Genomic DNA, 45,518 nt, shown 5'->3' on the forward strand with positions numbered 1-45,518 from the left:
GCGAGTAAGAGAGAACGGTAGCGAGTAAGAGAGAAAGGTAGCGAGTAAGAGAGAAAGGCAGCGAGTAAGAGAGAAAGGCAGCGAGTAAGAGAGAACGGCAGCGAGTAAGAGAGAACGGCAGCGAGTAAGAGAGAACGGTAGCGAGTAAGAGAGAAAGGTAGCGAGTAAGAGAGAAAGGCTGCGAGCAAGATGCTCGCACTCCTATATTTCCTATATTGCACTACTTTAGTAGCAAACCTCTAACAGGGGATTAGTTTTCAATGGGGGCTGTCCACCAGGCGATCGCATAGGGTTGCTGTGCTTCATTCACTTGTTGACGATAGTAAACTCGAATTTTATACTTGCCTGTGCGGGGAATCCGATAAAACATATGTTCTACACTATCGACATCACTGATCGAAGACCAAAGACTATCGCGAAGATTGGTAGAGTCCGCAGGCATTAGGAATATATCTAAATTATTTAGACCTCGGTCTTCAAAGGTTTCCCCAATGTCATAGGCTTCATTTTGATTGCGGTCTTGCAGTTCTACCAAACGATTCCAAGCTAGGGTAACACTGAGCATACTTCCCTGTTGTAAATCGCCTTCTAAAATATAATCCTGATAACTACCTACTGTCTCAATCTGGTCATAATTCCAACCGATCGCCGGAACTGGATTCTCTGGAGTCCATTGGCCGGCGCTAAACTGTTCATAGGCACGACTGGCATTTAAATGACCGGCTCCCATCTGAATATCGAGGGGAATGCGAGCATTAAAATAGGCTTCGGAAGTGAGCCAAGACTGATGTTTTTGATCGTATAACGTGCGCGACATACCCAGATTTAAGCCATTGCCCAAATCTTGAATTTTATCGGCACTATTGAGCAACACTGCTTTCATCACCTCTTGCTGACGAGCGTCTATAGTCCAGGGGGGACTCAGCTCCGATTTTAAGGGATCGGCTTTGACTTGGGCCAATTGGCGATCGCCATATTCTTGTAATAAAGCAATCATTGCTGTCACATGGGGAGCGGCAAAACTCGTGCCACTGGAATAGCCCACCGTACCGTCTAGATTAACTAAAGGAACCTTATGCCCTGGAGCCACTAAACCAATGGAGCGGCGACCATCAGTATTGGTTTCATAGCCAATAATGCGACTGGGATTCCCCAAACTCGGATCGCCAATATTGGCAAAATCAATCTTAGAATAGCGATCGCCGTAGATCTTGGAGAAGGCCACCGTCACCCCATTGTAGGTATCGGTGGGAATCGAAATCCCACCCCGGCCCTGATTCCCGGCAATCACATAAAACACATTATGCACCCGTGCCGACCAATCAATACATTGAGTCAACAAGGCATTCCCATCCAATACGGCATTGGGCCGAGGGTCTTGATTCAAGGATTCCCCAAAACTAAAATTAATCGCCCGCAAATCCCCACTATTTTGCATGGCCAGATGTTGGGAAGCGAGGCACTCTTCCGCTTGGCCGCTGCGTCGCAGAGATCCCACTGCCGTGGAATACAGCCGCGCATCGGGAGCTACCCCAGGAAACTGTTTATTGGAGCTAATCATCACACTGGCCACATTTTGGGCATGGGGGTCAACATGCTTGTTATGTTCAGCCAAGGCATCTCGAAAAAACACGCGCATGGGGCTGATGACCTGATTGGGGTCAGTTTTCTTATCGATGCCAAACATCCCAGGGCGACCAATTTCTACCTGGCCAATGGCGATCTTTTTCCCTGTTAAGTTATAAGGGAAATCATGCAAGCGTTGGGCTTCAATTCCTGCATCTCCCACCGATGACCGGAGTAGGGTAAAGGCAAATGCCGGAATGCCTAACCCAGAAATCGCTAGGGTGAATAGGATTAATTTCAGCTTGTCGATCATCGGTTATGACTCCTAGGAAAGTGTGGTTAATCCTAATTTACCCAAAATTTGGGTTTAAAGCCCCGTCCTTTTAGGACGGCTTTTTTAGGGTTTTAATGTAATCCCTAAGAACTTCAGACATGGGGACTTGTTTGGATTGTGCATAGGTCTTAAGAGTCTCATATTCAAGTTCAGAAAGTAAAAGTTGTAGTCGTTTAGTCCTTGCCATAGTCTCTGATTGTATGTATAATCAGAGTATAGCAGGAAAGGTAATTAACCTGCTCTAACAAAACCTAGTGCTGAAAAGCAACGCTATTTAAACAAAACAAACTTTGTAGAAATACAACTATCGTGGGGCGCACGAAAAGTAACGCTTGGGGAAAGAACCACCTCGCTTGCTAGGAATCGCAAGGTACTTAGTTTAAGTGGACTTGATGAACCAAGAATCCACTCGCCTTTAGGCAGTGGAGCGTCAACAATTGATTTTGGCGATCGCCCTTAAATCACCCTAAAGCGTATCTGGATCGATGCCCAACTCCTGAAGTTTGGCTAAAGCTTGGTTGAGCTTCTCTTGGGCCCGATCCCGCTCTGCTTGTGCCTGCTGTTGAGCCAGTTTCGCCTCATTGCGCTCTGCTTGTGCCTGCTGTCGTTCTAGCTGGGCTTGCTGTTGCGCTAGTCTCGCCTGATCTCGCTCCAGTAAAAGGGCCTCCGGTTCCTGAAACTCTTCCCCATCCGGATAAAACACCGATAACCCATCCTCAAACAACTCAAATCGAATTTGTAACAGGGGTGATGTCCAAGGTAAATATAACGCTGTTATTAATGTGCAAACTTCATCTGGAGCTTCACGCACAAATCCCCAGAAATCCTTGCGCTCTGGATCGTAATAATAGGCTTCTAAAACCCCATGCTCCTCATAAAACTTTTGCTTTTCTGCCATTTCTCGGCGGGTATTTGTCGGTGAGAGGATCTCAAACACCACTTGGGGGGCAATGTTGTCTTCTTCCCATTGTTTATAGCTACCCCGGTAACCGGGAGGACGACCAAAAGCTACCATGGCATCGGGTGCTTGGCAGGGTGCGGGAGGTTCCTCTACTTGCAGGGGATACCATAACAAATCTCCCGCTACAAATGCTTCTTGATCTTTGAGTAAATGTTTGAGATTGGTGACTAAACGGACAATCCACTCATATTGCTCGGTATTTTCGGCCATGGGTAACCCGTCCGAATCTGGATAGAGGATATCTGGAGAAAGGGGAGTTTGAACCATGAATCTTATACACATACAGATATACTTTATGATACCTTATTGCTGTAAAAACTGCTATAACTACGGACTGCGTTTGGGCCAATTGACAAAGTGTCACTGAAAATTCACAGAAATTTCACAAAGGATTGTAGATTCAAATCACAAGCGATGTTCGGGTTTGGCCCGATACTAAACAAGAACGAGTAAAGGTATAGGTCTCATGAGTGTCATTTCCCAAGTGGTTCAGGAAGCATTAGCCACCGGTTATCTATCCATTGAATCGGAAAACCAACTGCGATCGCTGCTGCAAAACCCGTATGGGCAAGAAGATTTTTACGCCTTCCGCCAATTACAACAGGCGACGATGATGGGTAATGTGAAGCAAGAATCTCGCGAGTTGCTCTGTGGCAGTCAACTGGCGCGTCGATAGCGATCGATCTTCATCAAGAGCGCCCCAGAGATCGTTACACTTCAGGGGATGACTCGTCGTCTTCATCTGGCTCTTCTGCGTCCTGATGCTGCTCTTGCAGCGCTTGTTTTTCCTCTTCTAGTTGTACTTTTTCCTTGTTGAGCTTTTCTTCGACAATTTGTAATTGGGCGTGGCGAGCCTCTACTTCCAATCTTCCACGGGCAACTTCCTGACTTTGTAGGGTCAGATCTTGCCGCCATTGTTCCGCCCGTTCCATTTCTGATTGTAAAAATTCTGGGGTAATCCCTACCGATAAATACTGCTCGATTAACTTTAATACCCAATCTTTGGCATCAGAAATACTCAGAATTTGCCGATTTTCCGTCAGTTCTACTAACACCAGTTGATTCTGAGTCCAGGTTTCATGGTCAGTACAAGGAATGGTTTCTTCCTGAGTGGCCAGTTTCCAGGTGGTTTCGGACTCTTGAGCTGCCAAAACCCGTAAACCTGCTTTACCTAAAAATTGCTCTGTCTGTACCTGGGCTAGATATAACATGGCCGTTGATTTTTCACTGTAAGTCATGGAAGCGATCGGGTGGAGAAAGGCGATCGCCTTTAATCTGAGAGATTACTCAGGCGATCGCGCAGGATTTGAGCCTGGATCTGTAATTGTTCTAATGTATCTCTGGCCCCTTGAACGACATCTTGAGGCGCTTTGTTCACAAATCCGGGATTCCCCAAACGGGCTTGGAGAACTTGGCTTTCTTTTTCAATCTTACCCAAATCTTTCTCGACTTTAGCGCGTAGAGCTGCAATATCCACAACCCCAGCGAGGGGAATCAAGACTTGTACAGTTCCGGTGACTCCGACAACGGTTTGCTTCATTGGCTCGTTTAAGGCAGCACAAACGGTTGGGGCTTCAGTTTTGGCTAGATTCTCGATCAGGGATGAGCCTTGGGTTAAGATCTCTTGCTCGGTTGGATTTTCGGTTTGCAGGACGACGGGGACTTTGAGACCGGGTTTAATTTCGGCGATCGCCCGCAAGTTCCGAATAGTACGAATGGTGTCAATCAGTTGAGCAAATTGGGTTTCTAATTCGGGATTGATAAACGTCTCATCGGGTTCGGGATAGAGTTGTCGTCCTAGGGATGTGAGGTCACTGAGCGGAGTCGAAGTGACCTCACTTTGGGTGAGGGTGTGCCAAATTTCTTCGGTGATATGGGGCATAAAGGGATGCAGCAGTTTTAAGATCCCATCTAGGACTAGGGCTAAGACTTGTTGAGCGACTAACCGCGAGGCTGTTTCTTCTGGGGTTCCTTCTTTGTCGTTTTGCCAGAGTCTGGGTTTGACCAGTTCAATGTACCAGTCGCAGAAGTCGTTCCAAATCAGTTCGTAGATTCCTTTGGCCGCTTCTCCTAGGCCGTACTGGTTGAGGTCGTTGCGAAGTTGCTGGGTTACTTGATGGTAACGGGAGAGTATCCAGCGATCGCCATCTTCTAGGTTTTCTGTAGGGATTCCTAACTGTGCAGGGGTTTTGCCATCCAAGTTCATCATCACAAACCGGGCTGCATTCCAGAGCTTGTTGGCAAAGTTGCGAGAGGCTTGGACGGAGACTGATTCATCGGTTTTGCGATCGTATTCGAGGCGAATATCTTGCCCGGCACCGGCGACTTCCCGAATCAGGGTATAGCGCACGGCATCAGCCCCATATTTTTCGATTAATATCAGGGGATCGATGCCATTGTTAGCGGATTTTGACATTTTCTTGCCGTTTACATCCCTGACCAAGCCATGGATGTAAACGGTTTGGAAGGGCATTTTACCGGTAAAGTGACCCGCCATCATGGTCATCCGGGCCACCCAGAAGAAGATGATGTCAAAGCCGGTGACTAGGGTGGTGGTGGGATAATAACGGTTGAGATCGGCAGTTTCTTCGGGCCATCCCATGGTGGAAAAGGGCCACAGTCCGGAGGAAAACCAGGTATCGAGGACATCGGGATCTTGCTGGAGTTTCGCGGTTTCTCCATATTCGGTTTTTGCTTGGGCGAGAGCTTCGGCTTCATTGGCTGCGACAATGAAGGGAGTTGAATCGGTGATTGTTCCTTCGGTTTCGCTGATCACATACCAAGCGGGAATTTGATGACCCCACCACAATTGCCGGGAAATACACCAATCTTTGAGTTTTACTAACCAATCTCGATAGACTTTTCTCCAGCGATCGGGCACAAACACGGGGTCATTTTGGTTATCCAGGAATTCGAGGGCGCGATCGGCTAAGGGGCGAATTTTGACAAACCATTGGGTAGAAATCAGGGGTTCAACGGGGACTTTGCCGCGATCGCTATAAGGAACCGTCGTCTTATAATCCTCTACCTTCACCAAACATCCCTCTGCCTCCAGGCGCTTCACCACCGCCTTCCGCGCCTCAAACCGGTCTAAACCCTCAAATTCCCCAGCATTCTCATTCATACTGCCATTCTTGTGCATGACATTAATCATGGGCAGATTATGGCGTTTGCCCATCTCAAAATCATTCGGGTCATGGGCAGGCGTTATTTTTACACAACCGGTTCCAAACTCCGCATCCACATATTCATCGCCAATAATGGGAATTTCCCGCCCCATTATCGGCAACCGTAGCGTCTTTCCAATTAAATCTTTATACCGCTTATCTCCAGGATTTACTGCTACTGCCGTATCTCCCAACATGGTTTCCGGTCGAGTGGTTGCTACTTCCACAAATCCCCCACCCTCAGTCAACGGATAGCGGAAATACCATAAATGGCCATTAATCTCTTTATTTTCAACCTCTAGATCGGACACTGCCGACTCAGAAGCGGGACACCAATTGACCATGTAGTTGCCCCGATAAATCAAACCTTCTTGATAAAGGCGCATAAAGGCTGTAATCACCGCCTTCGATAGGCCCTCATCCATCGTAAACCGCTCCCGCGACCAATCCACGGAAACCCCTAGACGGCGCAGTTGATTAACAATTCTGCCACCGGACTCTTCTTTCCACTGCCAAGCTCTTTCTAGAAATGCCTCCCGGCCAACATCGTAGCGATTTTTGCCTTCACTTCTCAGTTGCCTTTCTAAAATGGTCTGTACGGCAATACTGGCATGATCGGTTCCTGGCAACCACAACGTATTTTCTCCCAACATCCGATGATAGCGAACCAAGGTATCAATCAGGGCACTTTCAAAGGCATGGCCCATGTGCAAGCTACCGGTCACATTCGGGGGTGGAATCACCACACAGAAAGGATCTCCACTCTCACTCGGATCGGCCTTAAAGATTTCGTTCTCTTCCCAATACCGTTGCCATTTGGCTTCAGCACTCAAGGGATCGTATTGAGTCGGGTTACTAGAAGAAGGTACAGTCATGGATAACAGAATCGATTGGCGATCGGTGATAGGTGGTGGTCGAGCGAAGTCGAAGTTTAGAGCTGTTCACCCCTTTAGGATCGCAGTTGCGAGAGCCAGACCAAAAGACTCTCGCAGACATTTTCAGGATCGAGTTTAAAGGAGAACCAACAGCCCAGATTTTGTCCCTAGAGATCTAAACACTAGCAGGAACTTTTACGGACTCTTGGGTTAACTGTTCGTAAATGGCTCGCATTTTTAATCCAGTTAGCACTTGGAACAGTCCTGTACCATTGGTCGAACCCGGATAATCCGGATGTTGCCGCAGCAAGTGAGTTAATTCCCCATATTCTTTTGTTGAGGTGTTACTCAAGTGACCTTCGATATAGATGAGTTCCTCTAGATTCTCAAACTGACCATCGACTTCCAGGATCGACACTTCATGGCCATAGTAAGCATCTGGCCCATAATGCATTTTAATTCCGGGATAGGAGCAGGTTAACTTCCGTCCACAAGGAATCCAATCAATGGTCGATCCTTCGTCAAACAGATAAACAGGGTTACGGCCGGCAACTCCATAGCGTTGGATCATCCGTACCCGCAAGATTTTACGGTCTTTGTCGTCTGGAATCAGTTGGGTCGGCAATACCTGGATTACCACATCAGCATGAGCTTTCTGGGGGTCAATATAGGCCATGAAGTCTGGACGGCGAGCATTAATGGCAAATAACACATCTTCATAGCGATGGCCTCTCTCTGCCATATCTCGCTGGATTTTCCAGGCAATTTTGACTTCATCACTGATGTCAAGATAAACACTAAAATCCAATAGCTCCCTTACCCGCTCGTCGTACATCGGGTGTAGCCCTTCTAGAACAACAATGGATCGGGGATGGATGGTTTCGGGGGGATCGATTTCCCCAGTGGTATGGTTGTAAATGGGTTTTTCTATGGATTCACCGTTTTTCAGCGCTTTGGCTTGCTCATACATTAAGTCAAAGTTATTGGCTTTGGGGTTGAGCGCGGTAATCCCGGTTTCTTTACGTTGCTTACGATCTAAAGAATGGTAGTCATCCAGACAAATTACGGTTATGAGATCTTCTCCAAATAAGTCGGTTAAGCGACGTAAGAAGGTTGATTTCCCACAACCGGAGTCTCCGGCAACACCAACTAAAACCACGCGATCCGGTTTACTGGTCATAGATTTCCTCTGTCAATCAATGGGTTCACTAAAGTTAGTTTTGGTTTATCACTAATGGAGTTAAACTAGCGTTGAGGGCAACCCATTAAAACGGCCCTTCGAGATTTTTCAACACCGGAGGGCGCTTGCTCCCTAAATAGCAGCCTCGCTCTCTTTGGTTGGGGACAACTCAAGCTAGAGTTTCAGCTCAGTTTTCCATGTTCAATATTCTGGAGGAAATTTTACCAGAATGGGATCATCCCCACAAGGCGAGTTTAGAGATTTAGGATTGTCCTCAATACCTATGCTACGGTGAATGGGGTCTTTAAGAAAACCGAATCTTAATTATTCCTCTGAAAGGGGGCGCTTTTCGATAAAATGGTGGCATTGTCCCTGGCTGGCCAGATGGGAGAGAGGGGTGGGGATATTCCTGTGGCCCCAAGTCTCAGTGGCAAGAGGACAATGTTTTAGCAATAGTTCAATATTAAAAGAGAAAAGGAGAAAGCTATGCCTACATCCAGTTTAGCCGGTAGCACCAGTAGCATCTCGTCTAACCGTTTATTTCAGTTTGAGGTGGTTGGTCTTAACCCAACCAGCATGGCGAGTATGAATTGCTCGATTCGTCGCAGTGGCAGTGTTTTGATCACTGTGCCTTACAACCGTATGAATCAGGAAATGAAGCGGATTGCTCGTCTGGGTGGCACAATTACTAACATTGTGCCCCTTAATTTTGCTGCGCCCTCTTCCTCTGAGGACGAAGCCTAAATTGGGTCTAGCTCTTCCTGAATCTTGAAGAGCTAGATTGACCGATGAGAGTGGGTCACTTACAGTAACCCTAGTCGCTTAAATCATCACTTTCGCCAGTGGGCAACAGTGGTGATTGAGCCATTTTGCGGTAATATGCCGATGTAAATGGGGAAAGGAGAAAATCAAGGTAATGTATACATCAAGTTTAATCGGTAGAGCCAGTAGCGTGTCGTCAAACCGTCTGTTTCAGTTTGAAGTGGTCGGTCTTAACCCAGGTAGCATGGCGAATATGAATTGTTCTGTTCGTCGCAGTGGTAGTGTCTTCATTACTGTGCCTTACAGCCGTATGAATCAGGAAATGAAGCGGATTGCTCGTCTGGGTGGCAAAATTCTTAACATTGTGCCCCTTAATGCTGATACGTCCTCTCGTAAAGAATCAGTTTGGGAGCCTGCCCCTGTCCCTTCACCTGTCCCTTCTACCCCAGGGACTGAAGGTAAAGTCCATAAAAAATCTGAAGATCAAAAGATTCCCATCAATATTTACCGACCGAAAGATCCTTACATTGGGAAGTGCCTCAGTAATGAAAAGTTGGTTGCTGAAGGGGGATCGGGGATTGTTCAACATTTGACGTTCGATCTGTCCCAAGGTGACCTCAAGTATGTGGAAGGCCAAAGTATTGGGATTATTCCCCCTGGCAATGATGATAAGGGTAAACCCCATAAGTTACGGTTGTATTCGATCGCCTCTACTCGTCATGGGGATGATGAGGAGGATAAGACGGTTTCTTTGTGTGTGAGACAGCTTGAATATAAACACCCAGAAAGCGGAGAGACGGTTTATGGGGTTTGTTCGACTTATCTGTGCAATCTGGAGCCGGGTGCGGATGTGGCGATTACGGGCCCAGTTGGTAAGGAGATGCTGTTACCGGATGATGAGGAAGCTACGGTTATTATGATGGGAACGGGAACGGGAATTGCGCCGTTCCGTGCTTATCTCTGGCGCATGTTTAAGGAGAAGCACGAAGATTATAAGTTCCGAGGATTTGCTTGGTTGTTCTTTGGTATTCCTTATAGTCAAAATATTCTCTATCGGGAAGAGTTGGAAAAAATGCAGCAGGAACACCCAGAGAATTTCCGCCTTACTTATGCGATTAGCCGCGAACAGAAGAATCCTGAAGGCGGTAAGATGTATATCCAAGACCGGATTAAGGAAAATGCGGATGAGCTGTGGCAGTTGATCCAAAAACCGAATACCCATACCTATATTTGTGGTCTCAAAGGTATGGAAGGCGGTATTGATGAAGGGATGTCTGCGGCGGCTAGTAAGTTTAATGTTGACTGGAAGGATTACCAGAAACAACTGAAAAAAGAACATCGTTGGCATGTGGAAACTTACTAAAATCGATTAAGTTCCACTAGGGCTAAGAGGTAGGGGGGCCTTTGGAGGCTTCCCCTATTTTGGATCGCCGATGGGTTTGGAGGTGAGAATTAAGCGAAGTTTGGCATGGATGAGGTTGAGTTGGGCTAAACCGAGGTCTACGTCGCCTTGAACGACAATGCCGGTATGCAATAGGCGGTCTAGGAGTTCTAAAATGGAGGGGCGATCGCTCTTTTCCCCTGGATAATAGCCTTGTTTGGGCAATAGGGAACCGATTTCTCCTAAATCGATGTTTAAGTCGGCTGGATCGATGTCGAATATTTCGCACAGGTTGATAATCTGTTCTTCTAGACGCTGTAAGCTTTCGGCTGCTCGGTCTAATTCTTCTTCGCTTAGGCTCTCAGAATCCATGCGCCGAATGACTTGAGCTTCCATGAGTTGACGAATGAGTTCGACAACGGTGAGCAGTAGGGGGGCAAGTCCTGCGTCAGGGGAGTGATCGGAAGAGGGAATAATAGAAGAAGTCATGGGGTATTTAGGGATTTAGGGGGCGATCGCCAAACCAGTCAGAGATTAGACTTCTTTCACCTTACGACCTTTGAGAACTTGATTCAAATAGTCCTTCTGATAGTTCAGATATTGAGTATGCCACTCTTGAAAGCGGCGATCGCCATCCTGAACCAGCATTTTGCGATAGTCTTCGGATGAGATATACTTCTTAGTCATAAATGGCTCCCATTAATACATCTGTCAACGACCCAGAGTCTAATTCATCCATTGATTTGGTATCGGCAATATCTAACCGAGCGCCTGCTGTCGCGAGATCGTCATCGAGAGATTTCAAAAATCCCCGCGTCAGTACATCATCACCGACTTGAATAAAGGTAATCCCCAATTCTTCTTGGGTGTCCATTTTCTGAGTCGCTTCTACTAAGAGTTTAATCAGTTTCATTCGATTTTGGGGTTCTCGATCCAAAATCACCAGGATAATTTCTCCATTGGGTTTAGTCTGCTCGTTGGCTTTACGGGTAAAATAATCGTCTAGAGCGAGTTTAACGGTTTCTTCTAGGGCGATCGCTTGGTGGCGATCGTAGGAGTCAAGCAGAGCAATAATTTCTTCTTCACTCGAACAACTGACAGGATTAACCACACTGCCATTAAAGACAGCCGCATTATACAGGGTGAGGCAATCTGGATCGAGTTCTGCACATTGACGATACAAGGCTAATAACCCAGATCTCGCTTGTTCCCAAGCTCGCTTAAATTCAGGAGATGTGGGGTGATTATCCCCAGGGCTTCTGGCAATAATCACGGTATAATCGCGATTTTGTAAAATGGCTGCTTCTGTCATCGGATTACCTAGATGAGGATTGAGATCAGTTAAAGAACTTACTACCGTTTTAACACTTTCAAGAGTCAAGTTACCTAACTTCTCTTGACCATCCCTTGATCCTTATCGAAGAAATCGGCATATACCCAGTCACCCGTAGTCAGAAGGTCGTATGCTGACTCGGTGCGGTAAAGAATATTTCCTGATAATTCAGCAAATATTTCTTTCCCTCCCTTGGTGACAGTGTAGCTGTCTTTATGCACAGAAACTACCCGTGCAATGCCGTGAGCAGCAATCATTTGATCATCGACTCGACTCTTAAACCAGTCATCATACTAATGTACCTCATAGCAGTGCTTCGCGCTGTAAACCCGGTTTAATCTTAATTCGACTTTTAGAAACTAAATCCTAAAAGGATTAATGATAGTTAATTGATGCTCTACAATTAAACCATCTTGCATATCTTCTGAATAAAGGTTGTTATATCTATCACTTGACATTGCTGCTCAAATTCTTCAATCAGTTGAGTAATTTGTGTTTCAGGAAAATTAACTTTTCTTTTTAACACCGAGCAGGTTTCATTGATAACCTGTGTACTGATTACGATATTTTTTAGATTGGTTTCGGTTTTCAACCGACATGAAAATGAAACGGCTATTTGGCGTTTTCTAGCATCTTCTTCGGGGTCTGGATCTTGATCGGCTAAGAAACGATATAACCAGATATTAGAATCTATAAATATTGGTTGATCGCTCATTATTTTCTTTCGTGAATTTCATCTCTTGTGGGTTGGCTCCACCCTTTAACACTAATGGGGTTTTCTGCCAATCTATCCATTAATCTTGGCTGGGCTGTTTCTTCTGAAACAATGATAACTTTCACGTTACTTTCTGCTTGAATATTTTGTTTATATTCTGGCGAGATTTCTATCATCCCTTGTTTAATTTTCGCTTTAAATTCAAAGGAATTAACCATTTTTCACCTTCTTTTGTCTATTAACTTATGGATATTTTAACCTAAAATTCGCAGAAGGTGATGAGTTCCGGGGTGGGTTGATTAAAGGTGACTCGGATCGATCGCCTCAATTTGAGAACACCAAGAAAAGTCCTTGATGTTAAAAGTGTAGATTGTGGTAATATCAAATCCGAATAATCAGTTAGAGTATGTCATTGCGAATGGAACGCAGTGGAATGAAGCAATCGCAAAACCCCCGAATCTTGGCGTTAGCGAAGCTTGCGTGAAACGCGAAGCGCGAATGCTTCCCTGCGGTCGCAATGACAACTCAAATCTATGATCAACAATGTACCTCATAGCAGCGCGAAGCGCTGTAAAGCATCGTCCGATTAAAGGGCTGGAGAATTTCGCTTTCAAAAAGTAACGGACTTGGATCGAACTGCGATCGCTTTTCTTTGGTTGATGGTTGCTGCTGTTGATTGAGAGTTTTAAATGTCTCTATCATCACAGCACTTTGCTGAATTTGCTCCGGTGTGAGTCCAGTCGTATCAAGAGTTTGAGTCATATTAAGGTGAGTAGGATTTGCCTATATTTTAGCTGTTTCAGAAACCGGGTTTCTATCAAAATCTCTGGTTTGTAGCTGAAATTGTCGCAGAAACCCGGTTTCTTAAATCCTTAAATCTCCTCTAACCAGGTTTCAATGGCAGATAACAGATTGGGTTGATTCGGCGGAAAGCCTTTTAACGGCGCGTCTAGGGGGTTATCGTTAAGGAAGTCGCCTCTGTATTCATTATGAGTTCAGATTTTAAAATTCATTCCAACTCAAATTAAGGACTTAGGGTTAACCTCGAATTCCATCTTGGAACGGTAAAAACATACATCAAATTCCATAAAAAAGTTGGTCTGTCCTAGAATGAGAGGTGTATCGAGTTGTTTTATCCAAGCAAACGCTAACTGAATCGGTGGAATATCGCCAATTTGAGCCATTACAAATAAAGGTATTGCTGGCTGCTTTCCTAAGTTACCTGTTACTTGAACGATCGCCTTTTTATCTTCCCAGATAGCCCCTAGTTGTTGTCCGATGTCATAGGGCATGACGCTGACAGTTGCGCCACTGTCAACTAATCCAACGGTTTCAATGGTATGACCTTCTCGCCGAAGAATAATGGGAATCCTCGGCAGGTTATCAAATTCGTTTTGGGATGAATCAGTGGTTGAGTAACGAAATCGCATTGCTGTTAAACCTCATCAGTGGATTCCATTGCCTGCATGAGAATCGCCCCCGCCCCAAAAGTATTGTATGGGGTTGGCAAGTCATAGCTTTTACCCGGTTCTAACGGTGTAATTTCTTCTCGTGATTCAATGTCTTCAGCCAGCAAGCGAATCAGTTTAATTTTATCAAGGTGTGAAAGTTGCTTGATGGTGGGAAGTAGTTCTGTAAGCGTCATCATAAATTGGGGTCTGGTGATTCGGCCACTAAATTAAGTGGGATAGTTTTCATTTTATCCCAAGTTTTAGGGAGAAGCCCGGTTTCTCAAATCTCCTCTAACCAGGTTTGAATGGCAGATATCAGATTAGGTTGATTCGGGGGAAAGCTTTTTAATGGCGCGTCTAGGGGGTCGTCGGTGAGTCAGGCAAGGGCAATCACCCCGGTGAGTTTTTCGCAGAAGCGGATGAGTTCCGGGGTGGGATGTTGGCAGTCGGTGAGGAGGAGGGCGCGGGATTGTGCCATGCTTGATAAAATGGGGGATAGAGGAGATTTTCGGCACAGTTCCAGATGAGGTTGTAGTTAGTAAAATTCTCGGCTATAATTAATTAGACAAACCAATCACTCATTTAGCCTAAAAATTTTAAAAATTTTATGAGTTCAACGCCTGAATTACTGAACCGAATTACGCAAAATCCCGGTCAATGTGGCGGTCGTCCCTGTATTCGAGGGATGCGAATTCGCGTCACGGATATTTTAGAAATGTTGGCAGAAAATGTTAGCATTCCTGAAATTTTAGAGGACTTTCCCGATCTAGAACTAGCGGATATTCAGGCTTGTTTAGTCTTTGCTGCACGACGTACTGATTTTCCCAGACTAACCGCATGAAGATTTGGATCGATGCTCAACTGCCCCCCACATTAGCCAATTGGCTAACAGAAACGTTTGGTTTGGAAGCGATCGCATTGCGAGATTTAGGACTTCGAGATGCTCAAGATATCGAAATTTTTGCAGCAGCACAGGCTGAAAATGTTGTGATTATGACGAAAGACAGTGATTTCATCGATTTGGTATGTCGTTTAGGATCGCCTCCTCAAATTTTGTGGCTCACTTGTGGCAATGTCACTAACCGCAACTTGCGACAATTGTTGACGGCGACTTTATCTGATGCGTTAGAGCAATTGCGCCAAGGGGAAATGATTGTGGAAATTACGAATACTCCTTAAAAACGCAAATCCTCAAATCTCCTCTAACCAGGTTTCAATGGCAGATAACAGATTCGGTTGATTCGGCGGAAAGCCTTTTAACGGTGCGTCTAGGGGGTCGTCGGTGAGGAAGGCAACGGCAATGACTCCCGTGAGTTTTTCGCAGAAGGTGATGAGTTCCGGGGTGGGATGTTCGCAGTCGGTGAGAAGGAGGGCGCGGTGGGGGAGGAGGGCGCGGCGTTGCAGTTGTTTCAGGTGACGGCGCAGTTGGGCGGGAGTGGCGGGTTTCGGGGGGTCTTGGTCGGGACAGGTGGTGTCCCAGATGAGTTCGCTGAGAGTGAGGGCGATTTCACTTTCGCGGGTTTCGGTGGCGAGGGGTTGGGCGTTGAGAATGAGGATGGGCTGGTTTTGTAGGGTTTGGGCGAGGTTGATGGGGGCGAAGGTTGTTTCGCTGTTATGGGGGGTTATGCTTTTAATCGTCAGTGACTTAATATAAAGAAAAAGATGCATCCTGCTTGGGCTGGTGCAGGTGGAAATTGGCCTGCTATTGATGAAGTTGTAGACGCTAGAGTTGTCCGTCAAGAAAGCGAGTTTTCTTGTGCAGCCGCTTGTGCCCAAATGCTGCTGCGGGAACGGGGAATTGATGTGACTCAGGCTATAATTGAGCAGGTAACTGGAGTACCGATCGCACCAGGAATGCTTGCCTCAGCACTCAACCAATTCGATCCAGATCCTTCTGGGCAGTGGAAAGGTGGTTTTTTGGATTTGCCAGGGGCAACAGAATGGCAAGTTGTGGAAATCTTGAACAATACCGGATTGTGGGCGGCTGTGTTTTGGGAAATTGGTGCCAGAATTGGGCATATGGTTATCGTTGAGGGTCTCGCGAGAAGCGGCTATATTTTAATTCTCGATCCTTGGGAGGGGACGAGATATCGAATGAAAAAAGAAGATTTTTTGCAATACTGGAACCTTACAGGAGTTTACTGGAGTTTAGGATGAACACCAAAGTGCTTTCAATCGAATTCACAGAAGTCACAGGACTCTTCAAAGTTGTGGTGTCAATTGGTGAAAATTGTCACGAGTTTACTATGACAGCAGAAACTGATAAGATGGGCGATCGCCAAATTCATCTGATTAACGGGGATGAAAAATTCTGGGAGTTATTCAAGTTTAACCAACATTTAGCCCAAGGTTTGTATAATTTGACTGCGAAGGCATACAACGGAGAGGCGATCGAATTCCCCCAGGACATCGGAAAATTTTATGCCGATTTGCCCAGAAACCGGGTTTCTTCAAATGTTGGGTAAGTCGGAGAAGTTATAGCAGAAACCCGGTTTCTTAAATCTCCTCTAGCCAGGTTTGAATGGCAGATAACAGATTAGGTTGATTCGGCGGAAAGCCTTTTAATGGCGCGTCTAGGGGGTCGTCGGTGAGGAAGGCAACGGCAATGACTCCGGTGAGTTTTTCGCAGAAGGCGATGAGTTCCGGGGTGGGATGTTCGCAGTCGGTGAGGAGAAGGGCGCGGTGGGGGAGGAGGTCGCGGCGTTGCAGTTGTTTCAGGTGGCGGCGCAGTTGGGCGGGAGTGGCGGGTTCTGGGGGGTCTTGGTCGGCATGACATACTGAAACCTTAAGTTGGGTTTGCATTCGGTGAGATTGACTATTGGGAGATTGATATGCTACACTAAAAAGGCTAAAAGTAAGGGCAACAACAATTATAAAAATGAGTGGTTTTTTGACTCAAGAAGACTTTGAAACAATTTTTACATCGCACTTGAAAATTGAAACTTATTCAAAATCTATAGACTCACTATTTAGTTTACGCAGTTTAAGTAAAATCGATTACAAGCCTTATTACCAGAGAAATTATGTATGGGATAATCATAAAGCGACTTACTTTATTGAAAGTATTTTATTGGGTACTGAGATCCCCCCTCTTATATTTTTTAACAACGGTTCTGGCATTGAAGTAATTGATGGAAGGCAAAGGTTTGAAACAATAAAGCGTTTTAAAGAAAACGAATTTTCATTGACAAGGAATGGTCTGACAGCCCTAAAGAAGATAGCTAAAGCAACTTATCAATCTTTACAAGCTAGTTCTGAAACTAAAAGTATAATTGATTTATTTCTTGATGCCAAAATTAGAATTATAGAATTTGAAATAGTTAACGAACCTAGACTCAATCCAAGCCTGGAAGATAAAGTTAAAAAAGAAATATTTGGTAGATATAATTCTGGTATAACCCCTTTAAAGAAGCCAGAAATAGATAATGCTCTATATGATGAAGATTCAGTTTTTCAACATTTCAAGAATTTTGTAAAACAAAATTCTGAATTCTGCAATATGGTTACCGATCTTTTCTTGCCGAAGTCGAAGGATAGTGAAAGAGTGTCTGATAGTGGCAGAATATTACAGTTCATTCGTAGGTATTTAGTTCTTTACAAGTTTCCTATTAGATATTACTCATGGGGAAACAATAGAACTGAAACCCTCGATAAATTGTATGAGCATATGGCAAATGAGGTAGAAGATGTAAATTATTTATGTGATAGATTTGTAGAAAAAGTTCATCTAGTTCATCAAATGAAGCAGGTATTTACAGAACAAAGTTTAATTGTAAAACGACCAGCTTTTGAATGTTTGTTATGGGTGCTTCAGGTATTAGATGCTGAAGAAATAGATTTATCTAAGGTCAATACACCCAAATTTATTGAACGTTTAGGTCATGCAATTTCAGATAATAATGATAAGTTTGTTGATTCTCATTACTATCGTGTAGTTCAAGAACGTTTCTCATTTACAGCGAAGTTATTTGAGCAGGAATTTGGTGTAAATCTTCGTGCTTATGTAGAGGGTGATAAACAGACAAGAGATGAGTTAAATCTCATTAGGAAGAGTGAAAATGACGATACAATCACAAAACTGGGTGAATTAGAATCTCTAAGAGTAACAAAGCCAGAACCATCGCGAAATTCAATAGATGACATTGCGAGAGTGATGGATCGGAATATGTTTCTTGTTCGTCCTTCTTATCAAAGAGCAGAAGTAATTAATATATCTAAAGCATCTTCAATTATTGAAAGTATTCTTTTAGATATTAGTCTTCCTCCCATCTTTATTTTTAAGCGTAAAGATGGCGTTTCAGAGGTGATAGATGGACAACAGCGCCTGTTAACAATTTTAGGTTTTATCGGTAAAAAGTATATGGATGAGAGTGGTCATCAATGTACAAGTAAAAATACAGGCTTTGCTTTAAAGGGATTAAAAATACTGAAGCATTTAAACAACAAAAAATACAACGATCTTAAAAATCTTGATCCTTCTTTACAAGATAAGATTTTAGACTTTGAACTATTCGTAGTTGAAATTCAAGAAAGTCTAAATCCAGATTTTAACCCTGTTGATCTTTTTGTTAGGCTCAATAATAAGCCATATCCAATTAGAGAGAATTCTTTCGAGATGTGGAATTCTTGGGTGGATAGAGAAATTATCGAAAATATTAGAGAGAATGTTGATAAGCATAGAAAGTGGTTTTATATTAAACTTGTAAAGAGCCGTAATGATAGAGATAGGATGGAAAACGAAGAACTTTATACATCCTTAGCATACCTTGAATGTCAGAGGCTCAAAAATAAGGAGGCTGATAAGTATTTGTACATTTATAATAGGAATGATGGTATAAATGTAAGGATGTGTTCATCGCACGAAATCACTAAGCTACTTCAAAGTGTTTTTGAAGATGAAAAGGAAAAGACTAATTTTACAAAAAGTATCAAGAATGTGGAAAGCTTTGTAAAAAAAGTAAAGGTTATTTTGCTTGATAGGGATGTTGAAGGAGGAAAAGAAGAGTTGGATAAGTTTTTTGGGGATGAACTAAATTTGCTATTTAAAGCGCAAAGACAAGTTCGTTCATTTAGGCGTACAAAACAAGACTTTTATCTTCTTTGGTATCTTGTCAATCCACTTAACTTAGAAATGGTTAAATTTCATAGGTTAAAGATCAAACAAGATTTGCAAAATATTTTTTCTAATTTGAGAAATTCTTCACAAAGTTTTACAAAAGATCTATTTTTAGAGAAAGTCAAGGATTTTCATCAAAGATATGCAATTAACCCAAGAAAAATTAAACTTTCTGAAGCCGAAAAGCTTGAAAAACTTAGAGGACAAGATCATCGCTGTGCTATTTCAGGATCACCTATATTTATAGGAGATGATATTGAGGTAGATCATAGTACACCGTTAAGCATAGGTGGAGAAGATTCTATAGAGAATCTTAAAATTACTCACAGTGATAGTAACAGAAAGAAAGGCTCTAAACTTATATCTGAATAAATAGGAATTAAATCCCTCTCTTCTCTTACTTTCGGAGATTGCTATCGCTGTATTCTTTATAGAGAGAAACATTTGCCGAGCTGACTAGATTTTTTAGTTTTTGTTAGAACAAACCGTCGAAATCGCCAATTCTGCAAGAGTTCCAGAATTGAGTCAAGACAAACGCTAAAATTGCGTTCCGTCTAAGTTGGCATCGCTTAAATCTGCATGGGTTAAATCTGCTCCCTCTAATTGAGCCTCCGATAAGTTGGCTCCCATGAGTTTCGCTTGCCTTAAATTGGCTCCTCGGAGGTTGGTTTGGCTTAAGTTGGCGAAGATAAATTTCGTGCCTTGGAGTTGGGCGTTTTCTAAGTTGGCTTCCTGGAATTCGGTGCGGATGAAGTTGGCTTGGGAGAGGTTGATTCCGGGGAGTTGAGCGCCTTTTAAGTTCATGCCTTGGAAGTTTCTATCTCCGGCTGTGTAGCGATCGATTACTTCACTAATATCGGTGAGAGAAAGGGAGCGCTGAGGCTGTTGGGGGAGGGTAAAAGTTAGACTATTTTCTACTTGTAACAGTTGCTTAAACTCTTGATAAAGGGAATAGTTACCCGTACCACTAATCCTAACCCAAGCTCTGGTTCGTGTCAAGGCAATAAACAGGTGATTTCGCAGGGATAAATTGCTCTCATCTTGGGCAATATGATCGAGGGCGATCGCGTAAACCATGTCCGCTTCATTTCCTTTGGCTTTCTCAATGCTAGAAACCGTCACACAACCGTCACGCCAAAACTCATTTTTAGAGCCAGAATCCTGCTTTTGTCCCGGAAGATAGACATCAATGCCTTGTCTTAGGAGTGCCTCAACCACCATCGGCTCCAGTTGGCGCGTGTGAATTCGAGAACCCAACAGAATCACCAAAATATCTCGACTGGGTTTAAGTCCATCTTGGCGTAAATTTTGCCTTAACTGATAACCTAGATTCGCTAACTCTTCCTGGCGCGAGTCGTAAGATTGAAACTCAATTAGTGCCCCTGATGCTAACTGACTCACCGGATTTAAATCTGCATCCAGGGGACGAGTGAGAGTAATGGAACTGCCGGGTAACAGTTCGCCCTCAACCTGAAATCCTAGAGCTTGCCAATCCGATTTTTGGCATAACTCGGTTAAACATCCTTGGGGGCGAAAAATTCCCATGGCTAAACCGTAGGCAACCCTTAACACTTGGGCCGGAGTGCGATAGGATTTACAGAGGATTTCCGTTTTGGGAATATTGCCCGGATGAACTCCATTTAAGAGATGTGCCAACTCCGAGCCGAATAAGTCGCGCACCGTGGTTACTTGCTGGGGATCGAGATGTTGATATTCATCCATCGTCCAAATCAAGCGCCGTTGCTCTGGATGCAAGGGATTACAAGGGCGTAGGGATTGGTAAGCTAACCAGTAAAAGGGTTGCTTTTGCTCGAATTTTATGTTATCTTGGACTAAGAAATCCTGTCCTTCATCAATAAAAAGAGCATCAAAAACTTGGGGTATCTTTCCCCGACGTAACAGGTCAATACAAACCTCCGCCAGGGCTTCATGGGGGGCATATCTTAAGGTGTCGGCAACGGTGCGCGGAGCCACTCCAGAGAGACGACATAAGAAGCGGTAAAAACCGGGTTGTCCTTTGGCTCCCCAACCGTGAAAAACCCGCAAGTTGCGATTACGGGAAGTGTAACCCACTTGCCCTTCGCTAAAGTGACGGAGCCAGCGATCGAGTTGCTCGGTAATGGTTTGGTAAAGACTGCGGCTAAAGAAGACGATCGCGATTTTCCAATCCGGATGTTTCAGGTGCATGTGGGCGGCTTTTTGGCAGAGAACCACAGTTTTCCCCGATCCGGCAATGCCGCGAATCCGTTGTACTCCGGGTGGAATGGTTTTAGCGAGAGTTTCTTGGGCTAAATCCAGTTGGGAAAACTGTTGTCTGGCTTGGGCTAAAATTTCGGCGCGACTGGGAGAGGGATATAAGCGCCATCGGCTACTGGGATTGGGTTGAAAAAGGGGAGTACCACCGATCAGAGAGCGCAAAAGTTGCCATTGCTGTTCGCTGAGGGGTGCGCCTGAAGTGAGGGGAGCGATAGTTTCAATCTGATGAAAAAGTTGGGCAATCGCAGTGACGCGCAGATGGTTTTCAAACAGAATAGGAGGAGCGGATAAGAGGCGATCGAATTGTTTTTCTTGCCACTGTTCTTGGGTAATATAAGGTAGAGCCACGATCGCCCGACTCATCAAACCCAACTTTAACCCCGGTTCCCCCTCACACCGTCTCAGAATCGCCCAAACCTGCTGCTCTGCCTGCTGATAGGGCGATCCACTTTTCTGGTAAAATCCCTGATAATGCCAACGATGACCGCTAATTTGGGCGATTTGGTGAATCCGTATAGACTTGACTTCAATGACGATAATTCCCAATTGGCGATCCAGAATCAGAATATCCGGTTCCTTACGATGCTTACCCTGGGGAGAAAACAGGGGATAGCGCCAATATGCCAAACAAGATCTATCGCTAAAGGCATCCTGTACCCTTTCCCATACCCGAAACTCCCCCCGCTCCCCCCCATTTCCAGCAACTTCAGTGGTAATAAATTGCCCCTTCCCCATAGCTCATATCAAGTTCGTTGAATCAATTATAGTGGCGGGTAGATATAGCTAGTCTAAATGAGTTGTACAACGGGAAATGCCCTCTCCCTATATCCCTCTCCCGTGGGAGAGGGACTTTTCCCCCTTCTCCTGCGGGAGAAGGGGGTAGGGGGATGAGGGGCAGCCATTACATAACTCATTTAGGTTTGCTATAGATTGGCTGTTGCCGACATAAAAATTGTTCATTGTTAATTGTTAATTGTTCATTGTTCATTGACATCACTCCACAATTGCCCCTTTATCGCGCAAATGTTGCTTCAGGGCTGAAGACAATTTCGGGTTATCCTTAAAATAGGCTTGATTAACATTCGCCTTCTCAATATTCGCCTGTTTTAACAGAGTTCCCGTTAACCGTGCCTCCTGTAAATTCACATCCGTCAAATCTGCATAGGAAAGATCCGCATTTTCTAAATTGGCGCGGGATAAATTCGCTCGTTGCAGATATGCCCCCGATAAATTTGCCCCTTCCAAATTGGCATCACTCAAATCTGCGCGAGGTAAAATGGTGCGTAAATCTGCCCCTTGTAAATTGGCATTCTGCAAATTCGCATCGCGCAAATTCGCATTACTTAAAATTGCCTTTTCTAGGTTGGCATGACTTAACTGGGCATGGGCTAAATCTGCTAAACTTAAATCTGCCCCGCTTAAATTAGTTTCGGTTAAATTTGCGCCGCCTAAATTAGCATAATGAAAATTCATCTGGGCTAAATTTACTCCGGCAAAATCTGAAAGGGGATTTAAGCCTACCTGTTGGGCAATGTCTAAAATATCTTGGGGATGTTTTTCCAGTAATTGCTTGGCGATCGCCCATTGCTCCTCTAAACACTGCTGTTCCTGCTCCTCATCCTGCATCGCTTGATACACTTGACGCAAATTAAATAGAGCCTCTCCTTGCTGCCCCAAATCCCCCCATTCCTGAGCCAACTTTAAGCTTTGTTGATAATAGTTCAGAGCTTCGGGAAAATCCGGCAAACTGCTATAAACATTGCCCAAATTATTCAGGGCATTCCGTTGTCCTGGGCGATCGCCAACATCTTGCGCTAAACTTAGATGCTGCTTGTAATAGGCGATCGCCTCCTCAACCCTACCCAGCGCCTGACTCACCGCCCCCAAATTACCCAAAGCCGCCCCTTGGCGCTGGGCATTTTCCTCGGTACGGTAGACAGATAAAGCCTGTTCCCAGAGAGATTTCGCCCCCTCTAAATTCCCCCCTTGATACTCCTCAATTCCCTGTTTAAATAGCGTGTCGGCATCCTGAGACATAAGATAATTAGAATCAACTCAATCAAAATATAGCGCTTTCATTTGAGATCCGCCCTCTCCCTATATCCCTCTCCCAAAGGAGAGGGACTTCTGCTCCCCATCTCCCGTGGGAGAAGGGGTTGGGGGATGAGGGCAACCACTCTTTTTCCTCCGACATCTGCCCTCTCCCTATATCCCTCTCCCAAAGGAGAGGGACTTTTCTCCCCATCTCCCGTGGGAGAAGGGGCTGGGGGATGAGGGCAACCACTCTTTTTCCTCCGACATCTGCCCTCTCCCTATATCCCTCTCCCAAAGGAGAGGGACTTTTCTCCCCATCTCCCGTGGGAGAAGGGGTTGGGGGATGAGGGCAACCACTCTTCCTACTCCAAACAACTCCCATGAAAAAACTACTCATCACCGGGGCAAGTGGCTTTTTAGGCTGGAACCTCTGCCCAATTGCCCAAACTCACTGGCAAGTATACGGAACCTACCATACCCATGCCCTCAGCTTACCCCAGATTACCCTCTCCGCCCTTAATCTCCTGGACTTCAGCGCCCTAGAGCGCCTCTTCACCCACATTCAACCCGATGCTGTAATTCATACCGCCGCCCAATCCAGCCCCAACTATTGCCAAAATCATCCCCAAGAAACCGACAAAATTAACATTAACGCTGCCGTCAAAATTGCCCAACTCAGCGCCATTGCCGGAATTCCCTGCGTCTTTACCTCCACCGATCTCGTCTTTGATGGCACAAGCGCACCTTACCGAGAAAGCGATCGCCTATCCCCCGTTAACCATTATGGACAGCAAAAAGTAAAAGCAGAACAAGCCATGCGCCAAGCCTATCCCCAAGTCACCCTGTGCCGGATGCCTCTGATGTTCGGCGCAGCTCCTAGCCAGGGTAGCAGTTTTATCCAACCCTTTATTCGCGCCTTGCGAGCCAATCAACCCCTCGCCCTATTCACCGACGAATGGCGCACCCCCGTAAGCGCCACCACCGCCGCCCAAGGACTCCTGCTTGCCCTCAACCATCCAGGGGAACTCTTGCATCTTGGCGGCAAAGAGCGTATTTCCCGCTATCAGTTTGGGCAACTGATGGCAGAATCCCTACACCTGCCCACGGAGTTAATCCAACCCGCCCGCCAACAGGATGTCCCCATGGCAGCCCCCCGCCCCCAAGATGTCTCCTTAGACAGCTCCAAAGCCTTTGCCCTGGGCTATAATCCCCCGCCTCTACAGGCGCAATTAGAGGCACTCCAGGGGCAAGTTTAGGGGTTCAGAAACCCGGTTCCTTAGAGCAATACCTTCGCCAAAACCAAAAATGCCTTGATTCATAGGTTGGGTTGAGGAACGTGCATGTCGGCGACAGCCGAAAACCCAACAAATACGTTGGGTTTCACTTCGTTCAACCCAACCTACGGGAAAATGGCGAAGGTATTGTTAGAGTGTTAGGACAATTTAACATTAGTTTAATTGATTACCTGGACTTGATATCAGTGAGCGTCAATCAAACCATTAACACCGTCATGAATATCATTGCCTTAGAATCATCAAATTTTGCGATCGCCTCCGATTGCCTCTCAGCCGCATTCAGCCAAGATCCGCTCCTAAGTGAGTTCTTACCCGAAAACCCCAGCGCCAAACGAAGGGCGCTCAACCACGGCAACCAAGCCTTTCTCAGCTACGCTAAGTCCTATCAGCACATTTACACCACGGCTGAACAGCTAAAAGGTGTGGCCATTTGGTTGCCCCCAGAAGCCTCCCAGATGAACTTATCTCAACTCTTGCCCTTGATAACATCAGGACTGCTCACTATTCCGTTTTATATGCGTTGGACACGGCTATTTGACTACATGCGTCTGATGGGGCAAACGCTACAGTTACATGAGCAGATGGCTCCAGAACCCCATTGGTATTTAGCAATGCTAGGTGTTTCTCCAGAATACCAGGGGCAAGGCATTGGCGGCATGTTAATTCAACCCGTGCTACAAATAGCCGATCGCACCCAGACACCCTGTTATTTAGAAGCCTCTACACCTGGAGCGGTGCGATTTTACGAGCGCAATGGGTTTGAGGTCGTTTATCAAGGTTCATTTGGCGATCGCCAGTATTGGTCAATGAAACGGCAACCCAAGCATTAAACCGCACAACTCAAGAGAACCGATTACCGCCCGTTCCTGTCCGAGAAGCCCAAAGCGCTACAAGGTCATAACCCGTTTACTCCGTCTCTTCCTCCTCAAAAATAGCCCCTCTTTGCAGCAACCCATCGTGCATCGCTGGTGTTAATCCTGGATTATCCTTAAATCGCGTATGATTAACCTTGGCTCCATCGAGAACAACATCAGTCATATCAGAAAGGACAATACCCGCCCCCGTTAAGTCCGCTCCCGTAAAGTTCGCCCCCTTTAACTGGGTATCGCTGAGGTTAGCATTGCTCAGGTTAGCATCAGTAAAGTCTGCCCCCGTTAAGTTCGCTCCACTGAGGTTAGCAAGGGCTAAACTAGCGCGGTGGAAGTTGGCCCCCTCTAAATTAGCATCACTCAGATAAGCGCCACTTAAGTCTGCTCCCCCAAAGTTAGCCTGTTGCAGATTAGCACTGCTCAAATCCACATCACACAGTTCTGCTCCCCGTAGATAGACGTGGGAAAGATTAGCCTCGCTCAAGTCTAAACCGTTTAAATTGGTTCCTAAGAGTTTAGCTCCGGCTAAATCTTGGGCAAGGTTTAAGCCAGCAATTTGGGCGAGTTCTTGGAAGTTTTCCGTGTTGGCAGTCGTAATTTGAGTAATCAGGTCTAAGGCTCTCGCCCCATCAAAACTAGGTGGCTCGCTCCTCGGTTCCATCTTCACGTCCCCCTGAGCTTGCCAGACGGTGCGACTGATGTAGGGTTGCACTGAGGATTCTAGCAGCATCAGGGCCAATTTTTGCTCGGCGATCGCCACTTGATTCGGCGTGACTTGATGGGGCCATAACCCTTCAGCCCCCATAATTTGGATATCCGTCGCCTTGAGGGAAAACATCACTTCCAGCGCTCCCTGGCTAGAACTCGCTTGAATCCGCCCCCACTTGCATCGGCTCATAGAGCCTGCCAATAGTTGCCCAGATTTCAGGGGAATTAACCTCCAGGTGAGATTTTCCGGGGTTCCAGAGGCGATCGCCCGCACCCCAATCCCGCTCAAATCCGGCTCCTGACCTCCTTCTGAACACCAAAACCCTTCTTTCAACCTCAGCCCTAATTCTCCCCCCTTTAAACCCCATTGCAGCTTGCCATTGCCCAGGGACTGCCACTGAGAACCCAAGGTCAGACTCAAATATAAATCATACTGTTGCCCATCCCCCGTAGACTCAGAAAGGGATACAACAGACCACTCTAGAGATAGCACTTCCGGATATCGATTCTCAGTCAGGGGTTGGGACATAAAGGTTGCTCTCACTCGTTCAACCTGTTATTGTCTCATGCTTTGCGGCTCAATAACGGGTTAACTCACTCACTCTTTTCAGACTAAGAGTCACTGGTTTCTGCTTTCTGTATCCTTTGTGTCTTTAGAGCGAAAAAGAACCCCGAAGTTAAAAAAATCCTCAAGAAAAATAGAACAATTTCTTGTCCGGACAGCAGCCCATAGGACATAGTGATAGAACATCAATTCATATGAGTCATCAACCCAGACTGGCCGCAGTATGCTCTTTTCCCTACTCACTCGGCTTTTGCTCTGGCTGCTGATTGCAGTCATTGCTTACGCGATTCTCCTGCAATGGATTCCTAAAAAGTATTATACCTGGTTGGGCGGAATCCTGATTTTCACCCTGATTATCTTGACCTTTTTCAATCCCAGTACAGTGGTGGTAGCAGACATTTGGAGGTTATTGGTTTTTCCTCTTACCCCCCTGGGCCTGTCTATCATCCTGATTTTATCGGGGATGCTGCACTTCAAAGGCAAGGAAATCGCGAAACCGGGGAAAACATTGTTGTGGGTTGGGTTGGCTATTTTGGTTATCTTTAGTCTACCTGTAGTCGCTGATACGTTGGCCCATCAAGCCGAATCGGAATCCGTGATAGCTACGAAACAACGGTATCTAAACTGTCAAGCCGCTTGTCCTGTGCCCTTAACTGAACAAGCTCGGCTGATTGTTCTTCTCGGTCAAAATACAACGGAAGCAGTAACCACAGAACATCATCGTCATGTGCAGTTAAGCGATCGCGGTAACCTCATTTTTCATACCCTAGAAATATTTTGGGCCTCCGTTTCCCGAAATCAAGACCCCCAAATCATTGTTACCGGACGGTCTAGGGTAGAGAGTTTCACCACCACCGAACCCCCGAACGAAGCCCAAGATATTGTCAATGTACTTCAGCGTTTTGGCATCCATAATTCTAACCTGCAACCCATTTCTCAAGGGGATAATATGTATCGCGCTGCCTTACAAGTCCAAAAAATCATGGAGGTGCAAGGATTACAAAAAACGCCCATTATTCTAGTGACCTCAGCTCTACAAATGCATCGGGCCGAACTCACCTTTTCTCAACTGGGAATGACCGTTATTCCTAGCCCGACTGATTTTATTACCCGTCAAGATTTATCGATTTTGAAAAAAATAACCTTAGAAGATCTTATTCCTAGTTCCCAAGCCCTGACCTTAAGCACCCAAGTCACCAATGAATATTTGGCGACAATTTATTATTTTTTACGCGGCTGGTTGTCACCTTTTAAATAAAGGGAATCAACCCTCTGATATCAATTCCGTTGGCTCAGTTATAGCAGTTTTCGCTGTTATGTGGGACATCTTGATCCCCCTTTCATGTCCGCTTGCGGAAAATCCCCCTTAAAAAGGGGACTTTCCTATTCCCCCTTTTTTAAGGGGGGCAAGGGGGGATCTTTTCCTACTGTCCACCGATACAGTTGATGGGTTGACCCGCTCCTTGTTCAGATCATCACCATTAAGAAGCTTCTGATTTGGTCGAAGGCAACTCTAAGCAATATCCAGCCCCATAAACCGTTTTGATATAGCGAGGATGACGGGGATCGGGTTCTAATTTGGTTCTCAGATGGCGAACGTGAACCCGAATGGTTTCAATATCATCATCAGGATCGTATCCCCAGACCTCTTTGAGAATTTCACTCGGAGAAACAGTTTGGCCATGGCGCTGGAGAAGACAGTGGAGTAACTCAAATTCCAAATGGGTGAGTTTAACCGTAGTGTCAAACCAAATGACCTCAAAGCGCTCTGGAATCAGAGTTAGGGGGCCATAATTGAGAATTTCAGTGTGTTTAGCTGCTTGGGGAATGCGATCGGTGCGTCGCAGGAGGGCCCGCACCCGTGCCAACATCTCCTCAATTTCAAAGGGTTTGGTGAGATAATCATCTGCACCAGCATTAAAACCTTCTACTTTGTCTTGAGTTTGGTTCAGGGCCGTTAACATCAAGATGGGGATATCGGCGGTGCGATCGTCTCGACGCAAACGTTGACATACAGTAAAGCCATCAACTTTAGGCAGCATCAAGTCCAGTACAATCATATCTGGAAGCAATTGAATCGCCAGAGCTTGGCCTTTTATGCCATCGGGCGCTTGACTGACATCATAGCCAGCCATTTCCAGGTTGACGGCAACTAATTCTGAGATTGCGGGATCGTCATCAATGACTAATATCCGGGGCATTGCTAAGGTTAGGTTTCTAAAGTGGGCAGTTGACTCTCTCCCCCATCAAGCGAGGAGAGGCAACAAAGGGGTCTGTAATCATGGAAATCTTAGCTTAAGTTGTTGCCATTTTAAGCTGCACTCAGAAATAGGTGAGTTTTCTAAGATAATTTCCTTACAGATTATACGCAATTGTGGTCATGGGTACAGCCGAATGGCAAAGGAAAGTCCAAACTAGAAGGGGTAGCCCTTAAGGGAGGTAACGGTTGTATGGGTTAAGACTCTAGGAGATAAAGCGCTATAATCACCCATTGGGAAAAGGAGGCGATCGCCTCCCTAAAATTCTAGGGCTAACCGATTCTCATGACGTTGGCAGCCAGATTGAAGTATGATTTACGGCAAGTCAGGAGTGAAGCATTTTCTCCCTTGCCTATTCTTGGTTCCTTGAAAACAAGTCCACGCCAACCACAATGAAAAACAATATCTTTGATGCTCCACCAGGGTTTACACCAAAAGGACAGAGGGTCGATCCGATGGATGATATTTTTCAGCAAGCTCGCCAGGGTAGCGTTGCCGCTATTATTCAGGTGTTGAATGAAAAACTAGCTAACTCAGGGATTCGCACTAGGGCTGTTCTAGACCGAGGAATTCTCCAACTGTTATGTGAAGCCGAACAAGAGCGTCAATTGGAACAAACCCCCTTGGTGGAGAAGGTAACAAGTATTCTAGAGGCGATCGCCCCTCGGAATATTCGGCGCGTGAATATTAATAGTCGCCTGGTGCGCGAGCAACAACTGTTGTGGTTGGAAGAAATTCAGCAAGATCCAGAAGGTCAATTGCTCTGGTCAGAATTAATTGTGCTGAAAAAGCCGGGCTTATTACAACAATGGTCGAATAACCAACAAGCTCAATCCCCTCGCAAGCGCAAGACTCCCCTACCCAACTATACGCCCTCCCAGTTAACACGAGAGCAGCGTCAATTCCGTCGAGGCATTATTGGCGGTGCGATTTTCAGTACCGTCTTGGTTTTAGCTGGGTTAGGGGTCATGTCTTGGTGGCGTACCCCCAATGATTCTAATGCCCAAAACCAACCTGTCGTAGAAACGAACTCTCCTGCATCCCCTGATACGAACGCCCCTGAAACGCCTAATTCTGCGCCTTCTAGCCCTGCGGCCGATTCCTTTGCCCAAGCTGTACGTCTGGCCCAAGCTGCGGCGAATGAAGGACTGACGGCGCAAACGGAGCAGGAATGGTTAGCGTTAGCCCAAAAATGGCAAGAAGCCAGTGATTTAATGGCTCAAGTGAGCGCTTCTGACGATCGCTATCAGATCGCCCAAGACCGAACCGTGCGCTATCAAGAAAATAGCCAAGCGGCTCAAAGAGAGGCAGAAAAATTGCGTTAATGGGTAATGGGGAATGGGTCTCCTCCCTATCCCCCATAACAGCGCTTCGCGCTGTATTAATTCAACCACTCTCCCTGCAAGGTAAACCCCGCCCAATAATAGGGTTGCCACCATTGGGTGGTTTCCCACATTTTTAACTGGGCTTCCCGCAAGGCCTGACTGGGAGATTTTCCTTCTGTTAATAAGGTCTGGTAAAAATCAATCATTAATTTGGCGGTGGCTTGGTCATCGACGCTCCACAAACTGACCACTAAACGGGGCGATCCTGCATACATAAATCCTCGTGTTAAGCCGATTAACCCTTCTCCTTTTATATTTTGTCCCAATCCGGTTTCGCAGGCACTTAAAACGACCAATTCACTGGGTAAATTTAAGTTGAAAATCTCATGAAGCCTTAAGAAGCCATTCAGGGGTTCGCCATCAGAATTGACTAAGGAAAAGACTAACCCAGAGAGGGCAGGGTTGGTGCTATTCATTAAGCCATGGGTGGCAAAGTGAATAATCTGATATTGGGAGAGGTCGTTACTGGTGGCTAACTCGCGACTGGCGCTAAATCCAAAGCCTTCGAGACGCTCTGGAGCAGGAACGAGGGCTAAAATGCTTTCGGCTTCCTGGTGGGTGTAGGGGAGGCGGTCAAATAAAACACCGGATTCTTTGGCCGATCGCTCCAAATCTGGCGGTAGGGGTTGGGCTTTTCGGGTGGTATTGCTGCTGACTCGACCATCATTTTGCCCAAACACCGGATCGGCAAGCACGGCTAAGGTTTTGGGGGCGCGGCTGCGTCCTTGGGTTTCTCGTCGCAGGATGGCGACTGTGGAAGCGGAGGGCAGATGAACGAGTTCATGATTAGCAATTAGGGGTTTATATTCCGGGAGACCGGGCACAGCAAGAGCAGCAAAGGGCACATATTGTAAGGCTCCATGGGCGGCGATCGCCAATCGCTTATCTCCTAACTCTTCCGCTACCGGCCCTAAAATCTGCTCACTGAGGTCAAATGCAGTTGCTTCCATTACCTTACGGCGTATCCGTTGGATGGGAATGGTGAGGGCATCCCGAAAGTCACGGGCACTCTGTTCTAGGGTTTCGCGCCCCGGCAATTCATAGCTCTTGATCTCCGTAGAACTAACGAGCCACAGGTGACTGCGTTCTTTGCCCAAAAAGTATTCTAACAGCAGGGTATCCTCGTCTAGAACCTGGGTCTGGATCTCCTCTAGGGTGAGGGGTTGGGGTTGGGTGAGGGCGGCATAGCGGGGACTAGAGACCCGAATTAGGGCTTGTACGGCTCGGTATTGGTCGAGAAGCACTTTAATAGTTTCCTCGATCTCCTCGGCTTCCCGTTGAGTATGGGAGCGACTGAGGATCTGTATCCGGCGCTCTTCCTGAAGGCTCAGTTGCTGTTGCAGGCTTTTTTTCTGCTCTAGGAGGCTGGGGTTAACTCCGGCACTTACGTCCCCCTGAGCTTCAGCGAGAATATCTAACAATGATCTGGCTCTAGCCTGTTCGCTCACTTGCAAGGCTTGAGCATCATAGCCCTTTTGGGGAGACTCTTGGTGCATTTGCATCAGGAGATCGATGTAAAATTCGTAATAGTCCTGTTTGGAGGCAAAAAAGCTGGTGCGTAGCTCTTGACTGGCAACGGCGATCCGCATATCTTCAATAATGGCGATCGCCGGTTTCAACGTCTCCAGTGCCTCTTCTAACTTCCCTTGTTTCTGCTGCACTTGGGCGATACGATATAGACTGAGGGCTTCTTTGGGGCGATCGCCAATTTCTTGCCGAATGCTTAGAGCTTGTTGATAATACTCTAGGGCTGTTTCTGGTTTTCCCTGGTTCGCATGAACATAGCCCAGGTTATTTAGGGTACTCGCCTTTCCTTTGCGATCGCCCACTTGTTCCCATAGGGGTAGCGCTTGCTCATAATAACTCAGGGATTTTTCCCAATTTCCCCGATCCGCATACACATAACCCATATTATTTAGGGTACTCGCTTCACCAGGGCGATCGCCCACTTCTGCCCACAAGGGTAGCGCCCGTTCATAATAGGTGAGTGCTTGTTGGGATAACTCCACTGCATCATAATACAAACCAATATTATTCAACGTCCGCGCCATCCCTAACCGATCTTTAAGAGTGCGATAGGTCACCAGGGCCTGCTCATAGGCTTGTAAAGACTGGTCATAATTCCCCAAATGATCGTAAATAATCCCCATATTATTCAGGGTTGCCGCTTCCCCATAGCCATCTTCCACTTCGCGCCAGAGGGGAAGGGCGCGGTTATAGTAATCTAGGGCTTGCTGATACTGACCGAGGCGATCGTAAACCACACCCATATTATTAAACGTATAGGCCTCTCCTCCAATATCCTCAACCTGTTGATAGTGCGGTAGTGCCTGACGATAGGCCTCAAGCGCCCGATCCATATCCGCCTGAATTTGATAAATTAAACCCATTTGGTTCAAACTATCCGCCATTCCCACCGGATCGGCACTTTGCTCATAAAAGTCTAAAGCCTCTTGCACATAGTCTAAAGACGGTTCTAATTGTCCTAAATTTTTATAGACAATACCCAAAAGTAAACCACTCAGTGCCGATCGCTGTACCTGGCCCTGTTCCTGATACAATTGGTAAGCCGTTTTCAGTAAGGGAATCGCTTGCTCGAATCCTCCTGCTGTTCCTTGTTGATACCATTCTAGGGCCTGTTGAAAAATAGAGTCCGGAGAATCTGCATCAACAGTTTTGGCCATGGGTTGAGACCCTGATAAAAGGGTAATCCGGTCAGAGGGCTGTAAATTGTGGGTAGACTCGACGGGGAAAGACGGCTTCCCCATCGCTCCTCCAAGGCTGAATAAAACCAGCCCTATCAGGAAGAAGCGACAATCGATTTGCAATAAGGGGACAAAGGGCGATCGCCAATTCATATTTAGTTCTTGCAATCTTACAGGGAAAAATAATCCTGATTGGCATCAGGACGACTGAACAAGCAAACAAAAATTGAAAACACCCTATTAAAAATGAAGCTGTTTGATTCCTATATTCCTCAAATGTTTCCTACCCTGTTCCGAGTAGGACTATTTTTGAGTCTTCTAAGTTCTAGTTTTTGGACTCAACACAGCTCGGCGAGTTCCGCAGAACCGCCCGATCTGGTATCTGTAACGCTGCACCCTGAAGCTACTGTTGAGTATAACCAAGATTTACCGGGAATAGGAGAATCTTTAAGTTTACAGGTGGCGCAAGCGCCCAGAGTGCGATCGGTTACGGTGGAAGAAATTAAGGGCACGGTTTTGTTTAATGGTCGCCCTGCTCGTGTGGGCGATCGATTGCTCAATGCTGAGGATGAGATTATTACCGGGAAGCATTCAACAGCGAGATTAAGAATTGATAATCAAATTGGTTTGGTAGAATTAGCGCCGCAAACCACCTTTCAAGTGGATACTCTGGAAGGGGGAAATCGGCCGATTACCGGCTTTTATATTGGCATTGGCCGAGCCAGATTTTCGATCGCCGCATGGGTGAGTAACCCAGAGCGTCTATTGGGACAAACCGAGGAGCAGATCGCCCGATTAAAGAATCTGGATATTGCCCAATCCAATTCTACGGAGGATGCTCCAGTGCGGGTGCGGACTCCGGCCGGGGTTGCAGGGGTGCGAGGTACGTCTTTTGGGGTGAATGTGGGCCCAGATGGCAAAACGGCGATTTCCACGATTAAGGGTCAGGTGGGAGTGTTCAGTCAAGGCCGAGAAGAGTTGGTGAATCCGGGATATTATTCGGTGATTAATCCGGAGCAACCACCAACCCTCGAAGAAATTACGCCATCTTTATCTGAATTGAGGGTGCGGAGTATTTCACCAATGGGTAATGGGGCTATAATTCTCGCCCAAGCCGATCCGATGGATATTGTGTATGTGAATAACCGGGAAGTACGCACCGATGCTCAAGGTAAGTTTAGGGTTCGGGTGCGTTCTGGCGATCGCGTGCGGATTGTTCTGCGGGGCCCTTCGGTGCGCGAACGACGTTATATTTTGAATGTGGATGTTAGAGATTAACTTAAACCATAAATTTTAACTGTTCGGCGGCGATTTTCAGTTGCTCCGTACCCGATTTCAGTTGACTAATGCCATCGGTGCTAATTTTAGCGGCTGTATTGAGTTCGTTAATCGCTTGCAAGATTTGGGCGATCGCCTGTTGCTGTTGTTGGGTACTTAAGGAGGTTTCTTGATTATTGACAAAGACTTCCTGAATTGATTGAGTAACCCCCAAAAATGACTCCGCCGTGTTTTTCAGGGTTTTAGTGCTATTTTGCACGGTTACCTTACCGCGATCGGCGATCGTCACCGTATCCCCGATCGCCCCTTGAATTTCATTGACCAAATGATTGATTTTCACGGCTGATTCTCGACTTTCATCAGCGAGTTTACGGATTTCTGCCGCCACGACACCAAACCCACTCCCATATTCCCCAGCTCGCACCGCTTCGACTGCCGCATTGAGAGCTAACATATTGGTTTGGTTGCCTAAATTACTCACCAATTCCGAAATACTGGCAATTTCTTGGGCATATTGGCTCAGTTCTCCAATTTTTGTGGCCATCCCATTGACTTGTTGGTTTAAAGTATTGATGTCCTCCAGGGTATGTTCTGCGGCTTGATTACCCGCTTGGCTCAGTTCCAGCGCATTGGTGGCATTACTCACGGTTGATTCGGCCTGTTGTGCAGATTTTTTGGCTGTTTGACTGAGTTCATCAATGGACATCTTCGTTTGATTTACAGAAACAGCCTGTTGACTGATAATTCTTTCCTGTTCTTGGGCAATGGAGTCGATTTCAGTAGAGGATAGAGCAATAACATCGATCACCTCTTGCAACGCAGCCGTAATCCCTCGGCGAATAATGATAAACCCTGCGGGAGATCCCACCAAGATAGCTACGATTAGGAGAGGGATAAAAACTAATAGGGTTTCTCTGTAAATATTCTCAGCAATTTGCCGTTCTTGACCGGCGACTTGAAGTTGTAATTCGGTTAACCGATCGATCCGTTGTGTAATCGGATCGATCGCCAGATACAGGTCTCCATCCAGACGATCTAATGTGGGGCGATCGCCCGATCTTAGAACTTGTTCTAAATTTTTGATCTCTGGGTTTGCTTGAATAAATAGACGTTGAATTTCCTGCACTAAAGTTTCTTCTTCACGGGTTAAATCTGTTTGGATATAAGCTTGCCAATTTCTTTCAATTTCTACTTGCGCTTTTTGCACAGAAACTAAAGCTTGCATTAAGGATATTTGGTTCGCATTGGCTTTATTTACTGCATCAATAATGTGGATGGCATACTCATCTGAGACTCGTTTTAATTGCGATAAGGGAACCACTCGATCGTCATAGATGGTTTGAATCTGATAATTAATCCGATTAAAAGAATAAATAGCATAAAATCCAACTATGCATAAAGTCACTAAGGGAAGACCAAACCCTAAGTATAGCTTTTCGCTCAGTTTCACGACGGAACCTCCTATGGGATAGGGTGACGCTACGCGCTCCGGTCAGTTTTGAGAAGCTTGTTTCTGAGAAGGGGGTATATGAATACGATAAAAAGCATCAATACTGATGCAACCGTTAAAACACGGAATATTCGATCTTGATTCCAACGGAAAAATACGTTAAATAACTGAATTTTGTAGTCCTCTCAATTATAGCCTAGATTGATGGAGAGGAACTAAAAAAAACTTTAATTTTGTTTGTAATTTAAAGGATCACAAAAGGATTCAATACCAGATTTCAAGACATACAAAACCACGGGAGTAACTAGAAGAGGAGGACAGACTTGTGCCGCTTTCAGGGTGCTAACGACAGCCGTGAGTTGTCCTTGCTGAAAATAGCTCTGACAGGGATCTTGGCATAAAATAACCCGACAGCGTTTGGCGACTCCAGATAACCAGTCGGTGCGATCGGGTTGTTGTCCGGCTTGAATGCCAAGGGAGAGGGCTGCATCTTCGAGATCTCCTTCACAGTCTTCAATTTGGTCTAAGGCTTCTAGGGCTTCCGGCTCGGCGGCTAACTCCGTGCGATAATGGGCGATCTCTTGGGAAGAAAGGACAATCGTCATAAGAATCTGGCAGTGGAGAACGGGAATAATGGTAACATCAGGTAAGCCATTATGCTCTTTGAAGACCTGCCAGCGCCGAGAATGGATATGTTGACTGACCTTGAACAACAATTAGCTGACCTCAAACAAGCCGCAGTGGAGGCGATCGCCTCTTGCGAGGATCTCCAGAAGCTTGAGGAACTGCGGGTGACTTATCTGGGCAAAAAAGGTCAGTTACCTAAAGTATTGGGCGGAATGGGGAAATTAGACCCCGGCGATCGCCCCCGCATCGGTGCAGTCGCGAACGAGGTAAAGACGGCCCTGTTTGCGGCGATCGAGGGCAAAAAGAGCGCCTTACAACAGGCGGAAATTGAAGCCAAACTTGAAGCCGAAACTCTGGATGTGACTATGCCTGGGGTCTATCGTCCCCAAGGACGCACTCATCCGTTGAATAGTACGTTTGATCGGGCGATCGATATCTTTGTCGGCCTCGGCTATACCATTGCCGCCGGCCCAGAAATGGAAACCGACTACTATAATTTTGAAGCCCTCAATACTCCCCCCGACCATCCCGCTAGAGATATGCAAGATACTTTCTATCTCCCCGATGGTAATCTCCTCCGCACCCATACCTCCTCAGTGCAAATTCGCTACATGGAGAAGAATGACCCCCCCATCCGCATTGTGGCTCCCGGACGCTGCTATCGTCGCGATACTGTCGATGCTACCCATGCGGCGGTTTTCCACCAAATGGAGTTGCTGGCAGTGGATGAAGGTCTCACGTTTACAGACTTGAAAGGCACAGTTAAAGAATTTCTCACCCAAATGTTTGGGGAGGTGGATATCCGCTTTCGAGCCAGTTATTTCCCCTTTACGGAACCCTCCGCAGAAGTGGATGTGCAATGGAATGGCAAATGGTTGGAGGTCTTAGGCTGCGGCATGGTAGACCCGAATGTATTAAAAGCGGTAGGCTACGATCCAGAAATTTATACCGGGTTTGCGGCGGGGTTTGGGATTGAACGCTTTGCCATGGTATTGCATCAAATTGACGATATTCGCCGATTTTACAGCAGCGATCTGAGGTTTTTACGCCAGTTTTAAGGAGTGGAGGAGCCAAGGAACCGATGACTAGCCTATTGATCAAAATGGCTAGAATTTGGTAATCTGGCTATGGTGGATGACTCCGATCTGTCCACAGGCATCCGTATAATACCACCCTCCACCATCAGACCCATAAATATTGATTTCCCTGCGATCGCTCACCGAACACAAAATATCTCCATTGGGCGAGACTCTAACATTTGAGGGAGGATCGAAAACAAGCGCTTGACGACTCCTAGGAACATTGGTTTCCTCAATGCGATAACTGCAAACAATTTCTAGCATTCTCTGGGTGGCTTCCGACTGAGGACGGTTCACTTGTCGCTCTGGAAATGAGACCCAATGCCCTTGAACGCAGTTTGCTTGACTCACTACTTTGTCATTGCCCAAGAAATAGACAAAATCCACACTTTCAGGACTCGCTGGAGCAATGGAACAGAGATCGACATTGATACTTTGTCCCCCCACTGCCGTCCCTGCGAAATAGTTACAAGTTTGCGCTAAACTTGGCTTACTCTCTAGGGTGAAGAGAGAGGCGAATAGGGTACAGCTAAGACTGAAGAGTAAAGTGATTTTTTTCATGGTTCTAACCCTCTATTAGCCATGATGATATCATTTGTAGGGGCGAGCGGCCGGAAAGCCCCTACTACAGATACGGGTATTCTAGACAGGTTGTGTGTGTATTGTCGTGTCTCAACCTTAATCGAATTGACTATACCCTGGTCGGGGGGGGTTCAGGCGATCGATAAAAAAATTCCTCCAGACTCTAGCCAATTTTGTAAACATTTGTTAAGATAGTTATCATAAACAAACACAGGAGTCCGAAAAAATGCCATATACCACAGAAGAAGGCGGCCGTCTCAACAACTTTGCTAGAGAGCCGAAAGTATATCAAGCAGAACCTCCAACCCAATCTCAAAAAACCCAATACGCAATTATGGGTGGTATCGCCGCAGTATTCGTAGGACTTCTCTTCTTTATTTCCTTTGCTGTTAGCTAGTGTCAAACAACCCTCAAGTTGGGTCGTCGTAACTCTCTCTCCTCTCTCCCCTCTAGATAGTATTCTGGAGGGGTTATTGTTGTTTCTATTCCCTAGTCTATTCTAAATACTCCCTGAAACCCATGACTCCAGCGATTCTGATTCAAAATCTCAAAAAACGGTATGGCAACATTGATGCGGTGAAAGATGTATCCCTAGATGTTCAACCGGGGGAAATCTTCGGTTTACTAGGGCCCAATGGAGCCGGAAAAACAACGACTTTGCGGTGTTTATGTACACTTAGCACTCCCGATGGTGGAACAGTGGAAGTGGCGGGAATTTCGGTGGTCGATTATCCGAAAGCCACGCGACAACTCTTAGGGTATGTAGCCCAGGAAGTGGCTCTAGATAAGGTGTTAACGGGTCGAGAATTATTGAACCTGCAAGCTTCTCTCTATCATATTCCTCGGAAGGAAATTGGCGATCGCGTCCAAGAGATGATTAACCGCTTGGGTATTCAAGAGTACGCCGATCAGAAAACGGGAACCTATTCGGGGGGAATTCGCAAACGTTTAGATTTGGCGGCCGGACTGTTGCACCAACCCAAGGTATTGGTGTTAGATGAACCCACTGTGGGCTTAGATATTGAAAGTCGGGTGGTGGTGTGGGACTTCCTGCGGGAGCTGCGAGCGTCGGGAACGACGGTTTTAATCACCAGCCATTACCTGGAAGAAGTGGATGTTTTAGCCGATCGCGTGGCGATTATTGACCAAGGTAAGGTGATTGCTTGCGGAACTCCTTCAGACCTGAAAACCGAAGTAGGGGGCGATCGCATTACCCTGCGAATTCGGGAATTTTGCCCCCCCGATGAAGCCGAACAAGCCAAAAGCCTCCTGCAAGCATTACCCAGCGTTCAAGAGGTGATTATCAACAGCGCTCAGGGCAATTCCTTGAACTTAGTGGTCAACAGCGATCCGACGGCTACCCAATCCACCGTATTAATTGACGTGCAACACGCCTTAAATCAAGCGGGATTACCTGTCTTTAGTATTGCCCAATCTCGACCCAGTTTAGATGATGTTTACCTCGCGGCGACCGGACGCACCCTCATGGATGCGGAACTGGCCGCAGCAGGTACGCGCGATTTGAAGAAAGAACGCAAACAAAATATGCGTTAATCTCAAATCGTAGAGACCCTTTAAAACTGTGGATTCTGAACCGAAATAAACCTATGACTGTTACATCCCCTCAATCGAATCTTGACTTGGATCTAACGACCCTGAAAGAACGTTCCCAATTCTCCTTGGGCGAACTGATACAAGAAACCCTAGCTCTGACTCAGCGCCTGTTTATCCAACTCCAGCGCCGTCCGGCAACCCTAATTGCTGGGGTGATTCAGCCTCTGATGTGGTTAGTCCTCTTTGGGGCGCTATTTCAAAATGCTCCCGAAGGATTTTTAGGCGATCGCCTCAACTATGGGCAATTCCTAGGCGCAGGAGTGATCGTCTTTACCGCCTTCTCCGGGGCCCTCAATGCCGGACTTCCCGTCATGTTTGACCGCGAGTTTGGCTTTCTCAACCGTCTGCTCGTCGCTCCCCTCAGCTCTCGCTACTCCATTGTCCTCGCCAGTGCCATCTATATCGTCACCCTCGCCCTCATTCAAACGGCTGCGATCATGATTGCCGGGATCTTTCTGGGGGCAGGATTTCCCAGTCTCCCTGGACTCGCTCTCATTACCCTGATTATTCTCCTGTTGGTTTTAGGGGTAACTGGAGTCAGTTTAGGCCTGAGCTTTGCCCTTCCTGGCCATATCGAACTGATCGCCGTCATTTTCGTGGTTAACTTGCCCCTCCTGTTTGCCAGTAGCGCCCTGGCTCCCCTCTCCTTTATGCCCCAGTGGTTACAAATTGTCTCTAGTCTCAATCCCCTCAGTTATGCCATTGAGCCGATTCGCTATCTTTATACTCATTCCGATTGGGGATTGGGTAGTATGGTAATGGCTGCTCCCTGGGGTGATATTTCCCTCGGAGGGTGTTTAGTGGTGCTATTGATCGTGGATGCGATCGCCCTCCTCGGAATTCAACCCCTACTGCGTCGTCGTTTATCCTAGTTCCTGATTTTCCAGAGGTTCCATGTTTAGCAAACCCTTAAACTACACCTTGTTTACCCTACTCACCGGCCTAGGGTTAGGCCTGTGGACTCAAGCCACTTTTGCCCAAACCACCATCGATCCCCTAGAAGAGATTCAAAGTCAAGATGGGAGTTCTGGTGTTTTCTCAAGTCAGGGCGGAAATAGCCAGTTTTTTGACTTAATGCACAACCTACAACGGGGAAATAATCTTAGAAACCCCGAACAATTCAGCATCGACCAACAACAAAACCTCGATGATGCTGCCGCTAAATTCCGCCAACAGCAACTCGAACGACTCAACAACAGCTCTGAGTCTATCCAACCCCCGGAAGAACCAACTCCATAATTTCTATACTTCTGTTTCAGAAGTGCTAGTTTTTCCCCTAGGTGCGCTACTCTAAGCTAACGCACCTTTGTTTTTCTTATTGCCTATTGCCCATTACAATCAAGCCTATTGCCTGTTCCCTATGGTAATTGTGACTGAAGTCTTGCCAATGATCAAACTCTGCTCTAGTCTCAAGTAGGTCTGAACATTAGCGCAATAGGCTAACCTGGTTAGTGACGATCACTTAACCCTCCTCACCCAGACCCTTGAATCTGAATTGAGATTGAGACAATTATGCAAAGTAAAGAACCTGAAAAAACTCCAACTCCAGCTCCGACTCCCACCCCAGCTCCGGTATCGGCCCCTGCTCCGACTCCTAAAGCTGAGTTGATCGAGTCTCCTGCGTCCTCTCCGGTGATGTCTTCTTCCTCTGGACAAGACACCGTTAACCAAGTGCTGACGATTCTCTCTCGGTTAACGGACTATGTAGGTGAATTTTTTGTTACCTATCAAAAACCCTTAATCAACGTAGCCCTAGTCATCACTGCTTTGGTCGCTGTTTACCTCACCTTGGCAGTCTTGGATGCGGTGAATCATATCCCCCTTCTGGGCTTTATCCTTGCCCCTCTGTTTGAATTGGTGGGAATTATCTATGCTGCTTGGTTTGTTTGGCGCTATATGCTCAAAGCCTCGACTCGTCAAGAACTCTACAAAGATATTTCCGGTTTAACCTCTCAGGTAACGGGGGGGCAAAAAGCCGATTCATAAATCCGGGTGGCGATCGGATATTCTGCGATCGGGTGGTTGATGCCACCCGATATTTTTTTTGTTTTTATAGCGTTTGCCTTTGGGAATCGGTAATATAACTCTGGAAATTGTCAGTGAGTGCAGCGATCTATTTGAGTAAACCTGGAGTTAATCAATCATGGAAGTGAACCCGGACAACGAGCGTCAAGTTCAGCGAGGAGCATCGAAAGTATTCGGCATTGGATTGACTCGTACAGGAACCAAAAGTCTCACGTATGCTCTCTATCGGTTGGGGATGCGTACTGTTCATTTTCCTGACGATCCAACCACTTTACAGGAGTTAATGTCTGGAACTTATAATTTTTCTGTGCTTTCTCAATGGGATGGGATTACGGATATTACGGTGTCAGCTTATTATCCCCATCTCGATCGCCTCTATCCCAACAGTAAGTTTATCCTCACGGTTCGCAACAAGCAAGAGTGGCTAGACTCTCTAGAACCCTATTGGCGAGAGCGGGCTGCCTTTAGTGACTCACCGGTTGAATCTCCTGAACGGGAGGTGCAGATGAAACTGAGACGATTTTTAAGAGCCACGGTTTATGGCTGCTATGACTTCAACCGCGATCGCCTCTCCTATGTTTACGATCTACACTATCAAAATGTGGTGAACTATTTTCGCGATCGCCCCCAATCCCTACTCATCTTAGATATCTGCGGTGGAGAAGGATGGGAGAAACTCTGTACCTTTTTCAATCAACCTCTCATTTCTGAACCGTTTCCTAAAGTTCTGCAAGAGAAAATCGTCAAAGATTTGGTCGATTATCCCTCCCCAATTCCTCCACCCAGAGTCATGTCCGCCATAGCAGAACCCACGGCTTGACTTAAAGGATTAATCAAACAGTGCCAGTCCTAGATCTCTCAAGAAAGGGTTAAAAAATTCTTTAAATCGTTTGCGATTGAGTTCAAACAGGGTTTGTTGAATGGAGACCCACCACTTGGGTTGAAAATAATACCGCCACCGAGATAGAGCCACCACTCTGGCCATACCCGGATATTCTCCGAGGAGCGATCGAATCGTTTCTTCTAAAATCGGTTGCTCGTATAACATGGGATAAGGCCAAGTATGATGGAGAAAATAGGGAAGATTGTTGGGGTCGAGGGGTCGAGCTTTCACCCAAAAATTATAGCTCTCATCCAAAAGATCGTACTCTAATCCCATTTTGATAATCGCCACAGCTAAACTAACCTGTTCCCGAAAATAAGGATTATCCCTCATCGCTCCAGAAGAATTGATTCTATGGAAGCACTCAAACCATTCTTGAGCTAAGATCGGCCCTAATTCAGACTTAACCCCAATAAAACCAGAATTGAAATAGGGCGGTTGCATTTCACCACTAAATAAAGTTTCAATTTCAGTAGTGGGTACAGATAAGTTTACAGCCGCATAAATCGCGTTCCAATTTCTTCCCGTCGCTCGAAAAGTTGAAGCCACATTGATCGGAATTGAGAAGCGCTCATCTCCATAAAATTTTCGTAAACAGAGCATATCCGAATCCAAAAAGACAAGCTGATCCATTGCCGTCGGAATCTGAAGGCAGTAAATTTTATTCGTCAGCAGGTCGCCGAGCGTATTGCCTGGAATATAGTTTTCAAAATAAACAATCCGAACCCCCATTTCTTCTAGCAATGCCAAAGTTCTCGGCTGGGGGATGCCCCATTTATCAAAGGGAGTGGGTAAGGCAGCAATCAACTCATATTCACATTGAATAAATCGCTTCAGAGAAGCAGCCAAAAGAAGGGACATCCCTTCAATTTCACCCTGTTGACAAACAAAGACAAAAGCATAACTTTGAACATTTTTTTCCGTTAGATCTGAATGCATCAAGGTAATAATAGCCTTTAAACTTTGGGTTCGGGGTAAACATCCGTTCGTTTGTTGAGATGAGGGAAAGGAACGTCAGGAATCGGAAGTTCTAGAAAAGGACAGAGTTTTTCCCAGCCTTCTCCCTGGGTAATATCGAGTCTGAGTAGATCGTTCGGACGGTTTTGAAAGTAACGATGGACATCTTCATGATATCGATAGTAAGCCGTAATGAATTTTTGCCGATCAAACGTAACAGACTCATACACTAACATCCGTCGTAAAATCGCAATATCAACGGTTGTGGCGGGATATTTGGTGTAGATAAATTCCGCCGATGCTAACCAGGAATCTAAGTCTCGATAGTATAAAACGAACTTAGAGTTAGGATATTTGTAATCCAAATATTTATAATAAATTACACATCCAATATCCGATGCTGCATCAAGTTCGCCTAAGTCCTCAAAGCGAGGATTATGCTTAACCCGCTCATACCCTAAAATTCGTACCGCTTCACAAAATGTGGTTGTACCTGTACGAGGTAAACCAATATTCCAGACTCGGTATTTCCAAGGGGTTTTCTCAGATATTTCTTCTGGCATGATTCCGGAAACTGTCCTGTGTTCTATGACGTTGAATACAGATTATTTAAATTATTTTGGCTATAATACCACAAAAAATCAGGGTGTAAAGCAATAAGATCTTGAAAAAATTAGCACTCAGGTGGGCAGGCTCTGGTTGTAGAATTTGAATAATATTGTGAGTTTTTCATTCCCACCCAAGAGTGACTTATTTAACCGGAGAATGTTTTTAATATCCATACCTACTGCTGCCCTGTAGCCACCAGAAACCCGGTTTCTTGGAGAAACCGGGTTTCTAACCACACCCCAATTCCCTAGATTCAAAGGGATTAACAATATTGAGTTGCTCCGAAACCCTTAACCCATCTTGCATATCTTCAGAATACAAAATATCTGCACCACCGGCTAACGCACTCGCCACAATCAGACTATCCCAAAACGAGAGACTATAACTCATGCGTAAATCAGAAGCAGATTGTAGAATGTCGAGATTAAATTTCACCACTTGACAACGATTATACAGGGATTGAATCACCGCTCTAACTTGAGTTTCATCAAAATTGGCTTTTTTAATTAGATTCACTGAAATCTCATTAATGACCTGGGTACTAATAATCAGATTCGCTTGGTTAGTAATCGCAGTAGCAATCTTGAGCTTTCGTTGTCTTTCCTGAGCTTCTATTCGTTGGTCATCAAAGAACCGATAAAGCCAAACGTTAGTATCAATAAACTTCAAGTCCATTAAACTTCATCCATCGTTAACGGTCATAAATTTCTTCACGGCTCAGGAAACCATCTACTTGAATCGGATGGTCTGTCAAATCATCAATAATATCTCGACTTTTATTGTATTGATAACCAGACAATTTATCCAGTTCATTTTTAGCCTTAAACGCTTCAATAATAGTTTGGATTTGTTGAATTTGTTCTGAATTGAGTCCACTGACATTAATGGTTTTAATCATATTTAGCCTCAAAGATCAGTCGCCAGTAGGGGCGGGTTATACCCAAATCTAGAATACCCACCAATCAATTCCCTAAACCCGCCCCATTCCCTTTATACCCAAATCTAGGATACCCACCAATCAATTCCCTAGGAACCAGAGAAACCCGGTTTCTCCCAGAAACCGGGTTTCTAACCCCCACCGAGCCGTTCCTCATACTCCTCATACACCGCCTCATCCAAGCGCCGCGCCTCTTGCCATAGCTTCTGGGCACGCTCCACCTCTCCATTCTGGGCTAGGGCTAGACCTTGCTGTATCCGCAACTCGGCAATTGACCTATCGCTCCAGACCAACTGCTCGCAGGTGCGAACCGCTTCTAAGGCCATCTCCCGTTCCTCTGAGGGTGGCTCAAGGGGGGCGCGAACCCATGAAGAATGGAGTCGCAATCTATCGCATCCCACCTCTAACCACCCTTGCCACGTTGCCGGCCACACCCGCAGGGTTCTGTCATTGCTGCCAGAAATGATCTTAGAACCATCCGGGGTGATGGCGATGGAGCTGACCTCATCCTGATGACCCTCCAGGACGGCTAAGGACTCTCCTGTGGTGATGTCCCACACC

The 45,518-nt window shown here is 46.0% G+C and carries 47 protein-coding genes and 5 pseudogenes; 20 read left to right on the top strand and 32 right to left on the bottom strand.

Annotated features, from left to right (window positions below; all coding sequences use genetic code 11):
* Positions 1-250: 250 nt before the first annotated feature.
* Positions 251-1,879 (bottom strand): S8 family serine peptidase, encoded by a 1,629-nt coding sequence (locus PMG25_RS22225; RefSeq protein WP_283769089.1) that lies wholly within the window; start codon positions 1,877-1,879, stop codon positions 251-253.
* A gap of 487 nt (positions 1,880-2,366) precedes the next feature.
* On the bottom strand, positions 2,367-3,128 hold the full coding sequence (locus tag PMG25_RS22230) for a Uma2 family endonuclease (RefSeq protein ID WP_283769090.1): 762 nt from the start codon (positions 3,126-3,128) through the stop codon (positions 2,367-2,369).
* A 199-nt stretch (positions 3,129-3,327) separates the two neighbouring features.
* Between PMG25_RS22230 and PMG25_RS22235 the strand changes: the two genes are divergently transcribed.
* Entirely contained in the window at positions 3,328-3,537 is a 210-nt protein-coding gene (locus PMG25_RS22235; protein ID WP_283769091.1) for a hypothetical protein, read from the top strand.
* A 34-nt stretch (positions 3,538-3,571) separates the two neighbouring features.
* On the opposite strand, the gene PMG25_RS22240 is transcribed toward PMG25_RS22235, so the two are convergent.
* The 3 genes from PMG25_RS22240 to PMG25_RS22250 all read right to left on the bottom strand — a co-directional run bounded on the left by PMG25_RS22240 (position 3,572) and on the right by PMG25_RS22250 (position 8,083).
* Positions 3,572-4,099, bottom strand: a complete 528-nt coding sequence (locus tag PMG25_RS22240) for a hypothetical protein (RefSeq protein ID WP_283769092.1) — start codon at positions 4,097-4,099, stop codon at positions 3,572-3,574.
* Between the two features lie 32 nt (positions 4,100-4,131).
* Positions 4,132-6,903: a valine--tRNA ligase gene (locus tag PMG25_RS22245; protein WP_283769093.1), complete on the bottom strand. Its 2,772-nt coding sequence runs from the start codon at positions 6,901-6,903 to the stop codon at positions 4,132-4,134.
* Positions 6,904-7,078: 175 nt separating this feature from the next.
* Positions 7,079-8,083 (bottom strand): phosphoribulokinase, encoded by a 1,005-nt coding sequence (locus PMG25_RS22250; protein WP_283769094.1) that lies wholly within the window; start codon positions 8,081-8,083, stop codon positions 7,079-7,081.
* Between the two features lie 486 nt (positions 8,084-8,569).
* On the opposite strand from PMG25_RS22250, the gene cpcD reads away from it, so the two are divergent.
* Together cpcD and cpcD/petH are read left to right on the top strand one after the other, a co-directional pair.
* The gene (gene cpcD, locus PMG25_RS22255) at positions 8,570-8,827 is read left to right on the top strand and encodes a rod-capping linker protein CpcD (RefSeq protein ID WP_283769095.1); all 258 of its coding nucleotides are present in this window, start codon (positions 8,570-8,572) and stop codon (positions 8,825-8,827) included.
* 172 nt (positions 8,828-8,999) lie between these two features.
* A complete protein-coding gene (cpcD/petH, locus tag PMG25_RS22260) occupies positions 9,000-10,208 on the top strand; it encodes a bifunctional rod-capping linker CpcD/ferredoxin--NADP reductase PetH (RefSeq protein WP_283769096.1) in 1,209 nt (402 codons plus the stop codon).
* 54 nt (positions 10,209-10,262) lie between these two features.
* Here cpcD/petH and PMG25_RS22265 read toward each other — a convergent pair whose 3' ends face one another.
* The 12 genes and pseudogenes from PMG25_RS22265 to PMG25_RS24720 all read right to left on the bottom strand — a co-directional run.
* Positions 10,263-10,715 carry a gas vesicle protein K gene (locus PMG25_RS22265; RefSeq protein WP_283769097.1) on the bottom strand — a complete coding sequence of 151 codons (453 nt, stop codon included), beginning with the start codon at positions 10,713-10,715 and terminating at the stop codon, positions 10,263-10,265.
* A gap of 45 nt (positions 10,716-10,760) precedes the next feature.
* Positions 10,761-10,913, bottom strand: a complete 153-nt coding sequence (locus tag PMG25_RS22270; protein WP_283769098.1) for a hypothetical protein — start codon at positions 10,911-10,913, stop codon at positions 10,761-10,763.
* Positions 10,906-11,538 carry a vWA domain-containing protein gene (locus tag PMG25_RS22275; RefSeq protein WP_283769099.1) on the bottom strand — a complete coding sequence of 211 codons (633 nt, stop codon included), beginning with the start codon at positions 11,536-11,538 and terminating at the stop codon, positions 10,906-10,908. Before PMG25_RS22275 ends, PMG25_RS22270 begins: the two co-directional genes overlap by 8 nt.
* 74 nt (positions 11,539-11,612) lie before the next feature.
* Entirely contained in the window at positions 11,613-11,816 is a 204-nt protein-coding gene (locus tag PMG25_RS22280; protein WP_283769100.1) for a hypothetical protein, read from the bottom strand.
* A gap of 102 nt (positions 11,817-11,918) precedes the next feature.
* Positions 11,919-12,274 (bottom strand): annotated as a pseudogene (locus PMG25_RS22285) (PIN domain-containing protein).
* Entirely contained in the window at positions 12,274-12,492 is a 219-nt protein-coding gene (locus PMG25_RS22290) for a hypothetical protein (RefSeq protein WP_283769102.1), read from the bottom strand. Before PMG25_RS22290 ends, PMG25_RS22285 begins: the two are co-directional and overlap by 1 nt.
* Positions 12,493-12,811: 319 nt before the next feature.
* Positions 12,812-13,036 (bottom strand): hypothetical protein, encoded by a 225-nt coding sequence (locus PMG25_RS22295; RefSeq protein ID WP_283769103.1) that lies wholly within the window; start codon positions 13,034-13,036, stop codon positions 12,812-12,814.
* A 110-nt stretch (positions 13,037-13,146) separates the two neighbouring features.
* Positions 13,147-13,230: pseudogene (locus PMG25_RS24710) on the bottom strand (NACHT C-terminal alpha/beta 1 domain-containing protein); the annotation flags it as partial.
* Between the two features lie 63 nt (positions 13,231-13,293).
* Positions 13,294-13,704, bottom strand: coding sequence for a pepsin/retropepsin-like aspartic protease family protein (locus PMG25_RS22300; protein ID WP_283769104.1), 411 nt, complete (start codon positions 13,702-13,704; stop codon positions 13,294-13,296).
* A 5-nt stretch (positions 13,705-13,709) separates the two neighbouring features.
* The gene (locus tag PMG25_RS22305) at positions 13,710-13,919 is read right to left on the bottom strand and encodes a hypothetical protein (RefSeq protein ID WP_347178916.1); all 210 of its coding nucleotides are present in this window, start codon (positions 13,917-13,919) and stop codon (positions 13,710-13,712) included.
* Between the two features lie 86 nt (positions 13,920-14,005).
* Positions 14,006-14,059 (bottom strand): annotated as a pseudogene (locus PMG25_RS24715) (histidine kinase); the annotation flags it as partial.
* Positions 14,060-14,223: 164 nt separating this feature from the next.
* Positions 14,224-14,283 (bottom strand): annotated as a pseudogene (locus PMG25_RS24720) (hypothetical protein); the annotation flags it as partial.
* Between the two features lie 49 nt (positions 14,284-14,332).
* Between PMG25_RS24720 and PMG25_RS22310 the strand changes: the two are divergent.
* Entirely contained in the window at positions 14,333-14,566 is a 234-nt protein-coding gene (locus PMG25_RS22310) for a DUF433 domain-containing protein (protein WP_283769106.1), read from the top strand.
* A complete protein-coding gene (locus PMG25_RS22315; protein WP_283769107.1) occupies positions 14,563-14,904 on the top strand; it encodes a DUF5615 family PIN-like protein in 342 nt (113 codons plus the stop codon). Before PMG25_RS22310 ends, PMG25_RS22315 begins: the two co-directional genes overlap by 4 nt.
* A gap of 12 nt (positions 14,905-14,916) precedes the next feature.
* Here PMG25_RS22315 and PMG25_RS22320 read toward each other — a convergent pair whose 3' ends face one another.
* Entirely contained in the window at positions 14,917-15,393 is a 477-nt protein-coding gene (locus tag PMG25_RS22320) for an NACHT C-terminal alpha/beta 1 domain-containing protein (RefSeq protein ID WP_283769108.1), read from the bottom strand.
* Here PMG25_RS22320 and PMG25_RS22325 point away from each other — a divergent pair.
* Entirely contained in the window at positions 15,388-15,882 is a 495-nt protein-coding gene (locus tag PMG25_RS22325) for a C39 family peptidase (protein ID WP_283769109.1), read from the top strand. The genes PMG25_RS22320 and PMG25_RS22325 overlap by 6 nt on opposite strands.
* Entirely contained in the window at positions 15,879-16,190 is a 312-nt protein-coding gene (locus PMG25_RS22330) for a hypothetical protein (RefSeq protein WP_283769110.1), read from the top strand. The genes PMG25_RS22325 and PMG25_RS22330 overlap by 4 nt, the downstream gene beginning before the upstream one ends.
* A 31-nt stretch (positions 16,191-16,221) precedes the next feature.
* Here the strand turns inward: PMG25_RS22330 and PMG25_RS22335 are convergent, their stop codons facing one another.
* The gene (locus PMG25_RS22335) at positions 16,222-16,527 is read right to left on the bottom strand and encodes an NACHT C-terminal alpha/beta 1 domain-containing protein (protein WP_283769111.1); all 306 of its coding nucleotides are present in this window, start codon (positions 16,525-16,527) and stop codon (positions 16,222-16,224) included.
* Positions 16,528-16,615: 88 nt separating this feature from the next.
* On the opposite strand from PMG25_RS22335, the gene PMG25_RS22340 reads away from it, so the two are divergent.
* A complete protein-coding gene (locus tag PMG25_RS22340) occupies positions 16,616-19,213 on the top strand; it encodes a GmrSD restriction endonuclease domain-containing protein (RefSeq protein WP_283769112.1) in 2,598 nt (865 codons plus the stop codon).
* A 165-nt stretch (positions 19,214-19,378) separates the two neighbouring features.
* On the opposite strand, the gene PMG25_RS22345 is transcribed toward PMG25_RS22340, so the two are convergent.
* Both PMG25_RS22345 and PMG25_RS22350 read right to left on the bottom strand, forming a co-directional pair.
* On the bottom strand, positions 19,379-21,832 hold the full coding sequence (locus tag PMG25_RS22345; RefSeq protein ID WP_283769113.1) for a pentapeptide repeat-containing protein: 2,454 nt from the start codon (positions 21,830-21,832) through the stop codon (positions 19,379-19,381).
* Positions 21,833-22,090: 258 nt separating this feature from the next.
* Complete coding sequence (locus tag PMG25_RS22350; RefSeq protein ID WP_283769114.1) at positions 22,091-23,134, bottom strand: pentapeptide repeat-containing protein; 1,044 nt, start codon at positions 23,132-23,134, stop codon at positions 22,091-22,093.
* Between the two features lie 377 nt (positions 23,135-23,511).
* Between PMG25_RS22350 and PMG25_RS22355 the strand changes: the two genes are divergently transcribed.
* On the top strand, positions 23,512-24,387 hold the full coding sequence (locus tag PMG25_RS22355) for an SDR family oxidoreductase (RefSeq protein WP_283769115.1): 876 nt from the start codon (positions 23,512-23,514) through the stop codon (positions 24,385-24,387).
* An 80-nt stretch (positions 24,388-24,467) separates the two neighbouring features.
* Positions 24,468-25,256: a GNAT family N-acetyltransferase gene (locus tag PMG25_RS22360; RefSeq protein WP_283769116.1), complete on the top strand. Its 789-nt coding sequence runs from the start codon at positions 24,468-24,470 to the stop codon at positions 25,254-25,256.
* A 76-nt stretch (positions 25,257-25,332) separates the two neighbouring features.
* Here PMG25_RS22360 and PMG25_RS22365 read toward each other — a convergent pair whose 3' ends face one another.
* Positions 25,333-26,532 (bottom strand): pentapeptide repeat-containing protein, encoded by a 1,200-nt coding sequence (locus tag PMG25_RS22365; protein WP_283769117.1) that lies wholly within the window; start codon positions 26,530-26,532, stop codon positions 25,333-25,335.
* Positions 26,533-26,791: 259 nt separating this feature from the next.
* Here PMG25_RS22365 and PMG25_RS22370 point away from each other — a divergent pair, with 259 nt between their 5' ends.
* Positions 26,792-27,826, top strand: a complete 1,035-nt coding sequence (locus PMG25_RS22370) for a YdcF family protein (RefSeq protein ID WP_283769118.1) — start codon at positions 26,792-26,794, stop codon at positions 27,824-27,826.
* Between the two features lie 223 nt (positions 27,827-28,049).
* On the opposite strand, the gene PMG25_RS22375 is transcribed toward PMG25_RS22370, so the two are convergent.
* Positions 28,050-28,769 carry a response regulator transcription factor gene (locus tag PMG25_RS22375; RefSeq protein WP_283769119.1) on the bottom strand — a complete coding sequence of 240 codons (720 nt, stop codon included), beginning with the start codon at positions 28,767-28,769 and terminating at the stop codon, positions 28,050-28,052.
* A 449-nt stretch (positions 28,770-29,218) separates the two neighbouring features.
* Between PMG25_RS22375 and PMG25_RS22380 the strand changes: the two genes are divergently transcribed.
* Positions 29,219-30,151, top strand: a complete 933-nt coding sequence (locus PMG25_RS22380; RefSeq protein WP_283769120.1) for a hypothetical protein — start codon at positions 29,219-29,221, stop codon at positions 30,149-30,151.
* Positions 30,152-30,207: 56 nt separating this feature from the next.
* Here the strand turns inward: PMG25_RS22380 and PMG25_RS22385 are convergent, their stop codons facing one another.
* The gene (locus PMG25_RS22385) at positions 30,208-32,979 is read right to left on the bottom strand and encodes a CHAT domain-containing protein (RefSeq protein WP_283769121.1); all 2,772 of its coding nucleotides are present in this window, start codon (positions 32,977-32,979) and stop codon (positions 30,208-30,210) included.
* Positions 32,980-33,162: 183 nt separating this feature from the next.
* Here PMG25_RS22385 and PMG25_RS22390 point away from each other — a divergent pair, with 183 nt between their 5' ends.
* Positions 33,163-34,194 carry a FecR family protein gene (locus tag PMG25_RS22390; protein WP_283769122.1) on the top strand — a complete coding sequence of 344 codons (1,032 nt, stop codon included), beginning with the start codon at positions 33,163-33,165 and terminating at the stop codon, positions 34,192-34,194.
* A gap of 1 nt (position 34,195) precedes the next feature.
* On the opposite strand, the gene PMG25_RS22395 is transcribed toward PMG25_RS22390, so the two are convergent.
* Positions 34,196-35,644, bottom strand: coding sequence for a HAMP domain-containing methyl-accepting chemotaxis protein (locus PMG25_RS22395; RefSeq protein ID WP_283769123.1), 1,449 nt, complete (start codon positions 35,642-35,644; stop codon positions 34,196-34,198).
* 227 nt (positions 35,645-35,871) lie between these two features.
* Entirely contained in the window at positions 35,872-36,249 is a 378-nt protein-coding gene (locus PMG25_RS22400; protein WP_347178917.1) for a hypothetical protein, read from the bottom strand.
* Between the two features lie 87 nt (positions 36,250-36,336).
* On the opposite strand from PMG25_RS22400, the gene pheS reads away from it, so the two are divergent.
* Positions 36,337-37,329: a phenylalanine--tRNA ligase subunit alpha gene (gene pheS / locus PMG25_RS22405; protein WP_283769125.1), complete on the top strand. Its 993-nt coding sequence runs from the start codon at positions 36,337-36,339 to the stop codon at positions 37,327-37,329.
* A gap of 48 nt (positions 37,330-37,377) precedes the next feature.
* Here pheS and PMG25_RS22410 read toward each other — a convergent pair whose 3' ends face one another.
* On the bottom strand, positions 37,378-37,911 hold the full coding sequence (locus tag PMG25_RS22410; RefSeq protein WP_283769126.1) for a hypothetical protein: 534 nt from the start codon (positions 37,909-37,911) through the stop codon (positions 37,378-37,380).
* 247 nt (positions 37,912-38,158) lie between these two features.
* On the opposite strand from PMG25_RS22410, the gene psb34 reads away from it, so the two are divergent.
* From psb34 to PMG25_RS22440, 6 genes are all read left to right on the top strand, one after another.
* Positions 38,159-38,329, top strand: a complete 171-nt coding sequence (psb34, locus tag PMG25_RS22415) for a photosystem II assembly protein Psb34 (protein WP_283769127.1) — start codon at positions 38,159-38,161, stop codon at positions 38,327-38,329.
* A 122-nt stretch (positions 38,330-38,451) separates the two neighbouring features.
* Complete coding sequence (locus PMG25_RS22420; RefSeq protein WP_283769128.1) at positions 38,452-39,486, top strand: ABC transporter ATP-binding protein; 1,035 nt, start codon at positions 38,452-38,454, stop codon at positions 39,484-39,486.
* Between the two features lie 53 nt (positions 39,487-39,539).
* A complete protein-coding gene (locus PMG25_RS22425; protein ID WP_283769129.1) occupies positions 39,540-40,418 on the top strand; it encodes an ABC transporter permease in 879 nt (292 codons plus the stop codon).
* A gap of 22 nt (positions 40,419-40,440) precedes the next feature.
* Positions 40,441-40,785: a hypothetical protein gene (locus tag PMG25_RS22430; RefSeq protein ID WP_283769130.1), complete on the top strand. Its 345-nt coding sequence runs from the start codon at positions 40,441-40,443 to the stop codon at positions 40,783-40,785.
* A gap of 273 nt (positions 40,786-41,058) precedes the next feature.
* Entirely contained in the window at positions 41,059-41,532 is a 474-nt protein-coding gene (locus PMG25_RS22435) for a CAAD domain-containing protein (RefSeq protein ID WP_283769131.1), read from the top strand.
* A gap of 157 nt (positions 41,533-41,689) precedes the next feature.
* Positions 41,690-42,391, top strand: coding sequence for a sulfotransferase family protein (locus tag PMG25_RS22440; RefSeq protein ID WP_283769132.1), 702 nt, complete (start codon positions 41,690-41,692; stop codon positions 42,389-42,391).
* Between the two features lie 9 nt (positions 42,392-42,400).
* Here the strand turns inward: PMG25_RS22440 and PMG25_RS22445 are convergent, their stop codons facing one another.
* The 5 genes and pseudogenes from PMG25_RS22445 to PMG25_RS22465 all read right to left on the bottom strand — a co-directional run.
* Entirely contained in the window at positions 42,401-43,393 is a 993-nt protein-coding gene (locus PMG25_RS22445) for a glycosyltransferase family protein (protein WP_283769133.1), read from the bottom strand.
* 17 nt (positions 43,394-43,410) lie between these two features.
* A complete protein-coding gene (locus PMG25_RS22450; protein WP_283769134.1) occupies positions 43,411-43,974 on the bottom strand; it encodes a sulfotransferase family protein in 564 nt (187 codons plus the stop codon).
* Positions 43,975-44,248: 274 nt separating this feature from the next.
* A complete protein-coding gene (locus PMG25_RS22455) occupies positions 44,249-44,695 on the bottom strand; it encodes a PIN domain-containing protein (protein WP_283769135.1) in 447 nt (148 codons plus the stop codon).
* Between the two features lie 16 nt (positions 44,696-44,711).
* Positions 44,712-44,918 carry a hypothetical protein gene (locus PMG25_RS22460; protein ID WP_283769136.1) on the bottom strand — a complete coding sequence of 69 codons (207 nt, stop codon included), beginning with the start codon at positions 44,916-44,918 and terminating at the stop codon, positions 44,712-44,714.
* A gap of 170 nt (positions 44,919-45,088) precedes the next feature.
* Positions 45,089-45,518: pseudogene (locus PMG25_RS22465) on the bottom strand (hypothetical protein); the annotation flags it as partial.

The sequence above is a fragment of the Roseofilum capinflatum BLCC-M114 genome (genome assembly GCF_030068505.1).
In the GTDB taxonomy this organism is placed as follows: Bacteria; Cyanobacteriota; Cyanobacteriia; order Cyanobacteriales; family Desertifilaceae; genus Roseofilum; species Roseofilum capinflatum.

Bases quoted from the DNA above. Each gene is read 5' to 3' on its own strand.
- PMG25_RS22225 (WP_283769089.1), bottom strand. From the start codon at position 1,879: ATGATCGACAAGCTGAAATTAATCCTATTCACCCTAGCGATTTCTGGG.
- PMG25_RS22230 (WP_283769090.1), bottom strand. From the start codon at position 3,128: ATGGTTCAAACTCCCCTTTCTCCAGATATCCTCTATCCAGATTCGGAC.
- PMG25_RS22235 (WP_283769091.1), top strand. From the start codon at position 3,328: ATGAGTGTCATTTCCCAAGTGGTTCAGGAAGCATTAGCCACCGGTTAT.
- PMG25_RS22240 (WP_283769092.1), bottom strand. From the start codon at position 4,099: ATGACTTACAGTGAAAAATCAACGGCCATGTTATATCTAGCCCAGGTA.
- PMG25_RS22245 (WP_283769093.1), bottom strand. From the start codon at position 6,903: ATGACTGTACCTTCTTCTAGTAACCCGACTCAATACGATCCCTTGAGT.
- PMG25_RS22250 (WP_283769094.1), bottom strand. From the start codon at position 8,083: ATGACCAGTAAACCGGATCGCGTGGTTTTAGTTGGTGTTGCCGGAGAC.
- cpcD (WP_283769095.1), top strand. From the start codon at position 8,570: ATGCCTACATCCAGTTTAGCCGGTAGCACCAGTAGCATCTCGTCTAAC.
- cpcD/petH (WP_283769096.1), top strand. From the start codon at position 9,000: ATGTATACATCAAGTTTAATCGGTAGAGCCAGTAGCGTGTCGTCAAAC.
- PMG25_RS22265 (WP_283769097.1), bottom strand. From the start codon at position 10,715: ATGACTTCTTCTATTATTCCCTCTTCCGATCACTCCCCTGACGCAGGA.
- PMG25_RS22270 (WP_283769098.1), bottom strand. From the start codon at position 10,913: ATGACTAAGAAGTATATCTCATCCGAAGACTATCGCAAAATGCTGGTT.
- PMG25_RS22275 (WP_283769099.1), bottom strand. From the start codon at position 11,538: ATGACAGAAGCAGCCATTTTACAAAATCGCGATTATACCGTGATTATT.
- PMG25_RS22280 (WP_283769100.1), bottom strand. From the start codon at position 11,816: ATGATTGCTGCTCACGGCATTGCACGGGTAGTTTCTGTGCATAAAGAC.
- PMG25_RS22290 (WP_283769102.1), bottom strand. From the start codon at position 12,492: ATGGTTAATTCCTTTGAATTTAAAGCGAAAATTAAACAAGGGATGATA.
- PMG25_RS22295 (WP_283769103.1), bottom strand. From the start codon at position 13,036: ATGACTCAAACTCTTGATACGACTGGACTCACACCGGAGCAAATTCAG.
- PMG25_RS22300 (WP_283769104.1), bottom strand. From the start codon at position 13,704: ATGCGATTTCGTTACTCAACCACTGATTCATCCCAAAACGAATTTGAT.
- PMG25_RS22305 (WP_347178916.1), bottom strand. From the start codon at position 13,919: ATGACGCTTACAGAACTACTTCCCACCATCAAGCAACTTTCACACCTT.
- PMG25_RS22310 (WP_283769106.1), top strand. From the start codon at position 14,333: ATGAGTTCAACGCCTGAATTACTGAACCGAATTACGCAAAATCCCGGT.
- PMG25_RS22315 (WP_283769107.1), top strand. From the start codon at position 14,563: ATGAAGATTTGGATCGATGCTCAACTGCCCCCCACATTAGCCAATTGG.
- PMG25_RS22325 (WP_283769109.1), top strand. From the start codon at position 15,388: ATGCATCCTGCTTGGGCTGGTGCAGGTGGAAATTGGCCTGCTATTGAT.
- PMG25_RS22320 (WP_283769108.1), bottom strand. From the start codon at position 15,393: ATGCATCTTTTTCTTTATATTAAGTCACTGACGATTAAAAGCATAACC.
- PMG25_RS22330 (WP_283769110.1), top strand. From the start codon at position 15,879: ATGAACACCAAAGTGCTTTCAATCGAATTCACAGAAGTCACAGGACTC.
- PMG25_RS22335 (WP_283769111.1), bottom strand. From the start codon at position 16,527: ATGCAAACCCAACTTAAGGTTTCAGTATGTCATGCCGACCAAGACCCC.
- PMG25_RS22345 (WP_283769113.1), bottom strand. From the start codon at position 21,832: ATGGGGAAGGGGCAATTTATTACCACTGAAGTTGCTGGAAATGGGGGG.
- PMG25_RS22350 (WP_283769114.1), bottom strand. From the start codon at position 23,134: ATGTCTCAGGATGCCGACACGCTATTTAAACAGGGAATTGAGGAGTAT.
- PMG25_RS22355 (WP_283769115.1), top strand. From the start codon at position 23,512: ATGAAAAAACTACTCATCACCGGGGCAAGTGGCTTTTTAGGCTGGAAC.
- PMG25_RS22365 (WP_283769117.1), bottom strand. From the start codon at position 26,532: ATGTCCCAACCCCTGACTGAGAATCGATATCCGGAAGTGCTATCTCTA.
- PMG25_RS22370 (WP_283769118.1), top strand. From the start codon at position 26,792: ATGCTCTTTTCCCTACTCACTCGGCTTTTGCTCTGGCTGCTGATTGCA.
- PMG25_RS22375 (WP_283769119.1), bottom strand. From the start codon at position 28,769: ATGCCCCGGATATTAGTCATTGATGACGATCCCGCAATCTCAGAATTA.
- PMG25_RS22380 (WP_283769120.1), top strand. From the start codon at position 29,219: ATGAAAAACAATATCTTTGATGCTCCACCAGGGTTTACACCAAAAGGA.
- PMG25_RS22385 (WP_283769121.1), bottom strand. From the start codon at position 32,979: ATGGGGAAGCCGTCTTTCCCCGTCGAGTCTACCCACAATTTACAGCCC.
- PMG25_RS22390 (WP_283769122.1), top strand. From the start codon at position 33,163: ATGAAGCTGTTTGATTCCTATATTCCTCAAATGTTTCCTACCCTGTTC.
- PMG25_RS22400 (WP_347178917.1), bottom strand. From the start codon at position 36,249: ATGACGATTGTCCTTTCTTCCCAAGAGATCGCCCATTATCGCACGGAG.
- pheS (WP_283769125.1), top strand. From the start codon at position 36,337: ATGTTGACTGACCTTGAACAACAATTAGCTGACCTCAAACAAGCCGCA.
- PMG25_RS22410 (WP_283769126.1), bottom strand. From the start codon at position 37,911: ATGAAAAAAATCACTTTACTCTTCAGTCTTAGCTGTACCCTATTCGCC.
- psb34 (WP_283769127.1), top strand. From the start codon at position 38,159: ATGCCATATACCACAGAAGAAGGCGGCCGTCTCAACAACTTTGCTAGA.
- PMG25_RS22420 (WP_283769128.1), top strand. From the start codon at position 38,452: ATGACTCCAGCGATTCTGATTCAAAATCTCAAAAAACGGTATGGCAAC.
- PMG25_RS22425 (WP_283769129.1), top strand. From the start codon at position 39,540: ATGACTGTTACATCCCCTCAATCGAATCTTGACTTGGATCTAACGACC.
- PMG25_RS22430 (WP_283769130.1), top strand. From the start codon at position 40,441: ATGTTTAGCAAACCCTTAAACTACACCTTGTTTACCCTACTCACCGGC.
- PMG25_RS22435 (WP_283769131.1), top strand. From the start codon at position 41,059: ATGCAAAGTAAAGAACCTGAAAAAACTCCAACTCCAGCTCCGACTCCC.
- PMG25_RS22440 (WP_283769132.1), top strand. From the start codon at position 41,690: ATGGAAGTGAACCCGGACAACGAGCGTCAAGTTCAGCGAGGAGCATCG.
- PMG25_RS22445 (WP_283769133.1), bottom strand. From the start codon at position 43,393: ATGCATTCAGATCTAACGGAAAAAAATGTTCAAAGTTATGCTTTTGTC.
- PMG25_RS22450 (WP_283769134.1), bottom strand. From the start codon at position 43,974: ATGCCAGAAGAAATATCTGAGAAAACCCCTTGGAAATACCGAGTCTGG.
- PMG25_RS22455 (WP_283769135.1), bottom strand. From the start codon at position 44,695: ATGGACTTGAAGTTTATTGATACTAACGTTTGGCTTTATCGGTTCTTT.
- PMG25_RS22460 (WP_283769136.1), bottom strand. From the start codon at position 44,918: ATGATTAAAACCATTAATGTCAGTGGACTCAATTCAGAACAAATTCAA.